The following is a 56,243-nucleotide window of genomic DNA, read 5'->3' on the forward strand; positions in this document are numbered from 1 at the left end:
TGCCACGTTTGACCGTGACAGCCTTTACAAATCTAATCTTAACTGACCAGCATTACCGCTAAGCGGCCATTTTTTTTAATCTTTCAGGTAACGGCAGAGATAGGAACTTGGCTCGCCAACCTGCAGATGAAATTCGCTGTGACCCGGCACGTTAAACACCGAACCCGCTTCAAACCATTTCCACTCGGTTTCACCTGGCAGTAATACCTTAAGCGAGCCGCTGACCACGGTCATCTCCTCCGGCTGGCCGGTACCGAATGTGTATTCGCCTTCAGCCATTACGCCCACGCTGGCACGTCCGGTGCTCGCACTGTCAAAACCGATAGACTTAACTTTTCCGTCAAAATACTCACTTACGTTGAGCATAATAGTTCTCCAGAGCACATGTTGTGTGTCTGGCAGTGTAGAAGGGAACCCGCTGATCTGTCACGCGAAATGATGGCCGTTTGTGATCTCTTCACTCAGGGAAGCAACTCCGCCGCCAGGCGCGCCACCAGCTGATTAGAGAGCAGAACCGGTACGCCCAGCCGCTGCTGTAACCCTATCCGATGCTGCTGGTGATACCCCATACAGTCGAGCACCACCAGCGCTGCGCCCTGCGCTTTCAGACTGTTTGCGGCATCGGCGAAGGTTGCCTGATCGCCCTGATAGGGACTGGCGACCGCAAAGCAGGGCTGCGCAGGCAGTTGCTGCCATTTACCTGCCTGCTCAACAATCTGCTCCTCAACCGGCACGACAATGCCGACCCGCTGCTGCTGCTGCACCATGGCGCAGATGAGCGGTGGAATGAGGCGATCCGGCTCCAGCAGTAGCGCACGCTGGGTGCGGAGCCGGCTGAATTCACCGGTGCAGAGCAGCAGAATGGTCGCATAGCCCGCCTGCTCCAGCGCACTGATTTTGCGCTGCAATCCCTGCTCCACTTTCGAGGCCGCCAGCCGCACCTGTTCACCACTCTGCAGCCGCGACACCAGAACCCGGTCGCCCGCTGCTGGCGCGAAGCGTGCGGCAATCTCTGCCGCGCTGAGTCCATCCAGTAAACCGGCGTGATCGGTCAGCGCATCCGGCAGATGCTGCCGCAGCAGCGGCAGAATATCGCTGCGCGGAGACTGGCCGATAGTCAGCGTTACCAGTGGTTTCGTCATCTTAGTGATTCCGGTGACGCAGATGCGCCAGGCTGCCATAGAGTGAAATCAGCCGCGCATACTCTTCGGCGTCGTAGAAGTGACAGGTTCCACGACCAAACTCCTTGGCCACCTCAATGGCAAACTTCGCCGCTGCCGCAATGTCCACTTCATGGCTGGCGCCGGTTCCGCAGCCCGGCACCACCGACTCGGCAGTGATCGCCACCCCCACCACCGGCACATCCGTGGCGGTAGAAGGTTGCAGAATGCTGTTGAGGTGATAAACCCCATTGCCGTAAGGCGTAATATCCTGCGTGGTGATGGGAAAGGTCACCGCCGGACGGCCGCTGGTCATCTCCATGATGCGCAGCAGATCCTCCGAAACCCGCAGGATGTAGCCCTCTTTCACCGTCGGCGACAGGGCAAAGCCTTTGTGGTTGATAATGCGGTTACCTTTGGTGGTGTCGATTGACAGAATTGCATCCACACCCGCCACCACTTCATTATCATTCATGGTGACATCGTCAATCGGCGAGTCCATGAAATCGACCGGCAGATGCGGCCGCGTTGGCGCATCCGGGCAGATATGGGTGGTAATGATGACGTCGCCATCGAGCCTGTCGCCTTTGCTCTGCATCTGCGCCAGTTTAAGCGCGCTGGCAACGGCCGCGATCGCGCCATCCGCATCTGACACCATGCCGATACGACCAGGACGAGCGCCGATGCCACCAAGGCGACCAATAATCCCCAAGGTCGGTGCACTGCCGCCGCCTGATTTGCCCTGCATTCCCGGGATATCAATGCGCACAAAATCGGTGCGGCCTTTGGGACCGGAGACACGGGTAAAGCGGGCATCAACATCAGGATACGCCGCGAAGAGATTCACCACCTGCTGCCCGTCAATGTGGGCGCTATCCAGTAACTCAAAAACCGCCAGGGTCTGCTGCAAACTCATGCTTTATCCTTTATTTCTTGCTGCTGCTGGCAAACAGCGAATGAAAGAAGCTGTAGAGGGCATCACCGGCAATAAAGCCTGCCGCCATCACCTCCATAGGCGACCGGCCCCGCTCGCCCCAGATCCGGATGATTACGATGCGTAAGGCGATCCCCACCACCACTGCCCAGCCCGCCATGGCGTTATTAATTAATAAACCGGTGGCGAGCAGCACGCCCAGCTGGCGTTTCGGCCCGCCGATCAACTGGATAATGGCCCCCGGAATCGCCCACATCAGCAGATTACCGGCGATACCTGGCTCAGCACCCGCCTGAATGGTTTTGGCATACACCCGCGCTACAGGCGGCAGCAGGTTGTCAGCAAAGAAGAAGGTATGGGCGTACCAGACCAGCGGAATCGACACAACAAAGGCGATCATAGCTGCGATGAGCTGAATACGACGTCCCCAGAGCTCCTGCTGCAGATCGGCACCGTTGCCGCGCAGGATAAAGCCCGCCTTCAGGTCATAACCCATATCGGCGAACGCCGGACCGGTGGCGGCGGTAAAGCCGCACAGCAGGCAGAGCGCCAGCGGAGGAAAGCCGATCAGAATGCCGATAATCAGCGTAATCAGCGCCACGGCAAAGGCCGGGAACCAGCCGGAGTGCATAGCGGCAATGCCGACAATCAGTTCATGGGCGAAAGCAGCAAACGCGGCATAAAGAACAAACAGCAGCAGCATCGCGATGCCCATCTCACTCCACAGGCCGCCCGCCAGCGCCAGCAGCGCGGAAATCACGATATAACCCACGCTGCCGAAACCCAGCGCCCGCTGCACCTCATTGCCATTACGGCTCACCACCAGCGCATCATTTTTGCGGCTGCGGATCACCATCACGACCTGAATCAGCGCCACCAGACCGGCACCGACCATCACGCCATGCGGAATATAGAGCGCATTAATATCAATACCGGCCACCGGCTGCGCATAGGCACGCAGCAGAAAACCGATGCCAAGCATCGACAGCGCCCAGATATTGCCGATAAACGCGGTGCCAAAGGCGGACATCGGGATCTTCAGCATGGCACCGACGACGCCACCCAAGATGCCCAGCACCAGCAGCCACGCCTGGCGTCCGCCTTTATCACCCGCTTTGATCGCTTCTGCTGCCGCAACGCCCGGTGGCCAGGCATTACTGGCCGGAAAGACGCGGGTATCAAACAGCCGATAGAGCAGCCAGGCATCCAGCAGCATCGCGGCGCTGACGCCACAGAACAGCGGCAGGACCAGTTGCGGTTCACCCAGCGCCCAGGGCACGGCAATCGGCATCAACAGACTGTTCGCCGCCCCAAAGGTGGCTGAAGAGATGGCGGTCTGCGCCAGGTTCTGGATTTCAATTGAACGATAACGGCGAAATGCCTGCAGCGGAATACGCGCCAGCAGCATGGCAAACAGCGCGCCGATAATAGAGGTGTTAGGCGTTACGCCAATGGTGGTAATCAGCTGAATGCCAATAATGGCACCCGCGATGGAGAGAAGAATTAAAACCAGTGCCACGCCAACGTGCTTAATCGGATTTACCCGTTCCATATGTCCCCGCCAGTCCTTGTCCAGAAGAAATGAAATAACGTCTACCCGCCTGCTGGCCGGTTTACGCCGGTTATCAGTTTCACTGCTCTGATGCGCACAGAGATTGCAACAGCCACTACAGATGGTCGTCCCTCCGCATGCTGAACCGATACAGGAGGCAATGAGAGACGGACACAGGCAACCGGGGTGCTGCGTAAAGCGTGGCGATCAGATTGAAAGAAAAAGGCCCGAAGGCCTTTGTTTTCCCTGGTGTGGCGAAAGTACTACGCCGATAAAAACGGTGTGAAGTTACGCGCCATATTTTTCGGTCATCTCAGTGGCCGTTGCGCGTAATGCTTCAAGGAGCTCTGACGGGAAACCCGGTTCAGACTCCATAGACGGAAACGACAGGCAGAGTGCCACCGTTTCGCCATGATGTTTGTTATGAACAATAACTGACAGCGAGCTGATGCCTGGCAGCGATTCATTTCGGGCCAGTGACCAGCCCTGCTGGCGGATCTCAGCCAGTCTGGCACAGAGTGCCTCAGGACTTTGCGGCGAGTTCGCTGATGCGACCTGCCATTGATCATGGAAGCGCGCCAGCACCTCTTCATCGCTTAACTGCGCTAACAGCGCCCGGCCGGTTGAGGTCGCGGCAGCCGGCATCCGACTGCCCGGCGGCGTGACCATTTGCGTAAAGTGACGCCCATGAAACATACGCATCACTAATACTTCCCGCCCGTCGAGCTTCGACACGTAACCCATGCAGCCGGTCTTCGCAGCCAGCCTGACCATCGCCGCTGAAACGCTGTCAACCAGCGGTGCCGAAAGATAATGTCCGGCGGCAGCCAGCAATACGCGACCAATGTGATAACCGCGCGTATCCGCATTCCGCTCCAGCAGCCCCTGACTTTCCATGGTGGCCAGCAGACGCGAAACGGTGCTTTTTGGCAGGTTTAACGCCTCAACCACCTCACTGAATGAGAGACCAACATGCCCCTGCGTCACACCTTTGTGCTGAAACAATCGAAGTACGGCGGCAGCATTTTCAAGTGTGGTCATGTTACGTGTTCCACTATATGGAACTAAGTTCCTCTGTTGGTTTGATGAAAATAAAACGTGGCGCTGAATCGGTCAAGCGACAATTTGATTCACACAGAGATCGGCAGCAGAGAAAATAAGGGGATAAAAATGATTAGCGGGGCTTTATCTGGTGAGACAAGGAGAGTGCAGAACAGAAGCATACGCAGAGAGCATTCGACAGTAAATCTGCGTCAATTTCGCTTCTTAAATAACCCGATCGACTGCAGGTAGGAGTAAAAAGAGGCGTGGTTCAGGCACAGCGTCAGGCGGGTCAGTAATAAGCAGTTATCCGGTGTAACAGGCTGGCGTCCCTGCCAGCAGTGAAGCTTTACTCTTTTTCAACGTCTTCGTAGCGCGCTTTAGCGTCACGCGCTTCTTCTTCCGTTTCGTGCTCACTGATTAATGAATTCGGTTTGGGATGATCAGCACGCAATTCGTAAGAGGTTACTTTATTACCTTCAGTGCCCTTTTCAACAGGCACAACTTTCGCTTCACGTGGATACGGTGGTCTGGTCGGCATACTGTGTCCCTCTTGTCTGAATAACATTCCACAGGACAGGCCGCTGCCTGTCATAGGATAAGTATAGACAATGCCGTCTGAAGCGGGATCAAAGCGGGAAAAATCTGAGGGTTAGCTGGCGCGCGCCAGAGAGAGTGACAGCAGAATTTCCTCTACCACGCACTCGGGCGATTGCATCGCATTCACCTGATGATGGGCCGCAGCCTGATAGAGATGCGCACGTTCACGCAGCACATCACTCATCTCATCAGCAATCGGACGGCCGGTTAAGGTCGGACGCTGGGCCGCTTCAGGTTCACTTTCCAGCCGCTCTGCCAGCACCTCGGGGGACGCGCTAAGCCAGATCACCTGGCCCTGCTCCTGCATAAAACGACAGTTCTCTTCAGCCAGAATCATGCCGCCGCCGGTGGCAATGACGGTTCCGGGTGCCGTCACCGCTTTAAGCGATTCCGTTTCACGGGCGCGGAAACCTTCCCAGCCTTCCTCCGCCACAATCTCCGTCACGCTCCGCTGCGTGCTGAGTTGCAGATGGTGATCGGTATCCGTAAAGGCGTAGCCCAGCGCCCGCGACAACGCCTCGCCGACCGTGGTTTTGCCGCAACCGCGAGCGCCAATCAAAAAGATGGGTAGTGACATCAGGGCCGTTCCTCCGCCTGACCGCGCGATGCGGCTGCATGGTGAGCTTATTAATGCGACGCATAATAACTGGAAATTATTATGGCCTCTACCTGTCAGGCACGATTTACGCATTTTCGTCCCCTGAACAGCGACAATCTTTGTGTTTTCAAGGGGAAATGCATGCACGTTTTGTGCATCAGGGCCGTAACAGAGCGATAAAAACTCCGCAAAAGAGCGGCTAAAATGCGTCGGCAATATTTGCTTACTGCCCCGATTTTACTTTTCACGCTGGCGCCCACATATACTGGTAACAATCGCCACAGGAGAGTCATCATGCAACGCGAAGAACAACAACTGATCGAAGGGCTGTTCAGCCGTCTGAAACAGGCTGAAAGCCAGACCGTGGCACGCGATGCCGCTGCCGAACAACTGATTAACCAGCATCTGCAGGTGCAGCCGGGCGCGCCTTACTACATGGCACAGGCGATCCTGATTCAGGAAGCGGCGCTGAAAAAACTCAATGAGAAAGTATCGGCGCTGGAAAGCCAGCTGGCCCAGCAACAGCAGCAGCAACCTGCACAGAGCAGCGGCGGCTTTCTGTCCGGGCTGTTTGGCAGCGGTTCGCGTCAGCAGCCGCCTGTGCAGCAGCAACAGCAATCGTCACCGTGGAACAGTGCGCCACAGCAACCGGCTCAGCCGCAATATGCGCCTGCACAAGCGCCTGCACCACGCGGCACCGGTTTCCTCGGCGGCGCACTGCAGACAGCTGTGGGTGTGGCGGGCGGTGTGGTGATGGCCGATATGCTGACCAGCATGTTCCACCATTCACAGCCGGAAGAGATTGTGAACATCATCAATGAGCCACCCCTGCCCGATGTGAATGACAATCTCAACACCTTCAACGGTGGCGATGACAATGCCGATACCTTTAACGGCGGTAACGACAACGCCTTCCTCGACCAGAATACGGGCTGGGACAGTAATTATGCCGACAACAGCGATCTCAATGATTTTGGCGGCAACGATTACGACGACGACAGCTTCGTTTAACTTCAGCGTTTCTGCTGGGTGAGCCAGCTATCCAGCTCATTTGCAAACTGCTGGCGGTCACGCGGACTCATCGCCGCGGGGCCGCCGGTCTGCACCCCACTTGACCGCAGGGTATCCATAAAATCCCGCATCGTCAGGCGTTCACGTATCGTCGCCGGTGAGTAACGCTCGCCGCGCGGATTCAGCGCCGCCGCACCCTTCTCAATCACCTCTGCTGCCAGCGGGATATCGGCGGTGATCACCAGATCGCCTGGCTGACAACGTCTGACGATCTCATTGTCCGCCACATCAAATCCGGCAGGCACCTGCAGGGTGCGCAGATACGGTGAGGGCGGCACACGCAGAAACTGGTTCGCCACAAAAGTGATGGTAGTTGCGGTGCGGTCGGCTGCGCGGTAGAGCACCTCTTTGATTACATTCGGACAGGCATCGGCATCGACCCAGATAAACATCATGATTCCTTACAGTCAGAGAAGAGTAAGATCTTGCCGGGTTCCCCTTAAATGGCAAATTTTATTTGCGGCGTGCTTTCCAGCCTGCGCCCGGCTGACTTGTTATTCAGGCTGGCTGAAGTAAGCTAGCTCACTGAGAAAAACGAATAATGTCCTAAGGAGATGGCGATGCTGGCAAAGAAAATCGGGTTTATCGGCGGGGGAAATATGGCGAAAGCCATTATCGGCGGACTGGTCAACAGCGGCAAAATCGCCCCGTCTGATATCTTCGTTTACGATCGCAAGGCAGAGACCAACCAGGCGATGGCAGAGCAGTATGGCATCAACGCAGCAGAGAGCGCTGAAGCGCTGGCGCGTGAAGTGGACATCCTGTTCGGCGCGGTCAAACCCAATGTCATTCTGAAAGTCTTAAAAGAGCTGACAGGCAGCCTGAAAAAAGAGGCGCTGGTGGTGTCGATTGCGGCTGGGGTGACGCTCGATTCGCTCTCATCGGTGCTGGGTTACGATCGTAAAATTGTCCGTGCGATGCCGAATACTCCCTCGCTGGTCAGCGAAGGCATGACCTCGGTCACGCCCAACGTGCTGGTTGAGCAGGCGGAAATCGACGAGGTGATAGCGATTTTTGAGAGCTTCGGCAAAGCGGCCGTGGTGGATGAATATCTGATTCACTCCGTGGTCGGCGTCAGCGGTTCTGCGCCGGCCTACGTGTTTATGTTTATCGAAGCGATGGCCGATGCGGCCGTACTGGGCGGCATGCCACGCGCTCAGGCCTATCAGTTTGCTGCACAGGCGGTGAAAGGGGCGGCGCAGATGGTGCTGACCACCGGAAAACATCCGGCTGAACTCAAAGATATGGTCTGCTCTCCGGGCGGCACCACCATCGAAGCGGTGAAAGTGCTGGAAGAGAAAGGCATGCGCTCGGCGGTGATGGAAGCGATGCTGCAGTGCATGGCGAAGTCAGAGAAACTGAGCCGCAGCTAACAGAGTGAGTGTTGTTGCGCAAGGCGGCCCCGTACGCTGGCCCGCCTTGCCTCCGCCTTAACAGATATTAACGGATGTGTTCCTGACCGAGCGCCACTGCCTCGGCAAGCGTCATCGGTTGCTGCATCCGCTCCACCAGCTCAGCGGTCAGCGTATACATGCCGCATGAGCAGATTGCCGCCAGCTTCCCCTGCTGGCCATAAAACGCCATAAACTTTTTATCCTCCAGCGAGCCAATCAGCTGAAAGTCATCCCATTCTGTCGCGTGGCCCAGATACTCATAGCGGGTGGCGTACTGCGTAGTCCAGAAGAACGGTACGCGATCAAAGGCGACGGTCTGGCCCAGCATATTCCATGCGGCGGTCTGCCCCTGCTGATGTGCGACGCGATAGTGCTCAATGCGCAGCGGCCCCTGTGCCGATGGATACGTGGCGATATCTCCCGCCACCCAGATATTGTCAGCGACCCGCAACTGCTCATCCGCCTGCAGGCTGCCATCCTCTGCCAGCGGGAGATCGTGGATAAAGTCGGTAGCAGGTTTAACCCCGGTGGCAAACAGCACCACCGTCGCGTCCAGCAACCGTCCGCCCTTGAGCTGCACGCCACTCACCCGCTGGTCGCCCTGTAAGGCTTCGATCTCGCCCTGCACCCACTTCACGCCGTTCTGCTCATGCAGCTGATAGAAATAGCGGCCAATCTGATCGCCAAACTGTTTAGCAAAGGGCAACGCCTGTCGGGCGATTATCGTCACGTCAATGTCACGATTACGCAGCGCCGACGCCAGTTCGGTGCCGATAAAACTGTTGCCGATAATCACGATTTTATGGCTGGCATCCACCGACTGAAGCAGCTCATCGGTCTGCGCTTTGCTGCGCAGCAGATAAACTCCTTCGAGATCGCTGCCTGGTAAATCGGGGCGGACTGGCGTCGCGCCGCTGGCGATCAGCAGTTTGTCGAAGGCGAGCGTCTCGCCATCCTCGAAGATCAGCCGTTGCTGCTGAGCATCCAGGCGGCTCACGGTAGCCTGAAGCCGTTCAACGTGGTCCATCACATCCGCTTTCAGCAGCTGCGGCACCTCGCTGATATCCATTTTGCCCGACGGCACAAATTTGGTCAGCGCGGTGCGGTCGTAAGGCGCATCCGCTTCCCGCTCAACCAGAATCACGCGGCCTTTGAAGCCTTCATGGCGCAGACGCCACAGCGCCGCGCTGCCCGCTGCCCCACCACCGAGCACCACATAGACCGGTGCTTCTGCCCCACTGCCAATCGGCGCCGCGGGCGACATCGCTTTCGGATTCACCAGCACCCGGCCCTCTTCAATGCGCAGCGGATACTGTTTGAGATCGGCTAACGCCAGCGGTTCACACATTTTTCCGCTGGCCAGATTAAACGCGGCTTTGTGCCACGGACAGACCAGCCGATCGCCGCAAATCGCGCCCTGCTCCAGCGGCGCGCCTGCGTGCGGGCATTTCGCCTGATAAGCACGTACATTGTCGCCTTCGCGGATCAGCAACACTTCCACCTCGCCGAGCGTTTTTTTAACCGGCTGGCGCTGGGGCAGATCGTTCAGGTCGACGGTAAATTGATAGTTCACGACATGGCTCCTTTAACGGTTCTTGTCTTGTGCTGCGCGGCAAAACAGAGTGCTGCGCAAATCCCCACAAACATTAAGTGTGGCAAAAGAACCGGGAAGCCTGGCGATGAATGCTTATCAGAAGGTTAACATGCTGTTATAGAATGGAATTTAATCAGCATTGCGCGGGAAGGAGAAGCGGCCACCTGCGTGGCCGTGGGGATAATCAGCTTTTTTTCAGGCACTGGCTCATAAAGGTTTTACGCGCATCGCCCGCCAGTTTTTTATCACCAGCTTCGCCGTTACAGCTTTTCATTTTCATCTGCTGCGGTGACATCTGCGACAGCTTGCTGTCCTTTTTCAGGCATTCACTCATAAAGGTTTTGCGCGCATCCCCTTTAAGATCCTGTGATTTAGCATGCTGGTTACACATCGTCATCTTCTCCTGCTGCGGGGTCTTTTCCGCCGCACCGGCCAGTCCACTGACCAGCAGGCCCGCCATCATCATCGCCATTAAACCGACTTTCATCTTGTTATCTCCACAGTGGATTGTCCTTTGTTATTCTGGCAGCGAATAAGCAAAGCGGAAAATGTTTCAGGTCAAAGTGATGTGAAGATCCCATTCCAGTCTGGCACTGGGATTGTTACTGACGAGGATGGCGGAGTAACTTTTCGATGTAATTGCGCAGCAGTTGCGCATTTTCATCTCCGGCATCGGCCACATTGTCTATTGCGGTTTCAATACTGGTGGTTATAGCCAGATGTTGTTGCGGCTCCAGCTTGCGAACCAGTGCGGTAACAACAATCTCCAGCGCTTCGATTTGCGCCATCTGCTCTTTGGCTGTCGCCTCTTTTTCAGCCAGCTTTACCAGCAATTCAGCAATCAGATTTTTCATGCTGTTATCTCAGCGGTGGAGAAAAGCTGAAATTATCACCACGCTGGCTAAAAAAACAGAGGGTAACCGCTACTTTTTTCAGTGAGTTAGCCCGCATTCCTCACCGTCTGCTCAGACGATTCCGGCTAACCTTGCGAGCGAAACGTTTTCCCTGCAATCAACGCTATGGTTAAACGTTTCGCACGCCCGAAATCGGTCTTTTGCTTAGCGAGGATCGACAAATCCGCGGCCTGGTCCGCCGCCGTGTCCGCCCCAGCCACCGCCACCGCCGCCTGGAGGCGGGAAAATACATCCGCTTAATGCAGTAACCAATGCCACAACGGCAGCCAGCTTAAAGATTCGTACCATATCTACCTCAGGGTGATGAAATCGGGCTGAGTGTATGGAGCCACCTGCATGGCGACAAGTGAGATTCTTCCGCATCCGGCGACTATTCATCTTTGCTGACCAGGCTTAACGATTTACCACCATTAAGGCGGCACAATCTCAACATCCCGGCTGGATTACAGCACAAATTATTTGTGCAAATCGGGAGGGTGAACACTTTACAGGCGGCGTAATTTTGCGCATTGTGAGCGCATTACATTTACAGGATATAAACATGACTCTCTCTCAGGCTGCTTTCAGTGACATCCTCTCCCGGCGCGACTGGGAAAATCCGGTCGTGACCTCGCTGCATCGGCTGGATGCGCACCCGCCATTCGCCAGTTGGCGAGATGAAGCAGCCGCGCGGGATGACAGCCCCTCGGCGTCACTGCAGAGCCTCAACGGAGAGTGGGGTTTCCGTTATTTTACGCAGCCTGAAGCGGTCCCGGCCAGCTGGTTACTGCAGGATCTGCCGGACACTACGACCCTTCCGGTTCCGGCCAACTGGCAGATGCACGGCTTCGATGCCCCCATTTATACCAACGTGCAGTATCCGATTCCGGTCAATCCTCCGCTGGTACCCACAGAGAATCCAACCGGATGTTACTCGCTCACATTCAGCACTGACGCAGCCTGGCTGGATAATGGGCAGACACGCATTATTTTTGACGGCGTAAACTCGGCCTTTCACCTGTGGTGCAACGGACACTGGATTGGCTACTCTCAGGACAGTCGTCTGCCCGCTGAATTCGACCTGACGCCTTATCTGCGGCCGGGCAAAAACCGGCTGGCAGTAATGGTGCTGCGCTGGAGCGACGGCAGTTATCTGGAAGATCAGGATATGTGGCGAATGAGCGGTATTTTCCGTGACGTCACGTTATTGCATAAACCGCAGGTGCATCTGGCCGATGTTCAGCTGGAAACCCGGCTCAGCCCGGAGTTTTACCGTGCCGAATTGCGTGCCCGGGTCCGTGTTGCTCTGCAAGCTGACGTCAGCTCGCGCTATCAGCTGCGCCTGACGCTGTGGCAGGGTGACCAGCAGATTGCTCAATGTCAGCAGCCGCTGGGCAGTGCCATTATTGACGAGCGGGGTCACTATCCCGAACGCGCCCTGCTCAGCCTGCCGGTGGAACAGCCTGCGCTGTGGAGTGCCGAAACACCCCACCTCTATCGCGCCACGCTGGCGCTGCTGGATGAGAATCAGCAGCTGATCGAGGTGGAAGCCTATGATGTCGGCTTCCGTCAGGTCACCATCGACAACGGACTGCTCTGTCTGAACGGCAAGCCGCTGCTGATCCGCGGCACCAACCGTCATGAACATCATCCGGAGCGCGGTCAGGTGGTGGATGAGGCGACGATGCGCCGCGACATCGAGCTGATGAAGCAGCACAATTTTAATGCGGTGCGCTGTTCACACTATCCTAATCATCCGCTCTGGTACCGGTTGTGCGAGCAGTATGGGCTTTATGTGGTGGATGAGGCCAATATCGAAACCCACGGCATGCAGCCGATGAACCGGCTCTCCGATGATCCCCGCTGGTTTGCCGCCTATAGCGAACGCGTGACGCGCATGGTGCAGCGCGATCGTAATCACTGCAGCATTATTATCTGGTCGCTGGGCAATGAGTCAGGACATGGTGCCACACACGATGCGCTCTACCGCTGGGTAAAAAGCAGCGATCCAACCCGTCCGGTTCAGTATGAAGGCGGCGGTGCGGATACCGCTGCTACCGATATCATCTGCCCGATGTATGCCAGGGTTGATGAAGATCAGCCCTTCCCGGCGGTGCCGAAATGGTCGCTGAAAAAGTGGATCGGTCTGCCGGGTGAGACGCGTCCGCTGATCCTGTGTGAGTACGCGCATGCCATGGGCAACAGCTTTGGCGGTTTTGCTAAGTACTGGCAGGCCTTCCGCCAGTTCCCGCGTCTGCAGGGCGGCTTCGTCTGGGACTGGGTTGATCAGAGCCTGACCCGCTATGACGATCAGGGCGAACCCTGGCAGGCCTACGGCGGCGATTTTGGCGATAAACCCAACGATCGTCAGTTCTGTATGAACGGGCTGGTATTTGCCGATCGCACGCCGCATCCAGCGCTTTATGAGGCGCAGTGCGCCCAGCAGTTCTGGCAGTTTGCCGTCGATCCCGGCGATCCGCTGAGCTTTACGGTCAGCAGCGACTATCTGTTCCGCCACAGTGACAACGAAGTGCTGCGCTGGCGCATCGAACAGGCGGGTCGTGTAGTAATGGAAGGAGAAGTGCCGCTGGATATCGCTCCACAGGGCCAGCAGCGGATCACGCTGCCGTCACCGCCAGCATTACAGGGCGAATGCTGGCTGAACGTCGCGGTTCATCAGATTCAACCGACCCCATGGAGTGCCGCTGACTGGCGTGTCGCCTGGCACCAGTGGGCGCTGCCCTCGTCGCTGGCGCTGCCATCAAAGCCGGAGAGCGGCGACGCACCGGGCCTGCACGATGATCCCCGTGAGATTGTCATCACCCATCAGCTGCAACGCTGGCATTTTTCACGCCACAGCGGCGAACTGACGCAGTGGTTTGTGGATGAACAGCCCACACTGCTTTCACCGCTTCAGGACTGCTTTATTCGCGCCCCGCTGGACAATGACATTGGCACCAGCGAAGCGGAACGGGTTGATCCCAATGCCTGGGTCGAGCGCTGGAAAGCAGCGGGTTATGACCAGATGAGCAGCCAGCTGGTGTCGATGACGGCGAATGCGTTGCCACAGGCGGTGCAGATTGAGACGCTGCACAGCTGGCTCGCCCATGGCCAGATCGCCTTTATCAGCCGTAAACGTTATCTGATCAATGCGCAGGGTGAGTTGCAGTTGCAGCTTTCCGTTGAGCAGTCGCGTGGATTGCCGCCGCCCGCGCGCATCGGATTACGCTGTGAGCTGACGCAGATACCACAACAGGTGAGCTGGCTCGGCCTGGGTCCGCATGAAAACTATCCCGATCGCCAGCTGGCCGCGCAGTTTTCCCGCTGGGAGCTGCCGCTGGATCAGCTCTCAACGCCTTATGTTTTCCCGGGTGAGAACGGTCTGCGCTGCGGCACCCGTCAGCTCGACAGCGGCAGCTGGCAGGTCAGCGGCGATTTCGCTTTCTCACTGAGCCGTTTCAGCCTGGAGCAGTTGCGGGAGGCATCACACCGCCACCATCTGCGTCCGGAAGCGGGCTGCTGGCTGCATCTGGATGCCTGCCACATGGGTGTCGGCGGCGATGACTCCTGGAGCCCCAGCGTCAGTCCTGAGTTTTTACTGACTCAGCAGCGCTGGCAGGCTGAACTGACGATTTGTCAGCCGACGCGGGCAGATCTGTCTTCGGACGCCGGTAAAAGCGCTTCAGAAACAGCACGTTAATCAGCACGACCACGGCGGTGGCAAAAAAGACCCAGCGGAAACCGGCCACCGCCGACACCGCGGCGCCCAGCAGCGGACCCGCGACATTGCCGAGATACATAAAGGACTGGTTGTAGCCGAAGATCCGGCCGGTGATGTTGTCACGCGAGTGACGCACCAGCAGCGTCTGCACCGCGGGCATCATCGCGCCATCGGCAAAGCCCAGCAGAAAACGTAATACCCCCAGCTGTGTCGTGCTGGTGACAAACGACATGGCGATAAACAGCAGCAGCGAGATGACCATCGTTGCCAGCAGGATACGCTGCGTGCCGATGCGATCGCCGAGTCGTCCCAGACGAGGCGCGGCCAGCAGTGCAGAGACGCCAGGCAGCGCGGCAATGACCCCGCTAAGAAAAGCGATATTCTCAGCGGTGGGTGCCAGTTCCCGCACAAAGAGCGTCAGGATCGGGTTCACCGATCCGTTGCACATCTGGATCACCATGGTGGTGAAAAAGAGGCAGAGCATCAGTTTTGGATTATCCAGCGAGCGGAAAACCTCGCGTCCGCTGAGCTTCTCCTTTTTACTCACCGGGGTGTAACCGGTCTCCTTGATCAGGAACAGCGTCACCAGAAAGCTGACCATCAGCAGCGCTGCGGTGACAATAAACACCGTACGCAAACCGACCCAGTCTGCCAGCAGCCCGCCCAGCATCGGTCCCAGAATCACCCCGCCAATCTGGCCGGTTGAGACACAGCTCAGCGCCCAGCCGCTGCGTTCACGCGGCACCTGAGCGGCCACCAACGCCATGGCGTTGGGAATATATCCGGAGGTCAGCCCCATCAGGGCACGCAGCAGCAGCAACTGCCAGGCTTCGGTGACAAAAGCCTGTAGCAGAATTACCACGCCCATGCCAAAAGCGGCGCGCAGCAGCATCAGCTTACGGCCTTTGCGATCGGCAAGACTGCCCCACAGCGGGGCTACGGCCGCCGAAACCACAAAGGTGATACTGAAGGTAAGACCCGACCAGAGGCTCAGTGATTCGCCACCGGTTACGCCAAGCTGCTCAAGGTAGAGCGGCAGAAACGGGATGATCTGACTGATGGCCAGGCCGGTAAAAAAGCAGCCAAACCAGACCGAGATCAGGTTTATCTTCCAGGGTTCTATAGTGCGTGGCATGAGCAGATATTTTAAAGAGAGGGAATGCTCAGTCTAACGCGGCTATTCTCAGCGTGACCGACAAAACATGGCACAAATGGCAAAAGATCGGATTCCTCTTTGATTCAGCGCAATCACCGGCGCAAATTTTCCAGCCCGCCGGGTTTTTAGCGCGAAGCACGCGGGCGATGGTCTGGCCGGACGCAATCTTCCCTGACCCGCCCCGTCAATATAGAAAAATATGTCATTCTGTTACTGACAACTCTTCCCCCCGCTTCTATGTTTAAAAAACCGCCAGCCGCGGCGGTGTGGCAATCTTTTTAATCGGCGCGACATCCTCCGCAAAAAACGGTGCAGACCGTCCGGCTACGCTGAGGCGAACCAGCTTATTTCATGGTTAAACGCCCTTATGCTCAGGTGTAAGGGAGGGGGTCTTGTTTTAGCGGAGGTGGGTAATGAGAGTACAACCTGACAGCGCCAGCCGTGCTATCAGCGACTATTTTAACAGCCCGGACTGGCGAATACCGCCTGAGTCCGATCTGCTGGCGGTGATTCTGCGTGAAATAATGGAAGCGGGAGAACCCGCCACCAATAAAGCCCTTATTGCGCGGGTTATCGATAAACTGGAAGTGGAAGGCGACGAGACGCAATTGCAGCGTTATCGCACCCTGCTGGCGCAGTTAATCGACACGCAGCCGGAGGCGTAAACCCACCACCTACTTCACCCAGCGCAATTTATCCGCTTCGCTGATGCTGGCTCGTCCGCTGCTGCGCTGAAACAGGCACAGCTCCCGTCCACGCTTATTTTTCATCTGCGGCTGGGGGTAGCGTCCCTCCAGCAACAGTGCGCTGTAGCCCGTATTGTCGTCATACTCGATCGCCTCGCCCAGCACCTTTACTTTGCTCAGATGACTGGCGTTAATGCAGGCCTGCACCATCACCTGACGGCTCTTTTGCCAGGCCTCTTCACTGGAAGCCTGCGCCAGTGTGCTGCTGAGTAACAATGCGGGCAGAAGTGCCCCGATTATGCGTTTCATCTTCTCTGCTCCTGTTACGGCCTGAAGCCGCTAAAAAAATTCCCGCCGGGGCGGGAATAAACAAGACGAGCACTATCTATTGTGTGACGAGGAAGTTTCTTAAACGCGCTGCTATCCTCGCCTGCCGTTATGACAAACCTATGACATCTTTGCCGTTAACCACAATAAACTGAGCTGATATTGCCATTTTTGTCAGCCAGGAAGTTCAGCCGGTTAAGGTTGAAGTCCATGGTGACGGCAGAATTATAGGGAATGGCGCGGACCTTCTGTTCGAAGTGCTGACCCTGCAGCGCGGTTAACGGTTTACCGACATAATTCTGAAACTGAGAGGCACCACAGCGGTCAGCTTCGGGATCCTGCGCCACACTGGCGGTATCGGGCTTAGAGGCAGATTGACAGGCGGTTAATGCAAACAGCCCCACTACCAGCAGCCCTTTTCCATAAAATTTCACGTTTATTCTCCTGTTGGACGTGTAAAACCCTGCCCCAAGAGTAGCAAAGCGCACCTGCTGACCTGAACCCCTAAAAAGTAAAGTTGTTACAGCAGCATTAAACGGGTCGCGGCACCGATCATTTTTTAAGATTAATCGCACTCATTGCCTAAAAAAAGCACTCCAGGAAACTACAATATTAAGAATAGTCTTAGCCATGTGGAGGTCATGATGGAACTGATTATTTTTGTAGTCTGCGCAATGCTGATGACCGCCGTGGCGGTTAAAGTCCGTTAAACGGGTTCAGCCTGGTTCTGCGCGGTTCTTTCCAGAAGCGTACTGAATGCAGCCAGCGGCATCGGTCGACCGAGGAAGTAGCCTTGCCCCTCTTCGCACGAGAGCTGTTTTAGCTGGTTCAGTTGCGCTTCTGTCTCAATCCCCTCAGCCGTAATTGTCAGGGCAAAGGCGCGTGCCAGCGCAATAATCCCCGCGACCACCGATTGTGCCTGCTGCGACTCCGGGAAATCTTTCATCCAGGAGCGATCGATCTTCAGCCCATTAAACGGGAAGGTCTTCAGGTAGCCCAGGGCCGCATAGCCGGTGCCGAAATCATCAACGGTTAACCTTACCCCGAGTGACCGTAAACCCTGCATCACCTCCAGCGCATGCTGCGGATGTTCAAAGGTCACGTTCTCCGTGATCTCCAGCTCCAGCCGCGTAGCCGGCAGGCCACTTTTCGCCAGCACATCCGCAACCCGCTGCACTAAATCGCTGGTGCGGAACTCCATGGGCGAAATATTAACCGAAACATAGCGATCGCCCCCCCATCCCAGCGCATCCTCACACGCGCGCATCAACACCCAGTCGCTGATGGTGGCGATGAGACCGCTCTCTTCCGCCAGCGGAATAAAGTGATCGGGGGTAATCCACTCATCCGGCGCAATCTGCCAGCGAATCAGCGCCTCAGCACCTGCCAGCTGACCCGTCAGCAGTTGATAGCGGGGCTGGTAGTGCAGGCGAAATTCATTGTTCTTCAGCGCTTTCTCAATCCGCCGCGCCATTTCACGCTTATCCTCACGCTGACTGGCCATCTCATTGGCATACCAGACCCACTGATTGCGTCCCGCTTCGCGCGCTTCATTCAGCGCGATATCAGCCATTTGCAGCAGCGCTTCCGGATGGCTGGCATCCTGCGGTACACAGGCAATCCCCATGCTGACGGTGAGATAGTGGACATGCTGGCCGGTGCTGATGGGCTGCTGAACCTCGTGCACCAGCTGTGCGCAACGCTGATCGACCCGCTCACGGTTCGTTTCACGCAATACCAGCACAAACTCATCGCCACTCAGCCGCGCCACCAGCTCCTGCGGGCCGATACAGCGCTTCAGACGCTGCGCTATCTGGCTCAGCACCTCATCGCCCGCCGCATGGCCCCAGGTTTCATTAATCGGCCTGAACTGATCGAGATCGAGGGTAATCAGCGTCAGCGGCGCAGCGCCATCAGGCAGCTCAAGGTGTAGCGTCAGAAACTCCTGCAGCTGCACGCGGTTCGACAGGCCGGTTAAGACGTCATGACGCGACAAAAAATGAATGCGCGCCTCGGCTTCCATGCTCTGAGTGATGTCCGATACCGTGCCGCGAAACCCGATACGTCGCGCCTCATGCCAGATTGTTTTCGCGACCAGCTGGCCGATACGGCGGTTGCCGTGCGCCGACATAAACTGACAGCGCAGTGGCATCCGTTGCCCCTCCTCCTCCTGACGCTGCAGCCAGGCGACCAGCGAATGGCTGGGATGCGTCAGCAGGTGATCGATGTGACGGCCCAGCCAGTGTGTAATATCGTGGCCGGTCACGGTTTGAAAGCGCGCTGACAGGTAGATCAGGCGGCCCTCTCCATCCGTTTCCCAGATCCAGTCTGACGCCGCCTCAGCGAGATCGCGAAACCGCGCTTCACTGTTGGCCAGCTCCTGCTGACTGATCGCCAGCAGGGCAAAGCGCCGGTCAGAAAGAATCGCATTAGAGAGCGCATGGCGGCTGACGCGATGGGTGATTATGCCAATGATGATCGCCATGAGCATCAGTAGTGGTAACAGAAACCAGACCAGGCCCATGCCAGGCATCTTTGGCGTCCAGCGCAGCACAATCAGATCGCCGCCGGGTAACGGTTGCACCATCCGCGGTTCACGCAGGGCATCCCCTGCACTGACGGGCAGGCGCAGTTCGCGCACATCCAGCGTGGCGCCCAGCGCCTGTAATTTGGCAGGGGTGAACAGATTCACAAACACCATGACTGACGCCGGCCCCGCTATCGGCGGCATATTCGTCAGTTTGCCGCTGCCGATGGGGGCGGCAACCACAATGGCGGGCAGATGATTAATCAGCGCATCACGGGTTATCGCCGTATCGTTGCGCTGACGTGCCGCCGCAATCAGCGCTGGAGCCTCTTTTCCCAGCCAGGCTTCCAGCGGCGTATCCACCAGCTGCCCATTAATGACGCTGTACGTGGTGTGACCGTTGCCGTCGACCACGAATACGCCCTCATAGTGATACTCTTCGTAGAGGCCCGGACCAAAGTTCTCTTCGTCATAAGCCCAGACTTTGTTGACCCTGACATGGAGATTGCGCCAGGCTTCGCCCCAGAACGCATAATCCCGGATATCCGTGACCATCGCCTCCTGACGATTTTTCCACGCCTGCTGCATCAGCAACTGGTCATGCTCAACCGATACGCTGTTTTGCCGCTGCGCAATCGTCAGCACCATCAGCATCGAGAGCACCAGCACGCCAAACAGCAGCAGCGAAAGCGTGCGCAGGCTGCGCCGCGTAAAGCGGACAGTGCGGTCTTCAGCGGCATGACTGAATGGAGGCGAGGGTGGCGCCGGAGGGTTAGAAGTCATTAAGAGTGCTCACTACACAGTCAGAGTTTGAGATGACGGGCCTGCAATACAACATGCAGTGCTGACCAGATTAGTTTCCTCAGTTATCGGCTCACGCGCGCGGGTGTTTAGTCTGCGGTTAACATTTTGCGCTTAAATATTGTGTTACAGGCTGACTCGACAGCGATCTGGTGCATTGCTACTATGCGCTAACCTTCGCTGGCAGAGTCGCCTATGAATACCAATTCCGACAGAGTGACACTGACGCTGTTCTACGTCGGCAGCTTTGTGGTCTATTACCTGGTTACCATGCTGATCACGCTGTTCCCTAATTACAGCGTGCTGCGTAATGACGGCCTGCTGGTGCCGGTGCTCTGCCTGTTTGAATTTGCTGTTATCTATCCGCTTTACCGCTTTTACTGCCAGCGCCGCACCGACCTGCCGCTGGGTGAACTCTGCACGCTGCAAACTCTGCTGTTTACTGGCGCGCTATTTGTTCTGATGGCCGCACAGATGCAGTTCATGCAGCCGGAAGGATGGCTGGTGATGCAGGCCCAACAGGGACGCAATTCGCTGCTAATTCTGCTGCTCACCGCCGTGCTGCTCGCACCGGTGTTTGAAGAGGTGCTGTTCCGCGGTTTTCTGTTGCAGGGCTTTCTGCTGTGGGCGCCACGGAGCCGCTTTGCCTGTATGCTGCTGACCTCACTGCTGTTTGCGGTGATGCATACGCAGTATGTGCACTGGCAGACCCTTATCGCCCTGACGCTGTTTTCGCTACTGCTCTGTTACGCCCGGCTGCGGAGTAACAGTCTGGCGCTGCCCATCTTCCTGCACACGCTGAATAACCTGATTGCGCTGCTGCCCGCCTGGTATTTCGCAGGCTAGCGCCAGGCCCGCCCCTTCTGACACACCTTACAGGCCGCCGCATCACACCCTGGCTGGCGGACTATAGCTCACACTGACAATGCCGCCCCGGCACGTTTGTCTATACTGGATGTTAAAAAGGGATAAAAAGCACCACAGTCCGGACCACCAGACCGTGTAAAGGAGAGGATCTATGTTGATAGGATTTGTGTTGTTAGTGAGCGCATGCGGCTACGATGCCTGCGAGGCGCTGCCGGTATCAGAGCGCATCTATCCGACGAAGGTCGACTGTGAAACGATGGCGAACCGCATTCATAAAGTCAGACCGAATGTGGTACTGCTGTGTGGCGAAGTACATCGCTAATTCAGGGCCAGGTTCAATAAAGCAGGGCTGTAACGTTGCAAGCTGACGCTTTAGCGTACAAAATATAAGCTGTTGTTAACCATTATCGTTGTGAATCCCATGAAAACATCACGCCCCCGTCGTCCTGGTGGACGCTGGGTTTACTATCTTTTGTATGATGGCATTCTGTGGCCCTGCCCCGTCCGTTGGGAGTGGGAGAGCAGCTATGGCGGCTGGCTGCCATTTTACTACACGCCAACCTTTGAGTTTGTGGTGGGCGATCCGCGCAAGGCTTATCGCATTGCGCGCAGCGATGTGCGGTCTAAAAGGCGCGAGGATGCCTTTGTCTGAGCGCGTTTATCGCCACGGCAGCCATGAGGCAGTAAGCAGATAGTGAACCGCTTCCAGCACAATAATCACCATTAATAATATGCCCAGCGTGTGGCGGCCAATCCCCTTCATCTGTTCAGGCCCAGATCATGGCAGCCCAGCGAATCAGCAGCAGCGCGCCACAGATGCACAACAGAACCAGCACCATCTTCCAGTACTTTTTGGCTGCCCGGTATCTCGTCACCTCAGTTTCCTCTGGTCAGAAAGCGAAGATGCGCCAGAAGGCGCATCTGTTCCGGTCAGCAACAGGACCGGTGAGGCATAGCATAACGCCCGGGCCGCCAAAAGGCGACCCGTTACCGGCATCAGTTGTTCAGGGTGTAATCCAGCGTAATTTCCGCGTTCAGTACCTGAGAAACCGGGCAGCCCGCTTTGGCTTTATTGATGATCTCGTCGAAGGTCGACTCATCAATGCCTGGCAGAGAGATGGTGCTGGTCAGTGCCACTTTGGTGATGGCAAAGCCATCGCCTTTTTTGTCCAGCGACACGTCGGCCGTGGTATCAATGCTTTCCGGTGGATGACCTGCGTTGCCCAGCATCAGCGACAGCGCCATAGAGAAACAGGCTGCATGCGCTGCACCAATCAGTTCTTCCGGGTTGGTGCCTTTGCCGCCTTCAAAACGGGTGTTAAAGCCATAAGGCTGCTGGCTCAGCACGCCGCTCTCGGTGCTGACGGTGCCTTTGCCTTTGATATCGCCTTCCCAATGCGCCGAACCTTTCTTATGAATAGTCATGTCGTTCCTCCTGTTGGTAAAGAAGCTAAGTATAGACAATACATTCATTTTCGCAGGCTCAACTCACCGCGCGGGGACGTGGCGGTGTGCTCTGCGGTGCCAGTAACGCTTCCGCCTGCACCAGCGAATCGCGGGTAATTTCACCGATCGACTTCGCGCCGGTGAGGGTCATGGCAACGCGCATCTCTTTTTCAATCAGCGTCAGCAGGTTTTCTACGCCGCGCTGACCGTGGGTTGCCAGCGCATAGATAAATGCCCGTCCCAGCAGCACGCTGTCTGCCCCCAGCGCAATCATCCGCACCACATCCAGCCCGTTGCGAATGCCACTGTCCGCCAGAATGGCGATGTCACCTTTTACCGCATCGGCAATGGCCGGTAGCGCACGCGCCGAGGAGAGCACGCCATCCAGCTGGCGTCCGCCGTGATTAGAGACCACGATGCCATCGGCGCCAAAGCGCACCGCATCACGCGCATCTTCCGGATCGAGAATGCCCTTGATCACCATCGGTCCATCCCAGAACTCGCGGATCCACTCCAGATCGCGCCACGAGATAGAGGGATCGAAATTATTAGCCAGCCAGCCGATGTAATCTTCCAGCCCGGTAGGCTTGCCCAGATACGTGGAGATATTCCCCAGATCGTGAGGGCGCCCCTGCAGACCCACATCCAGCGCCCACTGTGGATGGGTGACCGCCTGCCAGTAACGACGCAGCGCCGCGTGATTACCGCTCATCCCGGAGTGCGCATCGCGATAGCGCGCGCCCGGCGTGGGCATATCCACGGTAAACACCAGCGTAGAGCAACCGGCGGCTTTGGCGCGCTCCAGCGCATTGCGCATAAAGCCGCGGTCACGCAGCACATAGAGCTGGAACCACATGGGACGCTTAATCTGCGGGGCCACCTCTTCAATCGGGCAGACCGAGACGGTCGACAGGGTAAACGGAATGCCTTTCAGGTCTGCCGCGCGCGCCGCCTGTACTTCACCCCGGCGGGCATACATGCCGCACAGGCCGACCGGTGCCAGCGCAACCGGCATCGACAGGGTTTCATTGAACAGTTTGGTTTCAAGACTCAGTTCCGACATGTTTTTCAGAATGCGCTGGCGCAGCGCCACATCCGAGAGATCCTCTACGTTGCGACGCAGGGTGTGCTCGGCATAGGCACCGCCATCAAGATAGTGAAACAGGAACGGCGGCAGGATACGTTGCGCGGCCGCGCGATAGTCACTGGCAGCGGAGATAATCATCAGTCAGATTCCTTTGGGTTGCGTGTGTCGTTATCCGGTAAGCGGGTGATGCGCGCCTGACGCGCTTCATCTTCATGCAGGCTTTTCATGGTGGTGTGCACAAATCCCAGATGCTGCATCGCCGCCTGGCGCGCAGCGTCGGCATCGCCCGTGAGGATCGCATCGAGCAGCGCCTGATGCTGTTCAGTCAGGCGGGCGAAAATCGCGGGCTGGGTATACATGCGCTGACGGCTCTGCATCACCGACGATTGCAGCAGCTCAAAAAAACCACGCATGGTCTGCAGCAGCACCACGTTGTGCGACGCCTCGGCAATCGCCAGATGGAAGCGCACATCAGCCTGGGCGGCGAGATCGGGATCGTCACTCTCTTTCAGCTTCAGGGTGGCGTCGAAAGCGTACTGCAGCTTCTCTTTGTCGGCGTCGGTGGCGCGCAGTGCGGCGTGCCAGGCGGTGCTGGCCTCGATGGCATGGCGCGCTTCCAGAATGTCGTAGCGGTAGTCGGGATCGTCGCGCAGTAGCTGGCGAATCGGCTCGACGATGCGCTGTTCCGACCAGGGCGCCAGCTGCTGACGGATCCAGGTGCCGCCGCCGCGTCGGCTAATCAGCATGCCGTTGCTGATCAACTGTTGTATGGCTTCACGCAGCGAGGAGCGCGAGACGCCAAGCTCCGCAGAGAGCTGCCGCTCGGCGGGCAGGCGCATGCCCGGCTCGAGCTGATGTTCGGTGATATAGGCCCGCAGGCGCGTCACCAGCGGATCGGCATTGCTGCTCATGGGATCATCCAGGGGAAGACGTAGGCCTGAAGTGTGGTTATCACACCGACCATACAGGTGAAAATCAGGCTGTGTTTAACGGTAAACCGGAACAGGTCGGACTCTTTACCCACCAGCCCGACCGCCGCACAGGCGATAGCGATCGACTGCGGCGAGATCATCTTACCGGTCACGCCACCGGTGGTGTTGGCCGCCACCAGCAGAATATCGGAGACGCCAATCTGCTGCGCGGTCGTGGCCTGTAAAGCAGCAAACAGCGCATTCGATGAGGTGTCTGATCCGGTCAGGAAGACGCCCAGCCAGCCCAGGAACGGTGAGAAGAAGGTAAAAGCGTGGCCGGTGTGAGCCAGCGCCAGTGCCAGCGTCGCAGACAGCCCGGAGTAATTCGAGATAAAGGCAAAGGCCAGTACCATCCCGATAGAGTAGATCGGCAGCGCCAGCTCTTTCAGCGTTTCACCAAAAGTCTGCAATGCCGCCTTTGGCTTCATGTGCAGGAAAATCATCGCCATGATCGCCGCAATTAAAATGGCGGTGCCGGTGGCGGACACCAGATCCAGCTTAAAGATGGCCGGATAAGGGGTTGCAGTACCGACCACGGGCGGCATCCGCGCCACCAGCTCATTCAGCATCGGCACCGGCATAGCCAGCACCCACTCATAGAGCGCACCGCCTTTGGCGAACAGCGCTTTAAACGGCGGGATACTCCAGAGCGTGACGGTGGCGGTGAGAAACAGGAACGGCATCCAGGCGCGGATCACCTGCCCCAGCCGATACTTCTGCGGTGGCAGCAACGGATCGCCCTGTTTCGCCTCTGCATCCGCAAAGCGGAAGATGCGAACCGGCTTCCAGACCCGCAGGAACAGCGTCAGCGAAATCAGCGAGGCGAGCGACGAGATAATATCGGGCAGCTCCGGACCCAGGAAGTTGGAGCTGAGGAACTGGGCAATGGCAAACGATCCCCCTGCCACGACCACCGCCGGCCAGGTCTCTTTCACCCCGCGCCAGCCATCCATGATCGCCATAATCCAGAACAGCACAATCAGGGTCAGCAGCGGCAGCTGGCGTCCGGCCATCTGGCCGATGGCAAAACTGTCCAGCCCGGTCACCTGCCCCGCCACAATAATCGGGATGCCCATCGCGCCAAAGGCCACCGGCGCGGTGTTCACAATCAGGCAGAGCCCGGCGGCGTAGAGCGGATTAAAGCCGAGTCCCACCAGCAGCGCGGCGGTAATCGCCACCGGCGCACCAAAGCCCGCAGCCCCTTCCAGAAACGCCCCGAACGAGAAGCCGACAATCAGCATCTGCAGACGCTGATCGGGAGTAATCGACAGGATAGAGGCGCGGATAATGTCGAACTGGCCGGTTTTGACTGAGATCTTGTAGACGAACACCGCGGCGACAATAATCCAGGCAATCGGCCACAAGCCATAGAGAAAGCCATACACCACGGCGGCCAGCGCCTGTGCAACCGGCATCTGATAGAGAAACAGCGCCACCAGCAGCGCCAGCACCACGGTGGTGGTGGCCGCCAGGTAGCCTTTCATCTTCAGCTTAATCAGCGCAAAGAAGAAAAAGAGAATCGGGATCAGTGCGATCAGGCTTGAAAGCCAGATATTACCCAGCGGATCGTAGTTTTGTTGCCAGATCTGCATGCCAGTATCTCCAGAGGAAAAGGTGACGTGGCACACAGCCGCAGCGCTGGTGCCATCTGCCCCGGATTGGTCAGACCAAACCGCTCTGTCGGGGCTTATGGCAACAGATAGTTAACGCATTGTTAACTTGTGGCAACAGAAGATGCGCGAATTTTCCCGGAGTGTGAACCAGAGAAAAATATTGCCGGGATTGGTCGGACCAAAATCAGCGATTCACCTCAGGAAAGGCGTGCTGATAGCTGCGCGGATGGAAACGCAGATTAAGCACGATTAACAGCAGCGTGACCGCCGCCTGCAATAACCAGACGCTGGTGAAGTGACCGGTGAGCGCATGCAACTGCCCGGCGATAAACGGCATGCTGCCCGCGATAATAAAGCCGACGCCCTGCATAAAAGCCACCAGCCGCGCGCCAGCCTGCGGCTGCTCCAGATGATCCAGCGCCAGCACCAGCGCCAGCGGAAATGCCCCGCCCAGCCCGAAGCCCGCAATCCCCGCCCAGAGCCACGGTGCCAGTTGTGGCGCAAACAGGAAACCGAGCATGCCGCTGAACTGCATCGCCAGTGTCAGCAGCAGCAGCGGACGGCGATCGCGGCCCCGCGCCAGCAAGGGCAGCAGCAGCGCACCCGTGACCTGACAGCCGATCATCATGCCAAGCAGTGAACCGCCCGCCTGCGCGCTCCAGCCGAGTTGATGATAAAAATCGGGCAGCCAGGCGACACAGATGGCATATCCGCCGTTCACCAGACCGAAGCTCAACGCCAGCGTCCAGGCGCGGGTTTTCCGCCACAGCGAAGGCAGAGCGGCGGCCTCTGTCCGGGTTGCACGTGGGGTGGTGATAAACAGCCAGAGCAGGATGGCCAGCACCACCGGCAGCGCCCAGCTGCTCAGCGCGCCCTGCCAGCCAAGCTGCCCATTCAGCCACGGCGAGATCGCCGCGCCAATCCCACCGCCGCCCATCAGCGCCGCTGCCCACAGTCCGGTCACGCCGGCACTGCGGCTGCCAAAGCGCTGACGGATCAATCCCGGCATCGCCATCTGCACAATGCCAATGCCAGCCCCTCCCGGCACAGTACTCAGCACCAGCCAGCCTCCGTCAGCCACAAACAGCCGACTCACCAGCGCCAGCAGCAACAGCAACAGGCCCCCCAGCAGCAGTTTACGCACCGCAAAGCGCTGCATCAGCGGGGCGCTGACTAACGCAATGGCACCCATCATCATCATCGGCACCGCAGGCAACAGCGAGGCCGCCAGCGGCGACAGACCGATGCTCTGCCGCAGCTCGCCGAGTAACGGACTGACCGAGGTCATCAGCGGTCGCATATTGAGCCCGGCCAGCACCAGCGCCGCCAGCAGCAGGTTGTTCTCTCTCTTCATCTGAGATCCACACAGTTAAAAGTTGCCAGCCTGGCAGCAGTCGTTACTATCTGGAAATGAAATATTACTCTGCCAGGTAGTGGAAATATGAATCGTCAGCCGATGTTTACTCCGCAGCAGCTGCTCAGCTTTGTCGCGGTGTGCGAAACCGCCAGCTTTACCCGCGCCGCTGACCGGGTGCACCTGTCGCAGTCCACCGTCAGCCAGCAGGTGCGACGGCTGGAGGAAATGGTCGGCAAAGAGCTGCTGAACCGCTCCTCGCATCAGGTGCAGATCACCGAAGAGGGCGAGAAGCTTTTAGGCTACGCCCGGCGGATCATCGCCCTGAATGGGGAAGCGCACGATGTGCTGAGTGACCAGTGGCGCGACGGTGTGCTGCGTCTTGGCGTGCCGGAAGATTTCGCCGCGCCCACGGCCGGTCTGCTGGCGCACTTCAGTCGCGACCATCCGCAACTTCGGCTGGACGTGATGAGCGGCATGCAGGTGGAGCTGCGTCGCGCCTGGCAGCGTGAAGAGCTCGATATCATGCTGATTAAACAGCCCGCTGGCGAGCGTCCGCTGGCGTCGCGTCCTGAACCCCTGATGTGGCTCGATAGCGCAGAGTGGCCCTGCTTTGAGCAGACGCCGGTACCGCTGGTGCTGTTTCCCCAGCAGGGACTCTATCGCGATGAGGTGTGTCAGACGCTCGACGCACTGGGCCGTAGCTGGCGCATTAGTTACAGCAGCGCCAGCCTGGTCGCGCTGGCCGCCGCCAGTGCGCAGGGGCTGGGGCTGACATTACTGCCCGCCAGCTGCCGCCTGCCGCAACATCGTGTACTGGGCCCGGAACAGGGTCTGCCGGTGATTGATACCTTCGAACTGGCGCTGTTCTGTCGTCATCCGCAGGATCCGCTGCAGCGCGAGCTGGCGGAATCCCTGGCAACCTTCAGCCAGCTGCGCTGGCAGTGAGATATCGAATAGTCGTCAGTGGAAAATAACGCAGCAGGGTGGAGCGTCGTTTGTCAGATTAAGACCTTGTTCACTTTGCAGGAGCCTCTGATGCCTATTTCCTCTTCGCCGAGCCGCCGTGATTTCCTTGGGCAGAGCGTCCGCTGGACCGCCGCAGGCGGCTTGCTGGCCGCCGGTCTCGGCCAGGCCAGTGCCGCCACGCCATCACCTTTGTCCTCTATCAATCCCGACCAGCCCGCCGCCCTGCCCCGGCAGGATCACTATCTGCTGCGCAATGTGCGGCTGGAGGAGGGCTTTATCCGTGAGGATGATGAGATCGTTGCGACCCGCACCGGGCGTTACGACATCAGCGTGCGCGACGGTAAAATTGACCAGCTGACACCCGCCGGTCAGGGTGACAGCACCCTGCCGTCGTGGGATGCACAGGATGCCCTGCTGCTGCCCGCCACCCAGGATATGCATATCCACCTTGATAAAACCTTCTACGGCGGCCCGTGGCAGGCTCCGCGTCCCCGTCAGGGCAAAACTATCATGGACATGATTGCGCGTGAACAGGTGCTGATTCCGCAACTGCTGCCGCACTCTCAGGCGCGCGCCGAAGGGTTGATCGCTCTGCTGCACGCCAAAGGCACCACCCGCGCCCGCAGCCATTGCAATATCGATCCGGTCAGCGGCCTGCAAAGTCTGGAGCATCTGCAGGCGGCATTAGCCCGTCACCCCGCCTTTCCCTGCGAGATTGTGGCCTTTCCACAGCACGGCCTGCTGCACTCGCAGGTTGATGGGCTGATGCGCGAGGCGATGCAGCACGGCGTTGAGTATGTCGGCGGCCTGGACCCCACCAATGTCGATGGTGCCATGGAGAAGTCACTGGATGCGATGTTCCAGATTGCGCTCGACTATCAGCGCGGCGTGGATATACATCTGCATGAAACCTCACCTGCTGGCGTGGCGGCGATTCAGTACATGATTGACACCGTGGCAAAGAATCCAGCGCTGAAGGGCAAAGTGACGCTGAGCCACGGTTTTGCGCTGGCGACCCTGTCCGGCAGTACGCTGGATAAGATGATCGCAGGGCTGGCGGAGCAGCAGTTCAGCGTCGCCTCTACGCTGCCGATCGGCAAGCTGACCATGCCGATTCCGCAATTACAGGCAGCGGGCGTGAAGGTGATGACCGGCACCGACAGCGTTATCGATCACTGGTCACCGTTTGGCACCGGCAGCATGCTGGAAAAAGCGAACCTTTATGCGCAGCTCTATCGGGGATCGGATGAGTTCTCGCTGTCGCGGGCGCTGGCGATCGCCACAGACGATCGGCTGCCGCTGACAGCCCAGGGTGACCGCCAGTGGCCAGTACCGGGCGATGAAGCGAGCATGATGCTGGTGGCGGCGAGCTGTTCCGCCGAAGCCGTGGCACGAATTTCGACAGTCGTCGCGACCTTCTCACGCGGTAAACCAGTGTTTGCGCTGGCCCCGGCCTGAAACAGCAGGGCTGCGGACAAAAACGCCGGGAGCGTTTTTGAACAACGCAACGCGTTGGCCCGGCTACGGGCGCACCTCAGGGATGAGGTGCGTAATCGCCCGCGCTGAGCCTTCTCAGCAAATGCGGAGAGATCGAGCTGGCTCCGGCCCGGTTACAGACGACCACCTTACCTAAAGCGCCGGGAGCCAGTACCTGCCCCACAACGCAAACCCACTCCTCCAAAAACAACAGAGCCTCCACAAGGGAGGCTCTGCATTTACCTGAGCGGAGTGCGGGTTACGCGCTTTTGGCCCATTTATCATTCGACATTAGTTCCATTGCCAGCGCGTATAAGCGACGATCTTCCTGATCACAGGGCTCATCTTCCGCATAACACGCAATCATCGAAGCGATCTTATCAGCCGATAAGCTCTCTCCATGAACATGCAGTGTCAGTACGGCGCGGCCTACTATTTTAAGCACATTTTCATGTGGTCCCTGGATGCGATTACTCAATGCAAATACCCTCTACCGGTCGTTGTACCAGGAATATGGCGCGCTAAATATAAAGCAATTAGCTCAGGATTTTTATCGGCACCAGTGGTGATATTTTTTAATGATTAATTCTATTACTGGAGTAGTAGTTAAGGATTTATCTGATTAACAATGAAATAAATATTTAAAAACGGCTACTTATCAAATAATCGCTGGTCTCAAAAGATCCTCATCCTGGAACAATCACATTGAGTCGGGGTTAATCTATAAAAATAAACCACCTTTTTCCCGTAAACTTCAGTCTATTCCTAAGCCCTCTGACAGATATAGTTTCATACTGCTAACCATCGAGGTTCCCGTTGCTGTCAGGCGTGCTTTCTGCCAGACTTGCCCCGCAATAATGCCCTACACTTTCAGCCTCAGAGGCCGCGCCCGTGACCGCTTTTTCTACCCTCAATTCGCTTCCCGACAGCCAGCTCGAAAACCTGCGCGAGATGGGCTACACCAGCATGACGCCCGTGCAGGCCGCCACGCTGCCCGCCATTCTGCAGGGACGCGACGTGCGCGCGCAGGCGAAAACCGGCAGCGGTAAAACGGCTGCCTTTGGTATTGGTTTACTGCACCATATCGACAGCGCCCGCTTTCAGACCCAGGCACTCATTCTCTGTCCGACCCGTGAACTGGCGGATCAGGTAGGCAATGTGCTGCGCCAGCTGGCGCGCTTCACCCGCAACATCAAAGTTCTCACTCTGTGTGGCGGACAGCCGATGAGCGCACAGCGTGATTCGCTGGTGCATCCGCCCCATATCGTGGTCGGCACGCCGGGTCGTATCCTCGACCACATTAACCGCGAAAACCTCAAGCTGGATCAGCTCAGCACGCTGGTCCTGGATGAAGCCGATCGGATGCTGGAGATGGGTTTCCTGAATGATATGGAAACGATCATTGAAGCGACGCCCGCTTCGCGCCAGACGCTGCTCTTTTCCGCCACCTGGCCAGACGGCATTACGGCTATCAGCACCCGCTTTCAGCGTGATGCACTGAGCGTGGTGACAGAAGATGTCAGCGAACTGCCTTCAATCGATCAGCAGTTTTTCGAAGCCAGCCACAATGAAAAACTGGGTCTGCTGATAGCCCTGCTCAGCGATCGCCAGCCCTCATCCTGTGTGGTCTTCTGCAACACCAAACGTGAATGTGATGATGTCGCCGCGGCGCTTAACGCGCGTGATATCAGCGCCCTGCCTTTGCATGGCGATCTGGAGCAGCGCGATCGTGAACGCGTGCTGATCCGCTTCGCTAACGGTAGTGGTCGCGTGCTGGTCGCCACCGACGTCGCTGCACGCGGACTCGACATCAAATCGCTGGCGATGGTGGTTAACTATCAGCTCGCCTGGGATCCTGAAATCCACCTGCACCGCATTGGTCGTACGGCGCGTGCGGGCGAACATGGCGTTGCGGTCAGCCTGGTTGCTGCCGATGAGATGGCTCGCGCGCATGCGCTGGAAGATTTCCTGCAGCAGAAGCTGCCGTGGGTCTCTGCCAGCACGCTGAAAAAGGGCAGCAGCAAGCCGCTGCCTGCAGCTATGATGACTTTGTGCATTGATGGTGGCCGTAAAGCCAAGATACGTCCGGGAGATATTCTGGGCGCGCTGACGGGTGAAGCGGGTTATCGTGCCGAGCAGATCGGCAAAATTGTCCTGACGCCGACCCACGCCTACGTGGCGATTGAGGCGAATCAGGCCAAAAATGCGCTGGTGAAACTCAAGCAGGGCAAAATCAAAGGCAAAACCTGCCGGGCGATTCTGCTGAAGGACTAAATAAAGCGGGCGAGAAGATTATCTCGCCCGGTTTGTTACGGCTCTTCGATTTGGGTCACATGCAGCGTGGTTTTATCCCCTTTGCCCTGTACCTTGCCACTGACGCGTACTTTGTCTTCTGCGGTGTAGGTTTTACCATCAAAGGTCTTCTTCGGCGCGATAATCGGTAAGGTGCCGGTGTTGTCACGGAACTGATACCGTTCGCCCTGCTCTTTCTTCACGATGTAACCTTCCAGCGTCACATATCCGCCCTGACGGAAATCGCGGATCTGATCAATATGCGTCTGACCGGTATCTTCTGAACCTTTATAGCCGGCATCCTGCTTGTGTTGCGGTGGTGGCGTATCGCCCGCTTTGTATCCGCCCTCTTCGGCCGAAACACCCGCACTCATCATCACCAGCAACGACGCCAGAATCACTTTTTTCATTTCACACTCCTTTATTGGAAAGGTGTCCATGTTGAACCTTCAGGGTTAATCCTGGCACATTAATTGGCGTCCGTTTTATTTCACCCTTCTCTTCTCACCTTTTTCCGTTTGCTGCCGATAACCTGTTCACACCCTATTTCACCAGCTGCGTTAATGCAGAGGCAACCATGGATAATTTTCAGAAAGAGATCGATGAGAGAGCGAACCTCGCGTTATCGAACAAGTTTGAGCTGCTGCTGTTTCGCTTAGGTTCCGATCAGCTGAAAGGCAAGTCTGAACTGTTTGGCATTAACGTCTTCAAGCTGCGTGAAATTGTGCCGATGCCCACTATCACCAAAGCCGCAGGCATGCGTTCGCCGCTGCTGGGTATGGCAAGTATTCGTGGCCAGTTCATTCCGGTCATCGACCTGCCTGCCGTGGCGGGTTGTGTGCCGGAAACCGGTCTTAACCTGCTGCTGGTTACCGAGTATGCCCGTAACACCCAGGCGTTTGCCGTGGAGTCAGTTGAGAACATTGTCCGTCTCGACTGGAGCCAGGTGCATACCGCCGAAGCCGGTATCGGCGGCCGCAACATTACCAGCATCGCCTGCCTGGACAGTGATAAGCAGAGCAACGAGCTGGCGATGGTGCTGGACGTTGAGCAAATCCTGTATGACATCATCCCATCGGTGCGCGGCGTCGAACCGGAAGCGGCCAGACCGCGTGCCTTCAACTACCGCCCAGGTGCGGTGGCGATTGTGGCAGAAGATTCCAAAGTCGCGCGTCAGCTGCTGGAGCAGGGTCTGAAGAGTATGGGCATTCCGGCGCTGATGTTTAACACCGGTCTGGATGCCTGGGAAAAAATTAAATTGATGAGCCAGGAAGCGCAGGCTGCCGGCGAATCGATTCACGACAAAATCGCCCTGGTGCTGACCGATCTGGAAATGCCAGAGATGGATGGTTTTACGCTGACCCGCAACATCAAACGTGACCCGATCCTCAAGGCTCTGCCGGTCGTCATTCACTCCTCACTCTCTGGCAGCGCCAACGAAGATCACGTGCGCAAAGTGGGTGCCGATGGCTATGTGGCAAAGTTTGAGTTGAATGAGCTGTCAGACGTGATTTTCAACGTTCTCGACACTGCCCGCTAAGCGAATGCGGGCCGCTAAGAATGCCCGGCACGCTTTTACTTTTTAGCCAGCAGAATGGCTGACCTGATCAGGAACCGACTATGCACATTGAAACTTTACCCGTTACGCCTGCACCTGCTACGCCTTCCCGTCAAAAGGTGCTGCGTGGCCGTTTACGCCAGCTGGCCTGGATTAGCGCCGTCACATTAAGCGTCGCGTTCTGGACAGGCCTCTACTTCTTAGTTTTCTGAATCCATTCATCCTTGTCTGGATCGGGCTGTCAGCATCACTGCTGACAGCCCTTTTTTTTGTCTGAATTTCCTCTGGTTATTACTTAACCATTTCTGATGATTTTTACTGACTATTTATTCACCCGGCGTTATTACTTAAAAATTATTAAAGGTACAACTTCGTTCTCCGATAACAGTATGCGCGAGATCACCTTTTTGCCTGAGGCTGTGACCACAGACATCAGCAAGGCACTGCGCACAACAGCAGGAAACCTGAGTGTTGCTAACAAATTGATTAATAATAAAACGGGGAAGAGAACATGTTCAGTATCAAGAATATGAAGGTGGGAATGCGGCTCGCAGCAGCCTTCGGTATTATTGTGACGTTACTGATAGTGATTGGCGTGACATCCATAACCAGGATTAACAGCATTAATACGGCGATCGCCTCGATCGTTGACGATCGTTATGTGAAAGTACGACTGGCATTTGATGTGCGCGATGGCGTCAACGATCAGATCAAATACCTGCGCGGCATGGTGATCGACACGACACGTCCGGAAATGAATGTGAAGCGTTATGGTCAGCTGGATGAAGCCACGCAACGCACCAACAGCGCAATGAAAAGGATCGAAGATATTCAGGTCACGCCGGTCGGCAAGAAAAAGATCGCCGGTCTGCTGGCCTCTTCCCAGGCTTTTGAGAAGGTTAAAGCAGAGCTGATCACCCTGGTGAAAGCGGGCGATTTTGAGGCTGCCAGCACCTATGTCCTGAAATCGATGACCGCCACCCAGAACAAATTCCTTCAGGATGCCGTAGATTTTGCCAACTCTCAGGACGCACAGCTGCGCAGTGAAGGTCAGGGTATTGTGGAAAATGGTCAGTCGGCTATCTCCATTACGCTGATTTTCTCCGCGCTGGCGATTCTGGCGTCTATTCTGCTGGGCTACTTCCTGACCCGTTCTATTGTGCGTCCGCTGGTTGCAGCAGTTGACGTTGCTGAACGCGTTGCCGCAGGCGATCTGAGTTCACAGATGCAGGTGACCTCACGCGATGAAACCGGCGTCCTGATGCAGGCGCTGCAACGGATGAACGATAACCTGCTGTCGATTGTGACTGAAGTACGTACCGGTTCCGACACTATTGCGGTGGCCTCTAATCAGATCTCCAGCGGGAACCTTGATCTTTCGACCCGAACCGAACAGCAGGCCAGTTCGCTGGAAGAGACCGCCTCTGCCATGGAGCAGATGACGTCGACCGTGAAACACAATGCCGACAACGCGCGTGAAGCCAATCACCTGGTTTCAACCACTTCCAGCGTGGCGCGTGAAGGTGGCGTGGTAATGGAGCAGGTCATTGAGAAGATGGAAGCGATCGCCCTCTCCTCAAGAAAAATTGTCGATATCATCAGCGTTATCGACTCCATCGCCTTCCAGACCAATATTCTCTCCCTGAACGCCGCGGTTGAAGCGGCACGCGCGGGTGAACAGGGTCGTGGCTTTGCGGTGGTGGCGAGTGAGGTGCGTAATCTGGCGCAGCGCTCAGCCTCAGCGGCCAAAGAGATTAAGGTACTGATTGAAGATTCCGTCGCTAAAGTCGATGAAGGTAGCAAGCTGGTGACACACGCCGGTTCAACTATCGGCGAAGTGGTGAACAGCGTGCAGAGCGTGGCAAACATCATGAGCGAAATCACCATTGCCAGCAGCGAGCAGAGCAGCGGCATCAATGAAATCAATCAGGCGATTACCCAGATGGAAGCGGTGACGCAGCAGAACGCCGCGCTGGTACAGGAAGCGTCAGCCGCCTCACAAGCACTGCAGGATCAGGCAGAGCGTATGGCACAGGCGATGAGCGTGTTTAATACCGGCAAGCTCTCACTGCAACCCGTACTGCGTTAATCCCTCTCAACGGCCTGCTTCGGCGGGCCAGTTTAAGAATGGTGACGATAAGGGCGGATAGGTTACAGGCAACAGAGCGGGAAGCGGTTAGCGGTTAGTGGTAAGCGTTATACAAGGGAATTGCAAATATACAGGGAAAGTGAAAGTAAACAGGCAGGTTACAAGAATAAAGCGTGAGGTTTGAGAAGGAGGAAACGCAGAAACAAAAAAGGCTGCCAGAGGCAGCCTTTTATTACTGTAAATGCAACAACGCTATAAAGCTCACTAGCCTTAATCAGAGAGCGCGAAGCTGACTCTGAATTGCAATCCTTGCCAGGTTCACCTGAACCACGACAGATTTGCAGAAAATGCATTTCGCTCCATGCGGGTTGGCTCTTGTAACATCAAAATGTGATGTACGAAACTGTGAGCCACTACAGTGAGGACATTTAAAAGTAATTTTCAGTCCTTAGAGACCAACAACGTTCGCAGCAGCTGGGCCTTTGGCGCCATTTTCTACTGTGAATTCAACTTGCTGACCTTCATCTAATGAACGGAAATCGGTGCCCTGGATTGCAGAGAAATGTACGAATACATCTTTGCTGCCGTCTGCAGGAGAAATGAAACCGAAGCCTTTCTCTGCGTTAAACCATTTAACGGTACCGCGAATTTTGTTAGACATGCTTAAATCCTTAATATATCGAGCCTTCCGGCATACATAATGGCCTGAGAACAGATTTTAATCAGAACGTAAGAGAAGACTCAAAAAGAAGGGATGTCTCGCGACAAACTTAGAGATGAGAACTGCTTTGGTTACTTACTTTGATAGTGTCTGTTAATCAAACCGACGATTCATTAGGCCACACTTCTTAAAGTGACGCAAGCCGTAATTCAAATTAATCGCAATCAGCCCGCTGACGAGGATGAAGGCGAAAGGCTGTGTCAGGGAGACTGTCTGGCTTCACAGCGCAGCGGTGACTTTTCTGGCGACGTAAAAAGAAGCGGAGATAATGTCAGATCAAAAAAGGGCGAGGCCGGAGCCTCGCCCAAAACATGCCGATCATCAATCGTAGTAAGGAACCTTACGGTCAACGCCGTTGATATTGATCAGCACAAAACCGGTCGGAGCGGTCTTATTGGTCGGCGTACCCGCTGCGGTAGCCAGCGTAACCACCCCTTTTTCGTTGGCCCCGATGCCCGCCAGCCCGTTGTGCATGCCAAAACGTGCAGCGGGTTTCAGGTTGCTGATTTTGGTGATGTCCGTAACCACCGACATATCAGCCTGGAACAGCGAGCAGGAACCGGTATCGAAGCGGGTCGGACCCGTCGTCTTCAGGTTGAACATGGTTTCGCCGCTGTTCGCTCTCAGCTTAACCCAGATTACGGCATAGGTGGTCCCTACCCGGCCATAACGAATGTCCAGTACGGAAGGCTGACCCATATGGTAAGCATCGGCCCAGACCGTCTCCAGTCGCTGGAGGTTGATCAGGGTTTTACCGGTGCCCACCACATTAACCGGCGAACCGGCGGTGCCGGAGGGCGTGGTCGCATCCGCTTTCCCGATCAGCTCCATTACCCATTGCTGGTTAGGCGCCGGGAAATAGAGCTGCCCCAGCCGATACCAGTTGTCGGTATCAGTGTTGTTCACCACTTTATAGCCGCTGTAGTAGCCGGCACGCAGCGAACCGGTCATGAACGTGCCGTAGTTCTCATCCCGACGATAGCCATATTCGAAGGTCGATAACCACTTACTTCCGGCCAGATCATTGGTGATTTTCGCCCCCGCCTGCAGGTTGATATGACGCATCACCACGCGGGCATTATTGAGATTGAGCGGCGTGCCGCAATCTTCAATGTTGAGCGTTTCGATGTTCCAGCCGCCATCCGACAGATCCCCCGGGTTAGTCGTGTGCTCAATCCAGACGTTACGCATGAGCCCCTGAGTGACGCGCGGCATATAGAGCGTGGCGTCGCCATAGCCCGACTGGAAGTTGGCATTACACAGCTCAATGGCGGTTGAGTGGTCCCAGTTCCCCTTCGGCGTGTTTGACCAGCCGACATCAAATACCCGTGAAAAGGTATTGGAGCTGTAAATCTGATCGAACTTACTGTCGAGCGTATCCTGCAGCTTAAAGACGGTTCCCCCGGTACTTTGCGCCTTGAAGCAGAAGATATTGACGATCTGGCCTCCGACAATGGTATTTTCAAAGAACGGCTGCGTGTTACTGCACTGTTCAGGCGTGACGGTGACTTTGGCCGTGGTGTCGACAGTCCCGGCGTTAGCCTGTCCATGCCAGCAGATGCCTTTAATGACGATTCGACGCGCATTAACCTTAAACACGGTTTTCGCGCTTTTATCAGAAACAATGGTGGTACGCGGTGCCGAGCCGAGCTCGATATCATCGCCTGCCAGACCAAAAAACGACAACTCCGTATCGCTGATATCGATGGGTGAAATCAGGAAGCGGCCCCCCGGAAAACGCACCGGAATCGCTTTCGCGTAGGCGTTGTAGGATTGTGTCCATGCCAGCATCCGCTTAAAGGCTTCAGTGTCATCGGTCACGCCATCCCCTTTCGCGCCAAAGTGCAGAATGTTCACTTCGGCGGGATCGTTGATGGTGCGCTTCCAGTAGAAACCGTTACCCACCGCCACCGTACCGCCATCATCTTTCAGCGGAGTGGTGCTGAGAAAACCGACAAAGTCTGCGCCGCCACGGAAGCTGGAGTCCTTATCGTAATAGCGTTTAAGGCTCGCGACTTCACCTGATTTTGGTGGAACAGTGGTACGCAGTTCAGCAAAAGAGTTAACTTCGATCATAGAATCCTCCTCAGGATCATAGAGATATCGCGCTGAAATCAGCGCACTACTTAGCCGCAGCCGGATGGCCGCAAAGGGAGTCCCACATGTCGTTGTGGGTGTTGATGGCGCGCACCGTACGAACGTCCATTTTTTGCGCGTCATCGCCGTAGGTATAAAGAGGGGAAAAAAGTACGCAGGCAGAGTCGGTGATCGCCACCGGCTCAGGGTTTGTGGTATTTCGACTGCTGCAGCTTGTCGCGAGCAGCAGCGTCATCAAGGCTATGGTTGTCAGTCGCCACACGGTTAGCCTCCTCGCGGTTATGTTGTTGCTGTTGCGCTACCGCGGTGACGCGGGACGCCTCCTGTTGCGCGTTATCGACGTCAGAACGCGCTTTTTGCTGCACTTTGCCGATTTTCTTGCCGCCGAAATAACTGGCGCCCAGCGCCGCGATGACCGCAGCCAGCGCGGCGATCCAGTGCCAGCTGCCGCCCAGTAAGGTGGTAATCAGAGTCATGGCTTCGCTCCTTCAGACTGCTCCTTCGCATTGAGCAGGTTTTTCTGACGAACAAATTGTGCAATCACCCCCATCGCCACCATGAAGGCGCCCACCAGCCCGAGGTAGTTGTGCGGCAGAATCGCTTTAACGTCTTCGGGCAGTGCACTCCAGGCATCAACGGCGGCCGAAGGAAACGACTGCGCCCAGGCGCTGAGCATGGAACCTAGCGACGCAAGCCAGACAGACCAGGTTTTGAAAAGCAGACGGGCATGAGAGACAAACTGGAGGGTGGTAAAGCGCTGCAGCAGCAGCAGAATGATGATTGCCGTCAGCACGGCGGTGAGAAACATGAGCCATCTCATAGCAACCCCCTGTAAACCGCATAGGTTCCGCTGCGCATCATCTCCGCGTGACGTCTGGCGCGGCCCGGCGTCTGACGGGCCCAGAGGCTGTTCATCATCGCGTCAGCCGCATCATTAAACTGTTCAGCCACGATCGCGCTGAGCATGTTTTTGAACTGCAGGACGCCCTCGACGCCCAGCTGATAAGCCATGCTCAGCAGCACGTCGGTGCGGGCGTCGTTGCACTTCGCCAGCGCATTACGCAGCAGCTCCCTGCCCTGCATCTCCTGAATTTTGTTTTCAAGAATGCACTGCTTCCAGACATCACCGACGCGCCGTGGCACGCGGAAAGCGTAATTACTCAGAGACGCCCCCTTGGGTCCAATGCGAATGCCGCCGGCCACCGTGGGAAAGCCCAGCGTGTCGAGATAGGGCGTGTCGACATACCCCTCTTCAAAATTCAGTACTGCGATTATCTGGCTCATAACGACTCCTCAATGACGGGTTAAAGCAACTCAGCCTTGTGAAAAGAAATACATAACGCTCGCTGATCATTACTCAGCACGGCGCAGCAGAAGGCCTTACTGACCCTGCAGCAAAACTGAACAGTAATTCAGCAAATTGCGCCCAGTGAGAACTGGAGAAAGCGAAGAGTTAGCCGGAACGGAAAAATGCGTTTTCTGCGCGTTTCAGCTCACGGCGTAGAGATGAACGTGCGGAAGACAGCAATTGTCGAAACTGGGTGTTTCCTGACTGGTGACGCGGGGTGCAGTAATTGCGCGGTCAACGCGCGGGGCGACCTGACGCTGGCAGATTTGCTCTGCACGTCTCAGGGGGGGTGTTTCAGTTGGGAAGTTCAGGGCCTCGTCGATGCTCTGTGTCAGGCTGCTGAGAGGTTGGCGCCGCCGGTGGCGACGAGTACGTGCGTTGCCTATAAAAACGCTTTTGCCATAGTGAATTATCGCCATAACTCCTCCTGTGAATGAGTCTTTGGCGATGGGGTGGCAGGCGCGAGCTTTCGGCGAACCGAACGGGCCCGAATGTCGCGTATCACGGTCGCACGCTTACCGCCCGGCTGCATCAGCAGTCAGGTGGAAAGTAAGCGAGGGGAAATAAACGGCATCTGACGACGCTGCATTTTGCGCATCCACCCCATCCCAAAGTTCACTAACTTTGTGGTGGTATGATTCGCGCTTGTGCAGCGCCTCAATTGTTTAAGAGCGGCTCGTCCCTGAAAGAACTGCTTCGTTCATCCATATCCAAATTATTAACAGGTTCTTATGCTTTATCAAACACTGTTGGTTAATTTTTTATTTACCGCTGGTTAAATTTATGAATTTATGCCGATTATTTTTTTTTCAGCCTTCCTGAAAAAACCGGCAGAAGTGGCCTTAACCGAGGATTTGATAATGTCGCGCCTGGCTCATGATCACTTTGGCCAGTACCTTCAGGCTGGTGACGTCATCATGATTGAGATACCAGGTTTCATAGCGCTTATTGTCTGATATCACAGCGATTTTCTTATGCTGCAGCTGCAGGCGCTTGAGATAGAGCTGCTCATCGAGGGTGAAAATATAGATGCCGTCGCCGTCGAACATCCGCACGCTGATATCCACAAACAGCTGATCGCGCGGCGCAAAGGTGTCAGCCATGGAGTCACTGTTGATAGCGATTAACCGGATGTTTTCCGCCGGGCGCCCGTTGAACAGCACCCGCGCCTCATCCAGACCATATTCGATCGCCTGAATAGTCTCGACAAACTCATCACGCGCGGGCAGGCCTGCAGCACTTCGCTGACCAATGTCGAGGCTATCAATCCGAAACACATTCTTCTGACCGGTGAGCGCACTTAGCGTCACCGGTTCAGCAGGTTGTTCCATACCGTATTGCAGCCACTCAACCCTGACGCCCAGCAGCTGACTGAGAGCCAGTAAATTGCCGCCATCCGGCACTGACTGCGCGTTAAACCACTTCCACACTCCCGGCGTTGAAATCTTACAGCCTTGCTGCTGCAGAGCCCTGGCAACCTGTTTGTTTCGTCCATGTCCGGCAATGCCGGCACTCTCACAGGCCGCTATCAGCCTGGCGGTGAAAGCTTGTCTTGTACTTTCTTTTTTAACCATTAGTTAATAATCAGCCATAGAAGAGATACTGGATGTTATTTTCATTATTGCTACCAGTTCATTTTATATTACCGCTCGTTTACTACCTAACCGCTTTATCAAGCATTCCTGATAATCATTATCCGCTTCAGCCCGCGGCTGGACAAAAAATATTGCCTCAGGCCGCGTACAGCCCCGGCTTTCAGGAATGTTCCGTAAAAAATTGCGTGAATATCAGCCAGAATAATGGCCAGTAGTGACGAGACCGGAACGGAAATTAAGCTGATGCGCAGAAAACTCTATCTTTCACTGGACCGGAAAATGGAGCTAAAAAAAACGGGAGTCTCTGAAAGACTCCCGTTTTGTTAAAAATTATGGCAGTTATGGCCGGAGCGTATCGTCGCCCCATGCTATCCATTTATAGGTCGTCAGCGCCTCTAATCCCATCGGGCCACGAGCATGCAGTTTCTGTGTACTGACCGCCACTTCGGCACCCAGGCCAAACTGTCCGCCATCGGTGAAGCGGGTGCTTGCGTTGACATAGACCGCTGAGGAGTCGACCTGACGGACAAAACGCGCGGCGTTGCGGGTATTACGGGTCAGGATGGCATCCGAGTGCTGCGTGCCGTGCGTACGGATGTGATCGATCGCCTCATCCATATCCGCCACTAATTTGACGTTAAGATCCAGCGACAGCCACTCATCATTGTACTGCTGCGGATTCACCTGCGTGACCAATGCCGGGCCTTGCTGCAGCTGCGCCAGCACGTTGCTGTCAGCATGCAACGCGATCGCTTCCTGTGCCATACGCGCGCTGAAGGCGGGCAGGAAACGATCGGCAATCGCCTGATCCACCAGCAGCGTCTCCAGTGAGTTACAGGCGCTGGGACGCTGTTTCTTGGCGTTGACGATCAGATCAAGTGCAGGTTCGATCTCCATCGTCTCATCAATATAGATATGACAAACGCCGATGCCGCCGGTGATCACCGGAATAGTGGAGTTTTCCCGGCACAGCTTATGCAGCCCGGCTCCGCCACGCGGGATCAGCATATCGACGTAGCGATCCAGCTTCAGTAGCTGATTCACCAGCTCGCGATCCGGATTTTCGATCGCCTGAACGATCGCCACAGGCAGACCGTGCTGTTTCAGCGCGTTCTGGATCACCCGGACGGTGGCCGCATTGGTGCGCCAGGTCTCTTTACCGCCGCGCAGAATGGCGGCGTTGCCGGTTTTCAGGCACAGAGTGGCGACGTCCACCGTGACATTGGGACGCGCCTCGTAGATTACGGCCACCACGCCCAGCGGCACGCGACGACGCTCAATGCGCAGCCCGCTGTCGAGCTGACCGCCGTCAATTAGCTGTCCAACCGGATCGGCCAACTGGCAGACCTGGCGCACATCGCTGGCGATGCTGCCGAGGCGTTGCGGATTGAGTGTCAGCCGGTCCAACAGCGCGGCGCTCATACCGTTCTGACGCGCATCGGCTAAATCCAGCTCATTGGCCGCCAGAATGTCTGCGCTTTCCGCCTCCAGACGGTCGGCAATAGTCATCAGAACCTGATTTTTCTCTGCAGTCGACAGATCGGCCACGGTGTAAGCTGCGGCGCGCGCCGCTTTTCCCATCTCTTCTAGCATTGTCCGCTCCTTAACTGACGATCATGTCGTCGCGGTGAACCGCCACCGGGCCATATTCATAGCCCAGGATTTCGCTGATCTGCTGGCTGTGATGACCGGCAATCATCCGCATCGCGTCGCTGTTGTAGCGTGAAACACCATGCGCGATATCCCTGCCCTGCAAACTGCGGATACGGATCACTTCCCCACGCGAGAAATTCCCCTGGATAGCACGGATCCCTTTCGGCAGCAGCGAACTGCCGCGTTCAATAATTGCTGCCAGCGCACCATCATCGACGGTGAGTTCACCTGCCGGAGGCGCACCGAAAATCCAGCGTTTACGATTTTCCAGCGGCGATTGCTGCGCATGAAAGCGCGTACCGACCGGCTTGCCGTCAATAACATCGCTGATCACGCCGCTGCGGCTGCCTGAGGCGATGATCACATCGATACCGGCGCGGCAGGCGACATCCGCCGCCTGAAGCTTGGTCGACATGCCACCGGTGCCGAGACCCGATACGCTGTCGCCCGCCAGGGCACGCAACGCATCATCAATCACATGGACATCACTGATCAGCTCAGCCTCAGGATTGTTACGCGGATCGGCGGTGAACAGTCCCTGCTGGTCGGTCAGCAGCAGCAGCTTGTCGGCACCGCCGAGCATCGCCGCCAGTGCCGAGAGATTGTCGTTGTCACCCACTTTGATTTCAGCGGTGGCGACGGCATCGTTCTCATTGATCACCGGCACAATGTGGTTATCCAGCAGTGCGCGCAGCGTGTCGCGGGCATTCAGGAAGCGCTCGCGATCTTCCATGTCGGCACGGGTCAGCAACATCTGACCAATATGGATACCATAGATTGAGAACAGCTGTTCCCACAGCTGAATCAGACGGCTCTGCCCCACCGCAGCCAGCAGCTGCTTTGAGGCGATGGTGGGTGGCAGTTCGGGGTAACCCAGATGTTCGCGTCCGGCGGCCATCGCGCCAGAGGTCACAATCACAATGCGGTGGCCCGCCGCGTGCTGCTGCGCACACTGACGAACCAGTTCCACCATGTGCGCCCGATTCAGCCGGCGGGAGCCGCCGGTGAGAACGCTGGTACCCAACTTGACCACTAAGGTCTGACTGCCACTCATATTTCCTGCCGTAGTGAAAAATTTTTACGAAAGGACGTTTTAACAGGAGTCGATAAGGAAGCCAACAGCCAGCGGGGGAAAAGCACGAATTTAGGCGGACAAGGACGTAGACCAAAAGTTCAGGGTTAACAAGAAATCATGAAAAGTGTCATAAAAAGTTCATCGCCGACGGGTAAAAAGTCCGTGCTTTACAAAAACTTTCATTTTTTTACGGCGTTCACATTGGGATTGATAGCAAATGAAGAAAAGCACACTGGCCATGATCCTCTCCACGCTGACGCTGGCATCCGCCGCGCAAGCTGCCGAAATCTATAACAAAGATGGCAACAAACTGGACTTATACGGCAAAGTTAAAGCTGAGCACTACATCAGCGATAATGCCAGCCAGGATGGAGACAAGTCCTATACCCGTATCGGCTTTAAGGGCCAGACACAGATTAACGACCTGATGACCGGTTATGGTCAGTGGGAATATCAGTACAACGTCAATAACTCCGAAGGCAGCGACGCCAACAATGGCAACAAAACCCGCCTTGGGTTTGCTGGTCTGAAATTCTCGCAGTATGGTTCGGTCGATTACGGTCGTAACTACGGTGTGCTGTATGACGTTGAGGCCTGGACCGACGTGTTCCCGGAATTCGGCGGTGACGGTACAGCCCGTTCCGATAACTTTATGACTCAGCGTGCAACCGGTGTGGCGACTTACCGTAACAACAACTTCTTTGGTCTGGTCGATGGGCTGAAGTTTGCGTTGCAGTATCAGGGTAAAAACGACGCCACCAGCGCCAACACCCGCACCGACATCAACCGTCAGAATGGCGACGGCTACGGTGCCTCACTGGGCTATGCGCTGGGTGATTCCGGTGTGAGCCTGATGAGTGCCATCACCTCTTCTGACCGTACCAACCAGCAGCAGGCACGTGCCTATGGCGGCGGTGACCGTGCGGATTCCTGGGGCGCAGGCGTGAAGTATGATGCCAACAGCGTCTACCTGGCGGCGATCTATACCGATACCCGCAACATGACACCAATCAGCGGCACCAACCGTAACACCGGTGCTACCGTCGCGGGCGCAGCCAACAAAGCGCAGAACATCGAACTGGTGGCGCAGTATCAGTTTGATTTCGGCCTGCGTCCTTCTATTGGCTATGTACAGACCAAGGGCAAAGATATCGAAAACGGTATCGGCGATGCGGATCTGGTGAAATATATCGACGTGGGCGCGACCTACTACTTCAACAAAAATATGTCCGCCTTCGTTGATTACAAAATCAACCAGCTGGATGATGACAACGCGCTGTCGATTAACAACGATGACGTGGTCGCGATGGGTGTGACTTACCAGTTCTGATTTCAGGCTAATGCCGCACAGCATAAGCTACAGAATGTGTGAGCATGAAAAAGGGCACGTTTTTCAACGCGCCCTTTGCTTGTTAACAGCATCTGGCCCGCTCTGCTATGAGATCGAGCTGGCGCAGGGAACACGGTCAGATCGGAAAGACGCAAAAGACGTCATCCTTGACAGGCTCGGCCCGCGCGATTACGCACCTCATCCCTGAGGTGCGCCCGTTGCCGGGCCAACGCTTTGCGTTGTTCAAAAACGCTCCCGGCGTTTTTGTCCCTGGCGCGGGACGCTTTCCTCTTCTGCCCGTGTTCCCTGCGTGTTGAGCTTATTCGTTGCTGCCAGATTCACCCTACTTGAGATTTGTCAGCAGTTTGTGGGCAAACGTTTTAACTCACCCTTTAATCTCTAAACACCCAATCAGGCGCTCAGCTTCACCGGTTTCTCATCGAAATCGCTGGCCGGAATCAGATCCAGCTCGAACTCTTTCAGCATCGCTTTCAGACGGGTATGGAAATTCCGTAAGGTCTCTTCCACGCGCGCCGTATTCTCTTTGCCTTTGATGGTTGCCACCGACCAGTCACCCTCTTTATCGAACAGACCGATATGGTAGACATAGGTAAAGTGGTCAGCCTGCGCTTCCAGCTCCATCCACCAGCCCCAGAACTCACGCAGTTCCGGTGCCGGTTTCACATTAACGCAGGCAGCCAGGCAGTCGAAAAAGAACCGGGTTTCGCCACATTTCCCATCGCGAATATAAGGCCCAAGCTCCGTAAAGCGCTTAAGCAGGCGACTGCGGGGATGACCACTTGGTAACGTCATGCTGAATCTCCATAGATTTTGACCGCTATACAGCCTTGATTTTCCGGACGGCCAGGGGATGTCATGTTTCGCTTAACGGCAGCCCGGAAGAATTCCGCTACTAGTTGTAGCAAATACTGTAAATTTTGCCAGTTACCTTTTTAAACGCTTCTCCAGCCAGTCGCAAATTTCATTCAGCGCCTTGTCGAAACTGGCCATCATCGGCTTCACCGGAATCAGCAACGCTTTGCCATCTGACGAAGAGTTAGCGATCAGCTTGCTCTCCTCTTCCGGGCTGAAAAGATCGTTTTGCCAGTAGCCCGACAGCATGGGTGTCGGCGTCCGGCGGCCCAGCAATCCCTGAGTTTTCAGCGAATATCGATTGAGTTCGGTACGCAGCGCACTGTCAGAGGCAGTTGCCATGCCCAGCCGGCTCGCCAGCATATCCATATACATATCCGGGATCTCATCCTGCAACGCTGTCTGCGTCAGCAGCGCATGCACAATCGGGCCAAGACAGGCGACCCCACGCAGCCGCTGCGATTCCAGATAGGCCAGTCGTACGGCCACGTTAGCGCCAAAGCGATAACCAAACGCCGCCACGCGGGTATGGTCGATCCAGGGCACGTTTTTCAGATCGCGCAGCACCTGCTGATGCAGAAAGCTGGTGTCCTGACTCAGCGTCCATTTCACCGAGTTGCCTACCGACGGCACATCAATGGTCAGCATGGCGATGCCGCGCGGTGCAAGGTAATCATGGAACAGGCGATAGTGATCGCTCTGTAATGAGTCGAGCGCGCCACAGAACAGCACGGTGGGATAAGGCGCTTCAACGTCAGGCGGCATGTGCAGAAAGCCGTTAACCGGGCTGCCACCCTGAATGGCGAACGTCAGCGGTTTCAGCTCGCCCGGCAGGCGTTGAGTCGCCTCTTCATAGGCGCGGTTCGCCAGCGTCTGCGCCTGGTCGGCCAGCTCATCCCCTTTTATATAGGGATAGGCCGCAACGCTGTAGAGATGCGCCGCGTGCAGCCAGTAGTCGCCCGCCTCGCTGTCGTCGGTGGCCTCCAGCGCTTTCTGCTGCCAGATGCCCGCCTGTTTACACCATTCGAAATGCCAGTTGCCGCCGCGAAAACCGATTACAGTGTCGAGCAGCGTCTCATCCGTATGTTCAACATTGCTGATGGCAATCCGAGCCAGCACTTCGCTGATCTCCTGCGGCGTCAGGCCACGCCATGTCCACATCAGCTTATTCAGCATACGATACCAGCCACGCTGGCTGTCACCATCCAGGGCTGAGTGGACATCCGAAGTAGCATGATGGTGGCGGCGAACCAGGGTTGAGGTTTCAGGATGTTTAAAGCGCGGTTTGAACAACTCCTCGCTGAGATTTTTGCTCGACATACTCACTTCTCCTGCAACAGAAACGGCGATGGCTAAGTGTACTGTACGGCAATTCGGGGTGCGAGGCACAGAAAGCACAACGCCCGGAAAACCGGGCGTTGTCTGATGCATATCAATCAGCTTTTAACAATCGGCGGGATGTAGACCACGCCCATATCCCACGGCTGCTCGATCCAGGTATCCTGCGGAATATCGACAATATAATCATCAACCAGTGAGCGACCGGCCGGTTTAGCGAAAATGGTGCAGAAACGCGCTTTCGGGTACATCTCGCGAATCGCCTGGGCGGTGCCGCCGGTATCCACCAGGTCATCGATCACGATAAATCCTTCACCGTCGCCTTCTGCGCGCTTCAGAACTTTCATTTCGCGCTGATGATCGTGGTCATAGCTGGAGATGCAGACGGTATCGACGTAGCGGATACCCAGTTCACGTGCCAGCAGCGAAGCCGGTACCAGACCGCCGCGGCTCACCGCGATAATGCCTTTCCACTGTTCAACAGGAAGCAGGCGCTGGGCCAGTTTACGGGCATGAATCTGAAGCATGTCCCAGGTAACGACGTATTTTTCGCTCATAGAATAGAAATCCCAGCCAACCGAGGTGGCGTAAAAATGTGCAACGGGGAAAAGGTTGCGCGAGATTATAAGGAGTTGACGCACTAAAAACCAGCACCCGCGCACTGGTTGCGGCTTTTTAGCGCGTCTGAGAGCGCACCCGGTAGAAAACAGTGATATTCTCGGGCCTGGCTCGTCAGATTCTCTGACGGCGATTTTTCACTGGAAACTCGCGATGTCCGGCCTCGCCGGTACACTGACACAGGAGACCTGTCGTGTCTGAATTGTCTCAACTCTCTCCACAGCCGCTGTGGGATATTTTCGCTAAGATCTGCTCTATTCCCCATCCCTCTTTTCACGAAGAAGCGCTGGCGAGTTACATCGTCGGCTGGGCCAAAGAGCAAGGCTTCTGGTGTGAGCGCGATCAGGTCGGCAACATCCTGATTCGTAAGCCCGCCACCGCAGGCATGGAAAACCGTACCCCGGTTGCGCTGCAGGCGCATCTGGATATGGTGCCGCAGAAAAATAACGACACCGTTCATGACTTCACCAAAGATCCGATTCAGCCCTGGGTTGACGGCGAGTGGGTGAAAGCGCGCGGCACCACGCTGGGCGCGGACAACGGCATCGGTATGGCTTCTGCGCTGGCAGTACTGGCTGACAACAGCCTGACGCATGGCCCGCTGGAAGTGCTGCTGACCATGACTGAAGAGACCGGTATGGATGGCGCATTCGGTCTGCAACCCAACTGGCTGCAGGCAGAAATCCTGATCAACACCGACTCCGAAGAAGAAGGTGAGATCTACATGGGCTGCGCGGGCGGTATCGACTTCGTCACCACCCTGCCACTGACCCGTGAAGCGGTGCCTGCTGAATTCCAGACCCTGAAGCTGACGCTGAAAGGATTGCGTGGCGGTCACTCCGGTGCCGATATTCATATGGGCCTCGGCAACGCCAACAAACTGCTGGCGCGCTTCCTGGCGGCACACGTTGCTGAACTGGATCTGCGTCTGCTGGCCTTCAGCGGCGGTACGCTGCGCAACGCGATCCCGCGTGAAGCCTTCGCTACCGTGGCGGTCGAGAGCCACAAAGCGGATGCGCTGAAATCAGCGGCGGCGCACTTCCTGAGCGCCATCAAAAATGAGCACGGCATCAAAGAGCCGAACATCGCACTGGTCACAGAGCCGCTGGCGCATCAGGGTGATGCTCTGAACGCTGACAGCCGCGATCGCTTCCTGAACCTGCTCAACAGCATGCCAAACGGCGTGATCCGCAACTCCGACGTGGCGAAAGGCGTAGTAGAAACCTCACTGAATATCGGTGTGGTGACCATGGAAGCCGATCATGCAGAGATCAACTGCCTGATCCGTTCGCTGATCGACACCGGCCGCGATTATGTGGTGCAGATGCTGACCTCACTGGGCCAGCTGGCCGGTGCACAGACCAAAGCGAAAGGCGGCTACCCAGGCTGGCAGCCTGATGCGGACTCCGCCATTATGGCGCTGACCCGTCAGACCTATATCGCGCTGTTTGATAAGACCCCGAACATTCAGGTGATCCACGCCGGTCTGGAGTGTGGTCTGTTCAAAAAACCGTATCCGGAGATGGATATGGTATCGATTGGGCCGACCATCACCGGGCCGCACTCGCCGGATGAGCAGGTTCACATCGAAAGCGTTGGCCTTTACTGGAAACTGCTGACCACCCTGCTGAATGTGGTGCCAGAAAAGTAATTCTGTCACAAAAAAAGTAAACCAGGCTCCGGCCTGGTTTTTTTATGCCTGTGACTTTCTCCCAGCATAATTCGCTGCCTTTTCCGCCCTTTACCCCGCTATTCCGCCGCTTTCCCGCGCTTCGCTGGTTGTAGCCGCCATTATGTCCAGATGTCTGGATGGCTAATAAGATTTCGTGCTAGCTTATGCGCTTTCGGCTGTTGCCGCGCCTGAAGGTTCAGGAAAAAATGCGGCCAGTGATTCTTCAGGAGAGTAATGACATGCCAGGGTTAAACTGCCTTGAGATGCGTAACATCTCCATCGCTTTTGGCGGGTTTGCCGCGCTATCGTCGGTGGATTTCCGCAGTGACGGCCATTCAGTACATGCTCTGACCGGCGCTAACGGCGCGGGCAAGTCAACGCTGATGGCGATCCTTTCCGGTGCGCACAGCCACTACAGCGGCGAGATCCTGCTGGATGGTGAGCCGGTCTCCATCCGTACGCCGCGTGATGCGAAACGGCTGGGTATCCATCTGGTTCAGCAGGAAGTGGACGTGGCGCTGGTGCCGCAGCTCAGCGTCGCGGAAAACATTCTGCTGGATCGGCTGGCAGAGCCTGGCCACCGCTATCGCTGGGGCGAGGTTCGGCGTCAGGCGCGGGCGCTGCTGGCTCAGCTCGACGTGGCGCTGGACGTTAACCGGCTGGTGGAGCGCTGTACCCTGGCTGAAAAGCAGCAAATTCTGCTGGCGCGCGCGCTGTCACACCACTGCCGCTTTCTGATTCTGGATGAACCCACCGCCCCGCTGGATCAGCATGAAAGTGAGCGGCTGTTTGCTGTGGTGCGTCGCCTGCAGGCCAGCGGCATCGGCGTGGTGTTTATCTCTCACCGCATCCATGAACTGAAAGCAATCTGTGACCAGCTGACGGTGCTGCGTGATGGCCGGTTGATCGAAACCGGCCCGATGGCGGCACTGAGCGGTGAGCAGATCGTGGAGAAGATGCTGGGGCATCAGCTCACCGATATCTTCCCGGCCCGTCGTGCGCAGCAGACTCAGCCGCTGCTGCTGGCGATTGACGGTCTTCATGATGAGCAACTGCTGCAGGATATCTCGCTACGATTGCACAAAGGGGAAATTCTGGGCATTGCAGGCCTGGCCGGTGCCGGTAAAACCGAACTCTGTAAGGCGCTGTTTGGTGCCAGCAAAAGCCGCGTCAGTCGCGGTGAACTGCATGGCCAGCCGTGGCAGCCCCGTTCGCCGCATGACTCCGTCAGTCGCCGCATGGCGCTGGTGCCGGAGGAGCGGCGCAAAGAGGGGATCTTTATTGATGAGTCGGTGGCAATGAACCTCAGCGTCAGCGCAGACGACAGCTTTTCGCGCTGGAGCCTGTTTGGTCATCGCCAGGCGTGGCGCTGGGCGGAGCAGGTTATCCAGCAATTGCAGGTGCGCACCACCGGTCCGGCACAGACGCTGCGCCGTCTCTCCGGCGGCAATCAGCAGAAAGTGGCGATAGGCAAATGGCTGCGCAACAACGCCGACGTGCTGATTTTCGATGAGCCGACGAAAGGCGTCGATATCAAAGCCAAAACCGAACTCTTCACCCTGATCGATAACCTGGCGCGCGAGGGGAAAGGCATCATTTACGCGTCGGGAGAGTTTTCTGAACTGGTCGGTTTATGCGACCGGATTTGCGTGCTCTGGGATGGACGCATTGTGGCCGAGCTGGCTGCACGCGACGTCACCGAAGAGACGCTTTTGCTCTATTCCACCGGAGGAACCCCTGCGTGAGCAGCAAAGAAACCAGCCTGAATCTGACAGCCTCGCCGTGGCGTCACCAGTTGTTCGACTTTCTCTATAAATGGGGCATGTTGCTCACGGTGGTGATCCTGATCGCCGCTTTTGGTCTCGCCTCCGACAGCTTCCTTGAACCCAACAACATCATCAATATTCTGCGCTCAATTGCCATTGTCACGGTGATTGCGATCGGCGTCTCGATCTCGCTGACCGTTGGCGGCTTTGATCTGTCGGTCGGATCGACCGCCTCGCTGGCCAATGCGTTAGTGATTTCACTGTTTGTCTGGTACGGCTTCGGCACTACCACCGCCATCCTGCTCACCCTGGCGCTCTGCACTCTGGTCGGGCTGTTTAACGCCTTTCTGATTGTGATCCTGCGCATTCCCGACATGCTGGCAACGCTGGCGACACTGTTCGTGATTCAGGGTGTGGCGATGACCTACAGCTTTGGCGGATCGATCACCGAGAACATGGTGCTGCCGAGCGGTGATATGGCGGAAGGCACCATTCCGGCGGCGTTTGGCCTGCTCGGCCAGGTGCCCACCATCGTCATCATTATGCTGGTCGTCACCGTCGCCGCGCAGCTGGCGCTCTCCCTGACTAAACATGGTCGCCGGATGTATGCGCTGGGCGGCAATCCGGAAGCGGCGCGCCTCTCCGGCATCCGCACCACCCGCTATCGGGTGCTGGCTTATGTGATCGCCTCACTGCTGGCCGGTCTGGGCGGCATTCTGCTCGCCTCGCGTATCGGCTCCTCGCAGGTGAATGCCGGTAGCGGCTACCTGATGGACGCCGTCGCTGCGGCGTGGATCGGCTTCTCACTGGCGGGTTCCGGCAAGCCGAATGCACTGGGCACGCTGGTCGGTGCGGTGATCCTCGGCGTGCTGCAGAACGGTCTGGTGATGCTCTCTGTTCCCTACTACGCCATGGACATTATTAAAGGGCTGGTGCTGGCTTTAGCACTGGCGATCACCTATATCCAGCGCCGCTGAGGCGCGTTTACCGGAGTTGATAACAATGCAAAAAATAACACTCTCGCTGCTGGCCCTGAGCCTGCTGAACGCCAGCGCCGCCTTCGCGGATACCGTCACGCCGGTGCCTGCGGCTATCGCCAGTCATGATGGCCCGATCCGTATTGCGGTGATCCGCAATCTCGGCTCCGATGACAACACCACCCAGTTTGTTGCCGGTGCCATTCAGCAGGGTCGCCAGCTTGGCTTCAAGGTCAGCACCTTCCTCAGCAATGGCGACGATGCGCGCTTCCAGGATTTCGTGAATCAGGCGATCAGCCAGAAATATGACGGCATCGTGCTGTCGCACGGTAAAGCGCCCTACGCCAGCGGACTGGTGAAGCGCATTGCCGATGCAGGCATTAAGCTGTCGGTGTTTGATACGCCGGTGGATAGCCCGATCCCGGGCGTCACCGTCACCGCGCAGGATGACGCTTCACTGGCGCAGTTGTCGCTGGGCCAGCTCATCCATGATTTCAACGGCAAGGCGAACATCGTCAAGCTATGGGTTGCCGGTTTCCCGCCGATGGAACGCCGTCAGGTGGTGTATGAAAAACTGCTGAAAGAGAATCCGGGCATTCATCAGCTTGAGTCGATTGGTGCGGTTTCAACTGACGTTCAGGGCGACACCGCCAATAAAATTGGCGCGATTCTGGCGAAATACCCGAAAGGCAAAATCGACGCCATCTGGGGTGCCTGGGACGCCTTCAGCCAGGGCGCTTACAAAGCGCTGCAGGAGAATGGCCGTACCGAGATCAAACTCTACAGCATTGATGTTTCGAACCAGGATTTGCAGCTGATGCGCGAGAAAAACAGCCCGTGGGTGCAGACGGTAGCGGTGGATCCTAAAACTATTGGCGCGGTGAATATGCGTCTGGTGGCGAAGAAAATTGCCGGTGAAGAGACGCCAGCGACTTATCAGTTTAAAGCGGCATCGATCTCTCAGCAGCAGCTTAACAGCCAGCCTGGCGCGGTGAACGTCGCGTCACTGAACAAGATCATTCCGGGCTGGGGCAGCAATGAGGATTTCGTTGCCCCGTGGTTTGCGACCCTGGCGGCGAAATATAAGAAGTAATCGGATGTCAGCCTTGCCGGTCGGTGAGGCTGACGGTTACAGACCCAGCAGCAGCTGACGCTCCAGCTGGGGATCCACCATCGTCACATGTAATCCCACCAGCCGCACGCCGCGCCCGGCACGACGCTCATCCCAGGTTTTACGGGCGATGGCAATCATGTCCTCTTTATTCAGCACCGGCCAGATATGCTCCTGGGTCGTCTGCTGAAAATCACTGAACTTCAGTTTGACGCCCTGTCGCGCCACCTGCTTGTCAGGTCGGATCTGCGTCAGCCGGCGTTCCAGTTCGGCGTAGAGAAAATCGATAATTTCCAGGCAGGCATCCCAGTCGCTGATATCTTCCGCCAGCGTCCGTTCAACCCCCAGCGATTTACGCTCGCGCTCAACGATCACGCTGCGGTCATCAATGCCATTGCTGCGCTCCCACAGCACCCGGCCAAACTTGCCAAAGCGCTTTAACAGCAGCGCTAAGTCTGCCTTTTGCACGTCGCCACAGGTTACCAGCCCCATCTCTTCCAGCTTTTTGGCCGAGACCTTGCCGACGCCAGGGATCTTCGCCAGCGGCAGGGTCAGCAGAAAACCGGACATCTCCGGCGGGGTAATCACGAACTGCCCGTCCGGCTTATTGAGGTCAGAGGCGATCTTCGCCAGAAATTTAATCGGGGCGATGCCCGCTGAGGCGGTAAGCCCGGTTTCACGGTAGATGGTGGCGCGGATCGCCTGCGCCATCAGCGTGGCAGAGCCGTGACAGTGGGGGCTGTCGGTGACATCCAGGTAAGCTTCATCAAGGGAGAGCGGTTCAATCAGCGGCGTATAACGGGTAAAGATGTCGCGGATCTGCGCGGAGGCTTCTTTATAGGCGTCAAAGCGTCCTGGCAGCAGACGCAGATGCGGGCATAACTTGAGGGCCATGCCGGTTGGCATCGCGCTGCGCACGCCAAATTTGCGCGCCGGATAGTTGGCGGTGCTGATCACGCCGCGACGTTCGCGGCTGCCACCAATGGCGATCGGGATGTCGCGCAGCTGGGGATTATCACGCATCTCCACCGCGGCATAGAAGCAGTCCATATCGACATGAATGATTTTACGCATACCCCCTCCGGCACTGGATAAGTATACAGTTGGCAGGGGTAACTGCAATATTTGTCGCGCTGACGATTAAAGTTTACAAATTTCTGGCCGAATATCCTTCAGTAAATCGCGAATTTGGCTGACGCCGTCTTGCTAAAAAAACAGACAATGTTTAATGTTGCGCTGCGGTAGCGGACAGTTCCGATAATGCAAACAGAGACGCACATTTTGCGTCATGTTCTCTTCACCTCAAGGTACACACAGCATGGGCAAAATCGCACTCCTGTTTGCGATGATTTTACTGCCAGCCCTCAGCATGGCAATGACACCCGAACCCGTCTCAACGGCACCGGTCAGCAAAGAATTAAAGAAGCAGTTACTCGGCACCCCGGTCTATATCCAGATCTTCAAGGAAGAACGCACGCTCGAACTCTACGGCAAAATCGGTAACGAATACCGCCTGCTGGACACCTACCGCATCTGTAACTTTTCTGGCGGCCTCGGCCCGAAACGTCGTGAAGGCGATTTCAAAAGCCCGGAAGGTTTTTACAACGTGAAGCTGAATCAGCTGAAGCCGGATAGCCGGTTTTATCGCGCGATCAACATCGGCTTTCCGAATCAGTACGATCGTAATCAGGGCTACAGCGGCAATTACCTGATGATTCATGGCGACTGTAAGTCGATTGGCTGCTATGCCATGACTAACGCCTATATGGATGAGATTTTTACCTATGTGAATGCCGCACTGCGTAACGGCCAGCAGGATATCAGCATCAGCATCTATCCATTCCGCATGACCGACAGCAATATGCAGCGTCACCGCTACTCCACCTATGCCAGTTTCTGGCAGCAGCTGCAGCCGGGATACGCTTACTTTGCTAAATATCATCAGCCGCCGATGGTTAATGTCGCCAGCGGTAAATATGTGATGAACAGCAGCCCGGCACCGGTTTTAGCCAGTCCCGAAGCCGCTTCACGTTCATTCCTGGCGCTCTCCAAGGCAGAATAACGCCCATTCACCTGGCACGATCCGCTGCCAGGTTTCATTGGCCGTCAGTGGCTGCGTAGCAATCACCGTCACCACGTCATGCGGCGTGGTGTGCTGCTGAAAATCGACCTCCACATCCTGATCCAGTAACTGCGCCCGGCCAAAGGGTGCGCGACGGGTGATCCAGTAAAGATTGGTGGAGCAAAAGGCCATCAGATAACGGCCGTCTGACAGCAGCATGTTAAACACGC

Annotated in this window: 56 protein-coding genes (1 of these 56 running past the window's edge); 19 read left to right on the forward strand and 37 right to left on the reverse strand. The window is 56.6% G+C overall.

All coding sequences use genetic code 11. From position 1 onward, the window contains the following. Positions 1-75: 75 nt before the first annotated feature. The 7 genes from ppnP to aroL form a co-directional block, all read right to left on the reverse strand. Complete coding sequence (gene ppnP / locus ACK13D_RS20740) at positions 76-366, reverse strand: pyrimidine/purine nucleoside phosphorylase (RefSeq protein WP_009091800.1); 291 nt, start codon at positions 364-366, stop codon at positions 76-78. 95 nt (positions 367-461) lie between these two features. Beyond that, on the reverse strand, positions 462-1,142 hold the full coding sequence (locus tag ACK13D_RS20745; protein WP_010255292.1) for an AroM family protein: 681 nt from the start codon (positions 1,140-1,142) through the stop codon (positions 462-464). Position 1,143: 1 nt separating this feature from the next. Then, positions 1,144-2,076: a DUF1177 domain-containing protein gene (locus ACK13D_RS20750; protein WP_010255291.1), complete on the reverse strand. Its 933-nt coding sequence runs from the start codon at positions 2,074-2,076 to the stop codon at positions 1,144-1,146. A gap of 10 nt (positions 2,077-2,086) precedes the next feature. After that, a complete protein-coding gene (locus tag ACK13D_RS20755; protein WP_010255290.1) occupies positions 2,087-3,646 on the reverse strand; it encodes an OPT/YSL family transporter in 1,560 nt (519 codons plus the stop codon). Positions 3,647-3,934: 288 nt separating this feature from the next. After that, entirely contained in the window at positions 3,935-4,687 is a 753-nt protein-coding gene (locus tag ACK13D_RS20760; protein ID WP_010255274.1) for an IclR family transcriptional regulator, read from the reverse strand. 349 nt (positions 4,688-5,036) lie between these two features. Then, on the reverse strand, positions 5,037-5,228 hold the full coding sequence (locus ACK13D_RS20765; protein WP_010255272.1) for a YaiA family protein: 192 nt from the start codon (positions 5,226-5,228) through the stop codon (positions 5,037-5,039). A 111-nt stretch (positions 5,229-5,339) separates the two neighbouring features. Continuing rightward, positions 5,340-5,864 (reverse strand): shikimate kinase AroL, encoded by a 525-nt coding sequence (gene aroL / locus ACK13D_RS20770; protein ID WP_010255270.1) that lies wholly within the window; start codon positions 5,862-5,864, stop codon positions 5,340-5,342. A gap of 315 nt (positions 5,865-6,179) precedes the next feature. Between aroL and ACK13D_RS20775 the strand changes: the two genes are divergently transcribed. After that, the gene (locus ACK13D_RS20775; RefSeq protein WP_010255269.1) at positions 6,180-6,896 is read left to right on the forward strand and encodes a DUF2076 domain-containing protein; all 717 of its coding nucleotides are present in this window, start codon (positions 6,180-6,182) and stop codon (positions 6,894-6,896) included. 2 nt (positions 6,897-6,898) lie between these two features. Here ACK13D_RS20775 and ACK13D_RS20780 read toward each other — a convergent pair whose 3' ends face one another. Further along, positions 6,899-7,348 carry a YaiI/YqxD family protein gene (locus tag ACK13D_RS20780; protein ID WP_010255266.1) on the reverse strand — a complete coding sequence of 150 codons (450 nt, stop codon included), beginning with the start codon at positions 7,346-7,348 and terminating at the stop codon, positions 6,899-6,901. 168 nt (positions 7,349-7,516) lie between these two features. Between ACK13D_RS20780 and proC the strand changes: the two genes are divergently transcribed. Then, complete coding sequence (gene proC / locus ACK13D_RS20785; RefSeq protein WP_010255263.1) at positions 7,517-8,329, forward strand: pyrroline-5-carboxylate reductase; 813 nt, start codon at positions 7,517-7,519, stop codon at positions 8,327-8,329. Between the two features lie 67 nt (positions 8,330-8,396). Here the strand turns inward: proC and ACK13D_RS20790 are convergent, their stop codons facing one another. The 3 genes from ACK13D_RS20790 to iraP all read right to left on the reverse strand — a co-directional run bounded on the left by ACK13D_RS20790 (position 8,397) and on the right by iraP (position 10,798). After that, complete coding sequence (locus ACK13D_RS20790) at positions 8,397-9,923, reverse strand: FAD-dependent oxidoreductase (RefSeq protein WP_418797011.1); 1,527 nt, start codon at positions 9,921-9,923, stop codon at positions 8,397-8,399. Positions 9,924-10,128: 205 nt separating this feature from the next. Beyond that, on the reverse strand, positions 10,129-10,431 hold the full coding sequence (locus ACK13D_RS20795) for a PsiF family protein (protein WP_010255256.1): 303 nt from the start codon (positions 10,429-10,431) through the stop codon (positions 10,129-10,131). Positions 10,432-10,546: 115 nt separating this feature from the next. Then, positions 10,547-10,798 (reverse strand): anti-adapter protein IraP, encoded by a 252-nt coding sequence (gene iraP, locus ACK13D_RS20800; protein WP_010255252.1) that lies wholly within the window; start codon positions 10,796-10,798, stop codon positions 10,547-10,549. Positions 10,799-11,399: 601 nt separating this feature from the next. Between iraP and ACK13D_RS20805 the strand changes: the two genes are divergently transcribed. After that, positions 11,400-14,537, forward strand: coding sequence for a beta-galactosidase (locus ACK13D_RS20805; protein ID WP_418797012.1), 3,138 nt, complete (start codon positions 11,400-11,402; stop codon positions 14,535-14,537). Here ACK13D_RS20805 and ACK13D_RS20810 read toward each other — a convergent pair. Next, the gene (locus ACK13D_RS20810) at positions 14,419-15,693 is read right to left on the reverse strand and encodes a multidrug efflux MFS transporter (RefSeq protein WP_022625160.1); all 1,275 of its coding nucleotides are present in this window, start codon (positions 15,691-15,693) and stop codon (positions 14,419-14,421) included. The two genes, ACK13D_RS20805 and ACK13D_RS20810, sit on opposite strands and share 119 nt — an antisense overlap. Positions 15,694-16,127: 434 nt before the next feature. Here ACK13D_RS20810 and ACK13D_RS20815 point away from each other — a divergent pair, with 434 nt between their 5' ends. Next, the gene (locus ACK13D_RS20815) at positions 16,128-16,379 is read left to right on the forward strand and encodes a biofilm development regulator YmgB/AriR family protein (RefSeq protein ID WP_010255246.1); all 252 of its coding nucleotides are present in this window, start codon (positions 16,128-16,130) and stop codon (positions 16,377-16,379) included. Positions 16,380-16,388: 9 nt separating this feature from the next. Here the strand turns inward: ACK13D_RS20815 and ACK13D_RS20820 are convergent, their stop codons facing one another. The 3 genes from ACK13D_RS20820 to ACK13D_RS20830 form a co-directional block, all read right to left on the reverse strand. After that, on the reverse strand, positions 16,389-16,709 hold the full coding sequence (locus ACK13D_RS20820) for a hypothetical protein (RefSeq protein WP_010255244.1): 321 nt from the start codon (positions 16,707-16,709) through the stop codon (positions 16,389-16,391). A gap of 155 nt (positions 16,710-16,864) precedes the next feature. After that, positions 16,865-17,161: an I78 family peptidase inhibitor gene (locus ACK13D_RS20825; protein ID WP_010255242.1), complete on the reverse strand. Its 297-nt coding sequence runs from the start codon at positions 17,159-17,161 to the stop codon at positions 16,865-16,867. A 272-nt stretch (positions 17,162-17,433) separates the two neighbouring features. Continuing rightward, on the reverse strand, positions 17,434-20,037 hold the full coding sequence (locus tag ACK13D_RS20830; protein WP_192073404.1) for a bifunctional diguanylate cyclase/phosphodiesterase: 2,604 nt from the start codon (positions 20,035-20,037) through the stop codon (positions 17,434-17,436). A gap of 213 nt (positions 20,038-20,250) precedes the next feature. Between ACK13D_RS20830 and ACK13D_RS20835 the strand changes: the two genes are divergently transcribed. The 3 genes from ACK13D_RS20835 (at position 20,251) to ACK13D_RS20845 (ending at position 21,574) form a co-directional block, all read left to right on the forward strand. Further along, positions 20,251-20,901: a CPBP family intramembrane glutamic endopeptidase gene (locus ACK13D_RS20835; protein WP_010255238.1), complete on the forward strand. Its 651-nt coding sequence runs from the start codon at positions 20,251-20,253 to the stop codon at positions 20,899-20,901. A 172-nt stretch (positions 20,902-21,073) separates the two neighbouring features. Next, positions 21,074-21,244, forward strand: coding sequence for a hypothetical protein (locus ACK13D_RS20840; RefSeq protein ID WP_003850083.1), 171 nt, complete (start codon positions 21,074-21,076; stop codon positions 21,242-21,244). A gap of 99 nt (positions 21,245-21,343) precedes the next feature. Continuing rightward, positions 21,344-21,574: a hypothetical protein gene (locus ACK13D_RS20845; protein WP_031292783.1), complete on the forward strand. Its 231-nt coding sequence runs from the start codon at positions 21,344-21,346 to the stop codon at positions 21,572-21,574. A 115-nt stretch (positions 21,575-21,689) separates the two neighbouring features. On the opposite strand, the gene yniD is transcribed toward ACK13D_RS20845, so the two are convergent. The 6 genes from yniD to ACK13D_RS20875 form a co-directional block, all read right to left on the reverse strand. Continuing rightward, entirely contained in the window at positions 21,690-21,797 is a 108-nt protein-coding gene (yniD, locus tag ACK13D_RS20850; RefSeq protein WP_022625163.1) for a small membrane protein YniD, read from the reverse strand. Between the two features lie 121 nt (positions 21,798-21,918). Further along, positions 21,919-22,347, reverse strand: a complete 429-nt coding sequence (locus ACK13D_RS20855) for an OsmC family protein (RefSeq protein ID WP_022625164.1) — start codon at positions 22,345-22,347, stop codon at positions 21,919-21,921. A gap of 58 nt (positions 22,348-22,405) precedes the next feature. Then, positions 22,406-23,593 (reverse strand): FMN-dependent L-lactate dehydrogenase LldD, encoded by a 1,188-nt coding sequence (gene lldD, locus ACK13D_RS20860; protein ID WP_022625165.1) that lies wholly within the window; start codon positions 23,591-23,593, stop codon positions 22,406-22,408. Then, positions 23,593-24,366 (reverse strand): transcriptional regulator LldR, encoded by a 774-nt coding sequence (lldR, locus tag ACK13D_RS20865; protein ID WP_010255231.1) that lies wholly within the window; start codon positions 24,364-24,366, stop codon positions 23,593-23,595. The genes lldD and lldR overlap by 1 nt, the downstream gene beginning before the upstream one ends. After that, a complete protein-coding gene (lldP, locus tag ACK13D_RS20870; RefSeq protein ID WP_033766606.1) occupies positions 24,363-26,018 on the reverse strand; it encodes an L-lactate permease in 1,656 nt (551 codons plus the stop codon). Before lldP ends, lldR begins: the two co-directional genes overlap by 4 nt. Before the next feature lie 205 nt (positions 26,019-26,223). Then, positions 26,224-27,393: a cyanate transporter gene (locus ACK13D_RS20875; protein ID WP_010671167.1), complete on the reverse strand. Its 1,170-nt coding sequence runs from the start codon at positions 27,391-27,393 to the stop codon at positions 26,224-26,226. Positions 27,394-27,480: 87 nt separating this feature from the next. On the opposite strand from ACK13D_RS20875, the gene ACK13D_RS20880 reads away from it, so the two are divergent. From ACK13D_RS20880 to dbpA, 3 genes are all read left to right on the forward strand, one after another. Then, positions 27,481-28,341, forward strand: coding sequence for a LysR family transcriptional regulator (locus ACK13D_RS20880; protein WP_187507150.1), 861 nt, complete (start codon positions 27,481-27,483; stop codon positions 28,339-28,341). Positions 28,342-28,431: 90 nt separating this feature from the next. Next, positions 28,432-29,820 carry an amidohydrolase gene (locus tag ACK13D_RS20885; RefSeq protein WP_192073402.1) on the forward strand — a complete coding sequence of 463 codons (1,389 nt, stop codon included), beginning with the start codon at positions 28,432-28,434 and terminating at the stop codon, positions 29,818-29,820. Between the two features lie 909 nt (positions 29,821-30,729). Next, positions 30,730-32,112 carry an ATP-dependent RNA helicase DbpA gene (gene dbpA / locus ACK13D_RS20890; protein WP_010255222.1) on the forward strand — a complete coding sequence of 461 codons (1,383 nt, stop codon included), beginning with the start codon at positions 30,730-30,732 and terminating at the stop codon, positions 32,110-32,112. Between the two features lie 35 nt (positions 32,113-32,147). Here the strand turns inward: dbpA and ACK13D_RS20895 are convergent, their stop codons facing one another. Further along, positions 32,148-32,540, reverse strand: coding sequence for a YgiW/YdeI family stress tolerance OB fold protein (locus ACK13D_RS20895; protein ID WP_010255219.1), 393 nt, complete (start codon positions 32,538-32,540; stop codon positions 32,148-32,150). A 167-nt stretch (positions 32,541-32,707) separates the two neighbouring features. Here ACK13D_RS20895 and ACK13D_RS20900 point away from each other — a divergent pair, with 167 nt between their 5' ends. The 3 genes from ACK13D_RS20900 (at position 32,708) to ACK13D_RS20910 (ending at position 35,777) form a co-directional block, all read left to right on the forward strand. Further along, entirely contained in the window at positions 32,708-33,670 is a 963-nt protein-coding gene (locus ACK13D_RS20900) for a chemotaxis protein (protein WP_010255217.1), read from the forward strand. An 80-nt stretch (positions 33,671-33,750) separates the two neighbouring features. Continuing rightward, entirely contained in the window at positions 33,751-33,900 is a 150-nt protein-coding gene (locus ACK13D_RS20905; RefSeq protein WP_022625169.1) for a hypothetical protein, read from the forward strand. 299 nt (positions 33,901-34,199) lie between these two features. Further along, the gene (locus tag ACK13D_RS20910) at positions 34,200-35,777 is read left to right on the forward strand and encodes a methyl-accepting chemotaxis protein (RefSeq protein WP_010255214.1); all 1,578 of its coding nucleotides are present in this window, start codon (positions 34,200-34,202) and stop codon (positions 35,775-35,777) included. 274 nt (positions 35,778-36,051) lie between these two features. Here the strand turns inward: ACK13D_RS20910 and ymcF are convergent, their stop codons facing one another. The 10 genes from ymcF to proB form a co-directional block, all read right to left on the reverse strand. Next, positions 36,052-36,222: a cold shock small protein YmcF gene (gene ymcF / locus ACK13D_RS20915; RefSeq protein WP_085978710.1), complete on the reverse strand. Its 171-nt coding sequence runs from the start codon at positions 36,220-36,222 to the stop codon at positions 36,052-36,054. A gap of 3 nt (positions 36,223-36,225) precedes the next feature. Further along, positions 36,226-36,438 (reverse strand): transcription antiterminator/RNA stability regulator CspE, encoded by a 213-nt coding sequence (gene cspE / locus ACK13D_RS20920; protein WP_003854408.1) that lies wholly within the window; start codon positions 36,436-36,438, stop codon positions 36,226-36,228. A gap of 381 nt (positions 36,439-36,819) precedes the next feature. Next, on the reverse strand, positions 36,820-38,574 hold the full coding sequence (locus ACK13D_RS20925) for a glycosyl hydrolase family 28-related protein (RefSeq protein WP_033766603.1): 1,755 nt from the start codon (positions 38,572-38,574) through the stop codon (positions 36,820-36,822). A gap of 203 nt (positions 38,575-38,777) precedes the next feature. Continuing rightward, positions 38,778-39,071, reverse strand: coding sequence for a hypothetical protein (locus tag ACK13D_RS20930; protein WP_010255207.1), 294 nt, complete (start codon positions 39,069-39,071; stop codon positions 38,778-38,780). Then, the gene (locus ACK13D_RS20935; RefSeq protein ID WP_010255205.1) at positions 39,068-39,415 is read right to left on the reverse strand and encodes a DUF7940 domain-containing protein; all 348 of its coding nucleotides are present in this window, start codon (positions 39,413-39,415) and stop codon (positions 39,068-39,070) included. The genes ACK13D_RS20930 and ACK13D_RS20935 overlap by 4 nt, the downstream gene beginning before the upstream one ends. Next, positions 39,412-39,879, reverse strand: coding sequence for a glycoside hydrolase family protein (locus ACK13D_RS20940; protein ID WP_010255203.1), 468 nt, complete (start codon positions 39,877-39,879; stop codon positions 39,412-39,414). Before ACK13D_RS20940 ends, ACK13D_RS20935 begins: the two co-directional genes overlap by 4 nt. 204 nt (positions 39,880-40,083) lie before the next feature. Next, a complete protein-coding gene (locus ACK13D_RS20945; protein WP_071778625.1) occupies positions 40,084-40,362 on the reverse strand; it encodes a transcriptional antitermination N peptide in 279 nt (92 codons plus the stop codon). Positions 40,363-40,785: 423 nt separating this feature from the next. Next, a complete protein-coding gene (locus ACK13D_RS20950) occupies positions 40,786-41,517 on the reverse strand; it encodes a S24 family peptidase (protein ID WP_010255201.1) in 732 nt (243 codons plus the stop codon). A 360-nt stretch (positions 41,518-41,877) separates the two neighbouring features. After that, a complete protein-coding gene (gene proA / locus ACK13D_RS20955; protein ID WP_187485011.1) occupies positions 41,878-43,131 on the reverse strand; it encodes a glutamate-5-semialdehyde dehydrogenase in 1,254 nt (417 codons plus the stop codon). A 10-nt stretch (positions 43,132-43,141) separates the two neighbouring features. After that, the gene (gene proB / locus ACK13D_RS20960) at positions 43,142-44,245 is read right to left on the reverse strand and encodes a glutamate 5-kinase (protein WP_010255198.1); all 1,104 of its coding nucleotides are present in this window, start codon (positions 44,243-44,245) and stop codon (positions 43,142-43,144) included. Between the two features lie 238 nt (positions 44,246-44,483). Here proB and ompC point away from each other — a divergent pair, with 238 nt between their 5' ends. Further along, positions 44,484-45,596 (forward strand): porin OmpC, encoded by a 1,113-nt coding sequence (gene ompC, locus ACK13D_RS20965; protein ID WP_010255197.1) that lies wholly within the window; start codon positions 44,484-44,486, stop codon positions 45,594-45,596. A 411-nt stretch (positions 45,597-46,007) separates the two neighbouring features. On the opposite strand, the gene crl is transcribed toward ompC, so the two are convergent. The 3 genes from crl to gpt all read right to left on the reverse strand — a co-directional run bounded on the left by crl (position 46,008) and on the right by gpt (position 48,364). Next, the gene (gene crl / locus ACK13D_RS20970) at positions 46,008-46,409 is read right to left on the reverse strand and encodes a sigma factor-binding protein Crl (protein ID WP_003851176.1); all 402 of its coding nucleotides are present in this window, start codon (positions 46,407-46,409) and stop codon (positions 46,008-46,010) included. Between the two features lie 132 nt (positions 46,410-46,541). Further along, on the reverse strand, positions 46,542-47,789 hold the full coding sequence (frsA, locus tag ACK13D_RS20975; protein WP_010255196.1) for an esterase FrsA: 1,248 nt from the start codon (positions 47,787-47,789) through the stop codon (positions 46,542-46,544). 116 nt (positions 47,790-47,905) lie between these two features. Then, positions 47,906-48,364 carry a xanthine phosphoribosyltransferase gene (gene gpt, locus ACK13D_RS20980; protein ID WP_009091894.1) on the reverse strand — a complete coding sequence of 153 codons (459 nt, stop codon included), beginning with the start codon at positions 48,362-48,364 and terminating at the stop codon, positions 47,906-47,908. Between the two features lie 254 nt (positions 48,365-48,618). On the opposite strand from gpt, the gene pepD reads away from it, so the two are divergent. The 4 genes from pepD (at position 48,619) to ACK13D_RS21000 (ending at position 53,933) form a co-directional block, all read left to right on the forward strand. Beyond that, positions 48,619-50,076: a beta-Ala-His dipeptidase gene (gene pepD / locus ACK13D_RS20985; protein ID WP_033756707.1), complete on the forward strand. Its 1,458-nt coding sequence runs from the start codon at positions 48,619-48,621 to the stop codon at positions 50,074-50,076. A gap of 260 nt (positions 50,077-50,336) precedes the next feature. Beyond that, entirely contained in the window at positions 50,337-51,842 is a 1,506-nt protein-coding gene (locus ACK13D_RS20990) for a sugar ABC transporter ATP-binding protein (RefSeq protein WP_031292786.1), read from the forward strand. Beyond that, positions 51,839-52,840, forward strand: a complete 1,002-nt coding sequence (locus ACK13D_RS20995; RefSeq protein ID WP_010671160.1) for an ABC transporter permease — start codon at positions 51,839-51,841, stop codon at positions 52,838-52,840. Before ACK13D_RS20990 ends, ACK13D_RS20995 begins: the two co-directional genes overlap by 4 nt. A gap of 25 nt (positions 52,841-52,865) precedes the next feature. Beyond that, positions 52,866-53,933, forward strand: a complete 1,068-nt coding sequence (locus tag ACK13D_RS21000) for a sugar ABC transporter substrate-binding protein (RefSeq protein WP_010255186.1) — start codon at positions 52,866-52,868, stop codon at positions 53,931-53,933. A 36-nt stretch (positions 53,934-53,969) separates the two neighbouring features. Here ACK13D_RS21000 and dinB read toward each other — a convergent pair whose 3' ends face one another. Beyond that, positions 53,970-55,025 carry a DNA polymerase IV gene (gene dinB, locus ACK13D_RS21005; protein WP_010255185.1) on the reverse strand — a complete coding sequence of 352 codons (1,056 nt, stop codon included), beginning with the start codon at positions 55,023-55,025 and terminating at the stop codon, positions 53,970-53,972. Between the two features lie 244 nt (positions 55,026-55,269). Here dinB and dpaA point away from each other — a divergent pair, with 244 nt between their 5' ends. Next, entirely contained in the window at positions 55,270-56,013 is a 744-nt protein-coding gene (dpaA, locus tag ACK13D_RS21010) for a peptidoglycan meso-diaminopimelic acid protein amidase (RefSeq protein ID WP_010255183.1), read from the forward strand. Here the strand turns inward: dpaA and ACK13D_RS21015 are convergent. Next, positions 55,984-56,243, reverse strand: partial view of a class II glutamine amidotransferase gene (locus tag ACK13D_RS21015; RefSeq protein ID WP_010255181.1) — the 3' end only. The gene runs 508 nt beyond the window's last position; only the last 260 of its 768 coding nucleotides appear in the window; the start codon falls outside the window, past its right edge — the gene reads right to left on this strand; its stop codon occupies positions 55,984-55,986. The two genes, dpaA and ACK13D_RS21015, sit on opposite strands and share 30 nt — an antisense overlap.

Origin of the sequence: Pantoea sp. K16 (genome assembly GCF_048452805.1) — a bacterium.
Taxonomy (GTDB): domain Bacteria; phylum Pseudomonadota; class Gammaproteobacteria; order Enterobacterales; family Enterobacteriaceae; genus Pantoea; species Pantoea agglomerans.

Bases quoted from the DNA above. Each gene is read 5' to 3' on its own strand.
- ACK13D_RS20855 (WP_022625164.1), bottom strand. From the start codon at position 22,347: ATGACTATTCATAAGAAAGGTTCGGCGCATTGGGAAGGCGATATCAAA.
- ACK13D_RS20885 (WP_192073402.1), top strand. From the start codon at position 28,432: ATGCCTATTTCCTCTTCGCCGAGCCGCCGTGATTTCCTTGGGCAGAGC.
- cspE (WP_003854408.1), bottom strand. From the start codon at position 36,438: ATGTCTAACAAAATTCGCGGTACCGTTAAATGGTTTAACGCAGAGAAA.
- ACK13D_RS20875 (WP_010671167.1), bottom strand. From the start codon at position 27,393: ATGAAGAGAGAGAACAACCTGCTGCTGGCGGCGCTGGTGCTGGCCGGG.
- lldD (WP_022625165.1), bottom strand. From the start codon at position 23,593: ATGATTATCTCCGCTGCCAGTGACTATCGCGCGGCCGCGCAACGTATC.
- ACK13D_RS20840 (WP_003850083.1), top strand. From the start codon at position 21,074: ATGTTGATAGGATTTGTGTTGTTAGTGAGCGCATGCGGCTACGATGCC.
- ACK13D_RS20815 (WP_010255246.1), top strand. From the start codon at position 16,128: ATGAGAGTACAACCTGACAGCGCCAGCCGTGCTATCAGCGACTATTTT.
- dinB (WP_010255185.1), bottom strand. From the start codon at position 55,025: ATGCGTAAAATCATTCATGTCGATATGGACTGCTTCTATGCCGCGGTG.
- ACK13D_RS20835 (WP_010255238.1), top strand. From the start codon at position 20,251: ATGAATACCAATTCCGACAGAGTGACACTGACGCTGTTCTACGTCGGC.
- ACK13D_RS20905 (WP_022625169.1), top strand. From the start codon at position 33,751: ATGCACATTGAAACTTTACCCGTTACGCCTGCACCTGCTACGCCTTCC.
- ACK13D_RS20990 (WP_031292786.1), top strand. From the start codon at position 50,337: ATGCCAGGGTTAAACTGCCTTGAGATGCGTAACATCTCCATCGCTTTT.
- ACK13D_RS20820 (WP_010255244.1), bottom strand. From the start codon at position 16,709: ATGAAACGCATAATCGGGGCACTTCTGCCCGCATTGTTACTCAGCAGC.
- gpt (WP_009091894.1), bottom strand. From the start codon at position 48,364: ATGAGCGAAAAATACGTCGTTACCTGGGACATGCTTCAGATTCATGCC.
- proA (WP_187485011.1), bottom strand. From the start codon at position 43,131: ATGCTAGAAGAGATGGGAAAAGCGGCGCGCGCCGCAGCTTACACCGTG.
- ACK13D_RS20775 (WP_010255269.1), top strand. From the start codon at position 6,180: ATGCAACGCGAAGAACAACAACTGATCGAAGGGCTGTTCAGCCGTCTG.
- frsA (WP_010255196.1), bottom strand. From the start codon at position 47,789: ATGTCGAGCAAAAATCTCAGCGAGGAGTTGTTCAAACCGCGCTTTAAA.
- ACK13D_RS20795 (WP_010255256.1), bottom strand. From the start codon at position 10,431: ATGAAAGTCGGTTTAATGGCGATGATGATGGCGGGCCTGCTGGTCAGT.
- dpaA (WP_010255183.1), top strand. From the start codon at position 55,270: ATGGGCAAAATCGCACTCCTGTTTGCGATGATTTTACTGCCAGCCCTC.
- ACK13D_RS20930 (WP_010255207.1), bottom strand. From the start codon at position 39,071: ATGACTCTGATTACCACCTTACTGGGCGGCAGCTGGCACTGGATCGCC.
- ACK13D_RS20755 (WP_010255290.1), bottom strand. From the start codon at position 3,646: ATGGAACGGGTAAATCCGATTAAGCACGTTGGCGTGGCACTGGTTTTA.
- ACK13D_RS20935 (WP_010255205.1), bottom strand. From the start codon at position 39,415: ATGAGATGGCTCATGTTTCTCACCGCCGTGCTGACGGCAATCATCATT.
- ACK13D_RS20950 (WP_010255201.1), bottom strand. From the start codon at position 41,517: ATGGTTAAAAAAGAAAGTACAAGACAAGCTTTCACCGCCAGGCTGATA.
- proC (WP_010255263.1), top strand. From the start codon at position 7,517: ATGCTGGCAAAGAAAATCGGGTTTATCGGCGGGGGAAATATGGCGAAA.
- aroL (WP_010255270.1), bottom strand. From the start codon at position 5,864: ATGTCACTACCCATCTTTTTGATTGGCGCTCGCGGTTGCGGCAAAACC.
- ACK13D_RS21000 (WP_010255186.1), top strand. From the start codon at position 52,866: ATGCAAAAAATAACACTCTCGCTGCTGGCCCTGAGCCTGCTGAACGCC.
- ACK13D_RS20925 (WP_033766603.1), bottom strand. From the start codon at position 38,574: ATGATCGAAGTTAACTCTTTTGCTGAACTGCGTACCACTGTTCCACCA.
- ACK13D_RS20880 (WP_187507150.1), top strand. From the start codon at position 27,481: ATGAATCGTCAGCCGATGTTTACTCCGCAGCAGCTGCTCAGCTTTGTC.
- ACK13D_RS20760 (WP_010255274.1), bottom strand. From the start codon at position 4,687: ATGACCACACTTGAAAATGCTGCCGCCGTACTTCGATTGTTTCAGCAC.
- crl (WP_003851176.1), bottom strand. From the start codon at position 46,409: ATGACGTTACCAAGTGGTCATCCCCGCAGTCGCCTGCTTAAGCGCTTT.
- ACK13D_RS20765 (WP_010255272.1), bottom strand. From the start codon at position 5,228: ATGCCGACCAGACCACCGTATCCACGTGAAGCGAAAGTTGTGCCTGTT.
- ACK13D_RS20780 (WP_010255266.1), bottom strand. From the start codon at position 7,348: ATGTTTATCTGGGTCGATGCCGATGCCTGTCCGAATGTAATCAAAGAG.
- lldR (WP_010255231.1), bottom strand. From the start codon at position 24,366: ATGAGCAGCAATGCCGATCCGCTGGTGACGCGCCTGCGGGCCTATATC.
- ACK13D_RS20745 (WP_010255292.1), bottom strand. From the start codon at position 1,142: ATGACGAAACCACTGGTAACGCTGACTATCGGCCAGTCTCCGCGCAGC.
- ppnP (WP_009091800.1), bottom strand. From the start codon at position 366: ATGCTCAACGTAAGTGAGTATTTTGACGGAAAAGTTAAGTCTATCGGT.
- ompC (WP_010255197.1), top strand. From the start codon at position 44,484: ATGAAGAAAAGCACACTGGCCATGATCCTCTCCACGCTGACGCTGGCA.
- lldP (WP_033766606.1), bottom strand. From the start codon at position 26,018: ATGCAGATCTGGCAACAAAACTACGATCCGCTGGGTAATATCTGGCTT.
- ACK13D_RS20830 (WP_192073404.1), bottom strand. From the start codon at position 20,037: ATGACTTCTAACCCTCCGGCGCCACCCTCGCCTCCATTCAGTCATGCC.
- ACK13D_RS20750 (WP_010255291.1), bottom strand. From the start codon at position 2,076: ATGAGTTTGCAGCAGACCCTGGCGGTTTTTGAGTTACTGGATAGCGCC.
- proB (WP_010255198.1), bottom strand. From the start codon at position 44,245: ATGAGTGGCAGTCAGACCTTAGTGGTCAAGTTGGGTACCAGCGTTCTC.
- ACK13D_RS20945 (WP_071778625.1), bottom strand. From the start codon at position 40,362: ATGGCGATAATTCACTATGGCAAAAGCGTTTTTATAGGCAACGCACGT.
- ACK13D_RS20910 (WP_010255214.1), top strand. From the start codon at position 34,200: ATGTTCAGTATCAAGAATATGAAGGTGGGAATGCGGCTCGCAGCAGCC.
- ACK13D_RS20805 (WP_418797012.1), top strand. From the start codon at position 11,400: ATGACTCTCTCTCAGGCTGCTTTCAGTGACATCCTCTCCCGGCGCGAC.
- ACK13D_RS20940 (WP_010255203.1), bottom strand. From the start codon at position 39,879: ATGAGCCAGATAATCGCAGTACTGAATTTTGAAGAGGGGTATGTCGAC.
- ACK13D_RS20895 (WP_010255219.1), bottom strand. From the start codon at position 32,540: ATGAAAAAAGTGATTCTGGCGTCGTTGCTGGTGATGATGAGTGCGGGT.
- ACK13D_RS20845 (WP_031292783.1), top strand. From the start codon at position 21,344: ATGAAAACATCACGCCCCCGTCGTCCTGGTGGACGCTGGGTTTACTAT.
- ACK13D_RS20810 (WP_022625160.1), bottom strand. From the start codon at position 15,693: ATGCCACGCACTATAGAACCCTGGAAGATAAACCTGATCTCGGTCTGG.
- ACK13D_RS20900 (WP_010255217.1), top strand. From the start codon at position 32,708: ATGGATAATTTTCAGAAAGAGATCGATGAGAGAGCGAACCTCGCGTTA.
- iraP (WP_010255252.1), bottom strand. From the start codon at position 10,798: ATGAAAAATCTGATTGCTGAATTGCTGGTAAAGCTGGCTGAAAAAGAG.